Source organism: Myxococcus sp. MISCRS1 (assembly GCF_026626605.1).
Taxonomy (GTDB): Bacteria; Myxococcota; Myxococcia; order Myxococcales; family Myxococcaceae; genus Myxococcus; species Myxococcus fulvus.
The window spans coordinates 2,703,984-2,759,282 of the sequence record NZ_JAPNKB010000001.1; the positions used below are offsets into that span (position 1 = coordinate 2,703,984).

A 55,299-nucleotide genomic window follows, 5' to 3' on the forward strand; every position below is an offset into this window, starting at 1 on the left:
AGCACGTGTAACCGGAGTAGCGAGGGTGCACCTCGGCGCCGCACACGTGCTCCCTCACGATGGAACGGATGCCATCCGCGCCGACCACGACGTCGTAGCGCCCCGCTGTTCCATCGGAGAGCTCGACGTCCACGCCATCCACACCACTCAGCAAGCCCATCACCGTCACGCCCAGGCGCGGCGTGGGCGACACGGAGCGCAGGACCTCGAGCAGCTTGTTCCGATGAAGCGTGGTCGCAGGCAGCGACAATCCCGGCACAGCATACGGCGTCTGCTGGAGCACGCGTCCCGACGCATCCGTGATGCGCGCCAGTCCCACCGGATGCCCGGCGGCGAGGACAGCCTCGTGCAGCGCGAGCCCCTTCATCACGGCCATCACGTTCGGACCGAGCACGATGCCCGCGCCTTCGTCCCCATAGGAGGGCCGCCGTTCGACGACCTCCGCCACCACGCCCCGCCTCGCCAGCGCGGCCCCCAGCGCGAGCCCTCCGATTCCTCCCCCCACCACGAGGACCTTCACGATGACCTCCTCGAACCCAACCCCACGAACAGCATCTCCAGGTCACAGCGAAGGCGCGCTCGCGCCGTGGCCACCGTGGAGCCCGCCATCGGCACGAGCATCCGCATCACCGCCGCGAAATAGACGCCGAAGACCAGCTCCGCCGCCCGCTCGCAGTCCACCTCCGCTCGCAGCTCACCTCGCGACTTCGCGTCGGACACGACCGATGCCAGCGCCCCCACCAGCCTCGCCAGCGCCGGGCGATGCAGCTCCTCGGCGGCGCCCGTGAGCCATGGCAGCTCCTTCACCACCACCCGCGCCAGCTCCGGCTGCGACGCGTAGTGGGTCAACAGCGGCGAGAACAGGTGCATGCACCGGTCCACGAAAAGCCCCTCCCCCGGCAGCGACGTCACCGCCCGCTCCACGAGCGGCATCGCCTCCGCGCGCCACAGCTCGTGCAGCAGCGCGTCCTTCGTCTCGCCGTACACCAGCACCGTGCCCGTCGCGACGCCCGCCGCCTCGGCGATGGCGCGCACGGTCGTCCCCTCATAGCCACGCTCCGCGAACAGCCGCTTCGCCGCTGCCCGGATGCGCTCCCACTTCTCGCTCTTGGCTCGCTCCCTCAGGGACATATTGAACAGGTTCATAATTGAACGCGTTCAAAATCTCCAGGAATTCGCTCCCCGACCGCACCGGGAGCCACACAGGCAGGCGCTGGCGACGCGTCGAGCGTTGAAGGAAGGAGCGTGCCGCCGGCGTGGGATTTCGCGAGGCGGCGATGTAGGGATGCGCCGTGCCCGGACATGTTCGGGCGGAGGAGGACGGGTGACAGTCGCAACCCTCGAAGAAGGCCCGCTCAGGGGGCCGAGCTTCTTTCTCGACCGCACGGCGCTGCGGGCGGTGGCGCTGGCCCATCGCGACCGCTACGGCGTCGCGAAGCCCCATCCCCACGTCGTCATCGACGGCTTCCTCGGGACACGACTGGCGTCCGAGCTGGCCTCGGTCTTCCCGGGAGCGAACGACGCGCAGTGGAAGCGCAGGGACCACGTGGAGCAGGCAGCCCGCCTGGGACAGCTCCAGCGCAAGGCGTTCGAGGACGTCCCCGGCCCGCTCCGGCACCTGCTCTCGGAGTTCTCCGGCATGTCGTTCATCGACTTCCTGGAGACCGTCACCGGCGTGCAGGGGCTCATCCCGGACCCGCACTTCCGGGGCGCCGGCCTGCACCTCACGCTGCGCGGCGGACACCTGGCGTTGCACGCCGACTTCAACCGCGACCGCTTCCGAGCCCTCACCCGTCGACTGACCGTCCTCTACTACCTGAACCCGGACTGGCAGCCTGCCTGGGGCGGCGACCTGGAGCTATGGAACGCCGACCTCACGCGATGCGAGACGCGAATCTCACCGGTGCTCGACCGGCTGGTGGTCATGGCCCATGGCGATGACCACTGGCACGGCCACCCCACCCCACTGGACTGTCCCGAGGGACGAGGTCGCGCCGCGGTCGCCGCCTACTTCTACACCGCGGAGGTCGCCGCGGACGCGCCGGAGCCCCACAGCGCCATCTGGGCTCCCACGCGCCTGTAGCCTCTTCCCCCGCCCGCATCCGCGAGCAGGAGAAAGGACGAAGTCAGGGAGGGCCAGTTCACGCACGGGCCCCTCCGCGACTTCAATCCGAGCCGAGGAGGTCCTCTCGACTCAATAGATGCACTGGAGTCCGAGGTTCAGCACGAACGGGACCCCCGTGTTGGCGTAGAGGTTCATCGTGCCCGTGGTGTAGCCGAAGTACTGGCAGACCCGGTTGACGGACGAGCGCAACTGCCACCACGAGGTGAACGGCGGGTTCATGCCGCTGAGGAACGGAAACCGGGGGTCATCGGTGTCGACTCCGCGAGGCGCCACGTGGGTGCTCGGGATGCAGACCAATCCCATCAGGTCCGCCGACGTGTTCTGGAAGCCCGTGAAGAACCCCGTGTTGTAGACAGAGCCACACTCCCTGTCGGCGATGGCGCCCGCGTTGTACGCCGCCTGCGAATCGAGCGAGGTGGAGCTGCCCTGCCACAGAGCCCACGCCCGCGCATCCGAGCCAGGGAGGTCCTGCCAGGTCACCATGTCGGAGGTGAAGCAATGGATGCCCATCAGCTCACCCGACTGCTCTCCGGTATACATGCCTCGCGCATAGCCATAGTGGGCACACACCCGCTCGGCGCTGCGATTCGCGTAGGCCCAGCCCACGTCGTTACGATTCGTGATGGGATATCCCCCCGCGCTTCTGTCGGCGGCCGTCGTGTCGAAGAAGACAATCCCTGCGAGAGCAGGGGCCGAGACCAGTGCGACGATGGCGGCTGCAAGGGATGTCACGAGCTTGGAAATTCGCACGGCTCCAAACATTCTCTCTCTCCTGGAAGGAACATCGGCGGAGGTCGCCGAGAGAGATACGAAGCCCTGGTGAATCCTGGTCATCGTCGGCTGTGCATTTCCCGGGGAAGCCAGCAGCGCGCTGTACGATTCCCATGCAATCAAATACATGCCGCGCGACGCGTCAGCGAGGACCGGGAGCGCCCTGCGACACGCGCTCGGCACGGAAGCGACGCAGGCGCCGGCTGCTCACCAACATTCCATCGACGCCGCCTGATGCCCCCTTCGTGAAGGACACCGCGCCGAACGAGCTCACGAAGCGGTTGCCCCCCACGGGCTCGAGCAGGAGGTCGTCGCGACGGAACCAGCTCAGCGCCAGCTTCCCGTCGACGAGCCGCACCGTGTACGTCATGTCCACCTCGTCGCTGCGGTACTGCCCGACCAGGGCCTCCAGCTCGCCCACCGTGGGCATCGGCTCACGCACCCGGACGAACTCTCGCGTCGTCGGCCAGAAGTCCTGGATGCCCAGCACGGGCGCCCCCGGCGCCGCCGACGCGTTGAAGCGCCACATCCCGGGCGTCGGCTCGGCCGGTAGGAACGCCCCCTGACCGATGGGAGTCAGCGCCGCGGTGGAGCCCACCTCGCGCAGCGCGCCGTCCTTCACCTCCAGCCGCACCACCTCGTCCGTCTGGGGGCTCCAGTAGTTGCCGGCCAGCGCCGCCAGCTCCTCCGCGGGCACCACCACGGCGGGCGGAGTCATGTCCTTCAAAAGGCCGCCCAGGTACACCTCGGCCACCTTCCGCGCGAGCACCGTCGGGTCGATCTTCCCGTCGTTGCACAACACGGTGATGGCCAGCTTCTGCTCGGGGAAGAGGATGCTCTCCGTGCGGAAGCCCGCCACGTACCCGTCATGGCTCACAGTGCGAAGGCCCCGGTACGCCCCCAGCCGCAGCCCGCCGCCGTAGCCCGTCTCCCGGCCGTCGTTCAATCGACCCGAGGTCTGGAGCAGGTCCCGCAGCGCCGTCCCACCCAGGCGGCCATCGAGCAGGTTCTGCTGCCACGTCAGCAGGTCGTTCACCGACGAGTACACCGCGCTCGTGCCGTTGTACCCAAGGTCCGCCGAACTCAACCGCCACCCCCCTTCCGCGCGGGGCATGTACCCTGTCACGCGCTGGGGGATGGGCGGCGCCAGGTCATCCCGGAACGAGGTGTCCACCATGCCGAGCGGCTTGAAGATGCGCTCGTCGGCGAACGCCCGCAGCGACTTGCCGGACACGCGCCGCACGATGATGCCCAGCAGCGAGTACGCGGCATTGCCATAGAGAACCTCCTCGCCCGCAGCGAAGTTCACCCCGCGCTGCCGCGACTGGACCCAGAGGACATCCTCCTCGGTGTACAGGTCCTCGCCGCGCCATCCCGCCAGGGAGAGCAGCTGGCCCTGTTCGCGCAGCCCGTTGATGTGGTGCATCAGGTGCGCGACGGTGATGCGCTTGCCGTGGTCGGGCAGCTCCGGCACGTGCTTGCGCACATCATCATCCAGCGACAGCTTCCCCTCCTGCGCCAACAAGCCGATGGAGAACGCGACGAACTGCTTGGTGATGGACGCCAAATTGAACGAGGAGCGAGGTGTGAGCGGCACGCCGAACTCCAGGTTCGCCAGGCCATGGCCCTTCACGTAGTCGCGCACACCGTCGCGCGAGACGCCCACGCCGCAGCCGGGCGACGCCTTGCCACGCCAGGTGGCGAAGAGCGCATCGACACGGGCGTGACGCTGGGCGCGCGTCTCTCGCACCGGTTGGGCTCGGGCAACGGGAACCACCAGGCCCCACGAGACGAGGGCCACCCACAGCAGGAGAGAAAGGGAAGGTCGCATGCACGGAGGATTCCGGAAGCCGTTCCGCCAGGCGCCGCCCATCTGCGAAGCGCCGCCCGGCATCGGTGAGCGCCTCGATTCCGGCGGTGGACGACTCCCCCTGGAGGCGAGTCCCCTCCGCCCCGCCCAAGTGTCCCCCAATCCGCTGCCCATAAGCGCGCGGAATCATAGGGAGCCCCTCGGGTGAGACCTGAGTCACGATTCAGGAAGGCCCCTTCCCCCAGCCTTCCGACGACAAGACCTTCACCGAGGTGGACGGGACGAGGGATGCCGTCCTTGAATCCGCCGCATGACGCGGAGACTCGGCGAGCGGCTGGTGCTGGAAGGCGTGTTGACGCCGGAGCTGTTGTCGCGAGCGCTCGCGCATCAACAGGAGACGGGCCAGAAGCTGGGCGAGTGCCTGGTGCGGCTGGGCGTGGACGAGACGCCGGTGCTGCGGCTGCTGGCCCAGACGCTCTCGACGCGCTTCGTCTCCACCGAGAAGCTGAGCCTGGCGAAGGTGGACCCTACCCTGCTGGAGAAGGTCCCCGTGCGCCTGGCGGAGGGCTTCGACTTCATGCCCCTGCGACTGGCCCAGGGCGTCCTCTACGTCGCCATCGCGGAGCCGCAGCGCCAGCGCGCGCTGGAGGAGATTGTCCGCACCGTGGGCGTCACGCAGGTGCTGCCCTTCATCGCGGTGCGCAGGTCCATCCGCGCGGCCATCCGCAAGCACTACTACGCGGTGGCGGACGCCTTCGAGCACCCGCCGGAGGACGAGGCCTGTCCCCACTGCGGTGCGCCCACGCTCCCCAAGGACTTCCAGTGCCCCCGCTGTGAGCTGCTGCTGGTGCGCCACGTCGAGGACCTGCCGCCCCGCGACAACGTCTCCCTCGTCCGCGCGCTCCTGACGCAGCCCGAGCGACAGGGCACCTCGGGCACCCCGCGCGCTCCGCAGTCGGAGACCACGCGGGTGGCGCCGTTCGACGCGGCCCAGGAGGGCTCACAGGCCCGGCCGTTCCTCGTGGGCGGACTGAGCGTGACGAACCTGCGGCTCAGCCCCTTCGAGGCGTATGTGCTCTCCCTCGTCGACGGGCACACGTCGCTGTCGGACCTGTCGCTCATCACCCAGCTCGCGGAGGTGGAGCTGCGAGCGCTCTTCGCGTCGCTCGGAGAACGGGGCGTCACGCGGCTCTACGAGCCCCCCGCGCCGACAGCCCGCGCGGCACCCGCCGAGCCGACGCCTCCGCCCGTTCCCCAGGCGACGCAGGCCGGACGCGCGGTGCCCAAGCCCTTCGTGGAGGACGCCAACGAGGATGTCCTCCAGCGCGTCATCCGGTTGGAGCAGGCGGGACGGTGGGCGGAGGCCATCGAGCTGCTGGAGCGAGGCATCGGCCTGCTCCCCCACCCCGCGCCGCTCTACAACCGCCTGGGGATGATTCTGCTGAACCACCACCGGGACTACGAGCGCGCCACGGCCCTGTTCCAGAAGGCCTCCGACCTGGCGCCGGAGAACAACCTCTACACGATGAACCTCTACTCGGTGATGTGCCTGCGCGCGGACGCCACCAACGCGGGCCAGCACAAGGCGCGACGCTGAAGCGCCCCTTCGCTCACGACAACCGGGGACGGCCCAGCCACAGCAGCCCCAACCCCAGGGCCAGCAACGTGGGCCACGCGAGCGCGAGGAACCCCAGTGCCACCCGCGGGACGACGTCGGCACCGGGCTGCTCGACATAGGCGAAGCGCGGCAGTCGCGCATGGTCCGCCGCGCCCAGCGTGTCTCCCGCGAAGACGCGCGGCAGCAGGGCCTCGCGCCACGAAGCGTGGAAGCGGTCCACCTGCCGCAGGAAGTGCGCGTGCCGCGCTCCACCAGTCCCCGCCACATCCTGGAGCGCCTGCTGGAAGGCCAGCGCGGGGGACACGAAGCGCAGCAGCTCCAGCGCGGACTGCTGCGCGTCCAACTGCGACTGGAAGGCCGCGACCACGGGGGCGGTGGCCCGGGCCGCCTCGTCCTGCACCGCCAGCGCGGTGGGCCAGTAGCCCTCCGTCCGGGTCCCCTTCGGCGCCAGCTCCGGATGGTCCTCGAAGTAGGCGGACAGCACTTCGCTTCCCCGCCGCTGCGCATCCAGCGAGGCGTCGCGGGTCGCCCCCACCAACGTCACGCGCGAGGGCACCGGATACAGCGCGCTCACGCCGAGCTGCGCCGCCGCGGGCACCACCACCACGAGCAACAACCACACGCCCACCAGCACCAGCGCATTGGTGGCGGAGCTCAGCGCCCGCGCGTTCACCGCCAGCGCCAGACAGAACCAGAACGCCCCATAGCCCACCACCAACGCCAACCATCCCAGGAGCCTCGGCAGCCCGCCGCCGCCTCCCGTCAACACATGCCCCGCGAGGCCCGCGAGCACGCACAGGCCCAGGAGCACCGCCGCGCGAACGGCGAGCCTGCTCAGCGCCCAGCCCCGAAGCCCCGTGGCCTGCACCAGCACCAACCGGAGCGTGCCGTCCTCGCGCTCCCGCGACACCAGGTCGAACGAGAACGCGAGCGCGAACAAAGGCAGCAGATAGAGCAGCACGAACGACACATCCAGCGTCCCGGTGGCCAGGTGCGCCGGGTGCTCCAGCGTCTCGCGCGCGAAGTCCGTGAGGCGGCCCTGCAGTGACACCTGGTAGGACGACGGCAGCAGGTCCATCTGCCCCACCGTGAAGACGCTCAGCGGCCCCGGAGGCAGGAGCGCCTCGGGCTGGACGAGGAAGTTGCCCACCGGCACCGGCATCGTGGGGCTCTTCCAGGCGGGGGGCGCGGTCCCCTGCCCCTGACGCAGCGCCTCGGCCTGGGCCGCGAGCTGGTCGCGTCGCAGGGCCTCCTGGGTGAGCAGCGCTTGTTGATGCGCGCGCAGGTCCTGGGTGAAGCGCCAGCCGTTGTAGAGGCCCAACGCCATCAGCCCGAGCAGGAGCGCGGCGGCGAAGAGGAGCATCCGGTCCTTGCGAAGCAGGAACCACTCGTGTCGGAGCAGGGACATGTTCATGGGCTCGTGCCTCACAGCGCGCTCAGGCGTGCGCCGGCGCGCAGGGCGAACGCCGTGGTCCACGACAACCAGAGCCCGAGCAGCAAGAGCCCCGGAACCTGGGACGCGAGCGCGTCCGTCAGTCGCTCCGCCTCCAGGCGCAGCTCCGGCACCTGACGCCACAAGGACGCATCCGCCTTGTAGTTGGCGTCGCCGTGCTTCGAGCGGAACGCGACGTCATCGTTCATCCGCTTCACCAGCACCTGCCGGTAGTCCTCCGCCTGCTCGGTGAAGCGCAGGTGCGCGGACAGGTCCGTGCGCGCGAGCGACGCCGACACCTGCCGGAGCGCGAGCATGGGCGACAGCGGCGCGAAGGCGCGGTGCAGCCGCTCCTGGGACGCATATCGCTCCCGCAGCTCCCCGAAGCGCACCGCCGCCACCTTGCTGCTGTACTCCTCGCCCGCCTGGAGCGCGATGCCCCGGAAGTTCACGGGGAGCGCCTCCACCGAGTCCACCCCGTAGCGCGCCAGCGTCTCGCGCTCCAACGCCACCTGCCGCGCGTCCGCCGAGTCATGTCCGCTCAACCCCTTCTCATAGTCCTCCGCGAGCCTGCGCGCGAAGTCCTGCGCCGTTGGCACCGGCGCCCATGTCCGGGCCGCGTCCGCCGCGAGCCGGGGCACCAGCAGCGCGTTGAGCATCCACACCGCCAGCAGCACCACCAGCGCGCCGCGCGACGTGCGCGCCCACGCGCTCACCGCCAACCCCAGGAACACGAAGCCCGCCAGGTACAGCCCATACCCCAGCGACAGCACCGACAGGCGCCCCAGCAGGTCTCCCCACGAGACATCCAGGCCACCGCCCAGCCCCACCACCAACCCCAGCCCCACGACGACGAGCGGCACCAGCAGCGCCGCCAGCGCCAGCCCCACGCCCAGCGCCTTGCCCAGCACGAGCTGGTGACGCCGCACACCGGTGCTCAACAGCAGGCGGAGGGTGCCCTGCTCCCGCTCGGCCGTGAAGGCGGAGTAGGTCAGCAGGATGATGAGCAGCGGCAGGAGGAGCTGGAGCACTCCGGCGCCGGTGAGCTCTCCGAAGCGGGCCACCGCGGTGGCGTCCGTCGCGGGACGGTGCTGGGTGAGGTTGCGCTTGTGCGCCTCCAGGTAGACGGCCACGCCCAGGTACGGCTCCACGCCCCGGTCGAACGCGGCCAGGACGGACTCGGGCTTGAAGGCCCAGACGCCGTAGTGCGCCGCCGAGTGGGGATTCTTCTCCCCCTGCTCCAGCCAGTGCTGACGCGTCAGCCGAGAGCCCGCCTCGCGCTCGGCGCGCGACTCGCGCACGTGCAGCGCGCCCATGGCCAGCCCCACGACGGCCAGGAGCCCCACCAACATCCCCGCGGTCCGGAAGCGCCCGTCCCGCGACAGCTCCACCCATTCCTTGCGTGCGATGGCCCGAATCATTCGTGCGTCCTCAGCCCCGCATGTGCGTCAGGTAGAGCTGCTCCAGCTCCGCGTGCCCCAGCTCCCGCGTGGCGCGCGTCTCCACCAGCCGGCCCGACTTCATGATGCCCACGCGCGTGCCGGACTCCTTCGCCCGGAACAGGTCATGCGTCGCCATCAGCACCGCCATCCCCTCGCCGCTCAGGCGCAGCAGCAGCTCCGACAGCTCGTTGGAGGCCAGCGGGTCCAGGCCCGACGTCGGCTCGTCCAGGAGCAACGCCTTCGCCCCCTTGGCCAGCGCGATGGCGATGCCCACCTTCTGCCGCATGCCCTTCGAGTAGCGCCCCACGGGCACGTCCATCGCCCCCGGCTGCAGCCCCGCGCGGGCGAGCCAGTCCGTGGACTCCAGCGTGGACAGCGCCGGCCGTCCCGCCAGCGTGTTGAAGTAGGCCAGGTTCTCCCGCCCCGTCAGCCGGGGGTAGAGCATCACCAGCTCCGGCACGTAGGCGAGCAGCCCGCGCACCTGGGCCTCGTGGTGACGCACCTCCAGCCCCGCGACTCGCGCCTCCCCTCCCGTGGGCTCGATGAAGCCCAGGAAGAGGTTCAGCGTCGTCGTCTTGCCCGCGCCGTTCGCACCCAGCAGGCAGAACACCTCACCCGCCTGGATGGACAGGTCCAGCCCCTCGAGCGCCGGGTGCGCGCCGTAGCGCTTGGACAGGTTCCTCGCTTCAAGCATGGAGACTCCCATAACGGAGTCACCCGCAATATCGCAACTTGATTGCATCTACAAATCGATACACGTCCCGTGTGACTCCGGGGGCACTCCGGGCCGCAGGGGACGGACACGATCTCCCCTGCGGCCCCTCCTGGACGTGCGCGGCTCAGGACTTCTGGTACGCGTCCGCGATGCGCAGCAGGTCCGCGATGGTGAAGTCCCCGCCCGAGCCGTAGGTGGGCTTCCAGCCCTTGTTCTGGAGGAAGGACGTGGGGTCGTTGAGCAGGACGCTGAAGAACGTCTCCCCGACGATGCGTCCGCCCACCGGCCCGAGGAAGCGGCCCTGGTTGGCGAGGTTCGCCTCCTTGAGGATGTAGTACCAGAGCGGCGCCACCGTGCTCCCCCACCCCTGCGGCAGGCCGAGCTGCGAGTTGGCGTAGCGGGTCGTCCCCAGCGCCTCGGCGACCGTCTGGCCGGCCGGCAGGGTGAACTCGTTCTGGCGCAGCAGGTTGCGCCCCGCGAGCGACAGGTACAGCGGGTCCGGCTTGCCCTGGTATTGCGGATGGTCGAAGCCGGGGATGAGGGCCTCCGGCAGGTTCAACAGCTCCGAGGCCAGGTACGTGTCGAACAGCTTGGCGCCCTGCGGGGTGACGCCGGAGCCCAGGTTGAAGAAGTTCCTCCAGTCCACGCGCTTCTCCGGACTGAGGAACGTCCCGGGCTGGTGCAGGTCGAAGATTTGCACGTTCGAGTAGCTCGAGTTGACGGTGTACGTCTCCCGAATCGTCGCGTGCCCCATGCGGTAGGCGGCGGCGGAGAACTCGATGGGAATCTGCTGGAGGTTGGGTGGGAAGTACTGCGGCCCCTGGTTCACCAGCTTGCCGTAGAGCTCGTCGCCGACGAAGCGGCGCACGAAGTCATGGTAGACAATCCATTGGTAGTGCCAGCGCACCCGCTGGGAGGCCTCGGCGAAGAGCGCGCCTCCGGAGAACGAGCCCGACAGGTCCTTGACCACCTGGTTGTGGAACTTGATGAAGGCCAGGTGCAGCTGATTGACGAACATGTTGTCGTCGTTGCGCGGGTCTCCGATGATGGCCGTGCCCTGGACGTTGCGCAGCACGTCCCCGTCCGGGTTGTCCTGCCGCCCGAACAGCAGCGTGGCGCCGTCCTTCGCGTCGAACAGGAAGGCGTCCTGCACCGGTCCCCGGCCGTAGATGTTGCCCAGGTCCAGCGTCGGGGTGATGGCGTCGCGCGTCTGGTTGGGCTGGGTGCCCCGGCTGTTGATGTCCGAGAACACGTCGAACGTCAGGTCATGGTCCAGGAACTGGCCCAGGAACGTGTAGCCCGCGGGGATGGTGGGGTTGTCCTGCGGCACGCTCGGGCCCAGCCGGTCATCGTCCATGGGCCCGCCCGGCAGCGTGAGGGCGCGGAGGTCCTCCACGTTGAAGACGGAGGGACGCAGGTCCGGGAACATGCGGAAGAAGTCGGAGACGACGGGGCCGTTGTCGCCGGTGAGGGACTGCGCGGACTTGCTGGAGACAGCCGGGCCCACGACGCCGTGGGGGCGCACCAGGTTGCCGGACGGCGCCTTGGACAACATGGCCGCCCCGGTGCCCCGGTGGAACGGACAGCCGCTGCCCGGGAGCGCGGCCGTGACGCGCGGGGGAATCTTGTCACTCATGACGAATCTCCTGTGTGTCGAGCGGCGTGGCTCAGGTGGTGATGGTGATGTACGGGTCCCACGAGTACGTCCCCACCTTGTTGCCCTGGTTGTCCGTCACCTGGACGTAGAGCTGGTAGGTCACCTTCTGGTCCGTCAGCGACGCGGTGGGCTGCAGCGCGGTGGACTGGAAATAGAAGTCCACGTAGGGCTGGGTGTTGTAGCCATCCACCTGTCCCCCCGCGACCTCGGGGACCGGCACCTTGATATGGGACACCAGGGGCTGGGGCGGAGAGATGCACTGGGCATTGCCGGAGACGCGCATCTTGTAGAGCACCGCCGAGTACTGGGTGTTGAGCGTCAGCGACGCCATCCGCCAGCGCAGCGTGTCGCTGGTCTTCGCGGCGACGGTCAGCTCGGGAATCGCCTCCATGCCCACCGCGTCGTCCTTGCGCACCAGCATGTACACACAGTCCGAGATGGGCACCCCCGGCTCGTCCGCGGAGCCATTGGGGCCATGCACCTTCAGCACCTTGTCCACATCCACCACCGTGAGAACATCGATGAAGCCATCATCCTGCGCCATGACGCACCTGTTCCTTCCAGTTCGAGTCGAGACAAATCCAGACATCCACCCGCGCGCCGCGCGTCAGGCGGTGATGGTGATCTTCGGGTCCCAGGAGAAGTAGCTCAGGATGTTCCCGTCGTTGTTCGCCAGGGCGAACGTGAAGGTGTAGACCACGGGCGTCGTCGTCGGGTTCACCGCCGTCGCCTGGAAGTAGGCATCCTTGTACGTCTGCTTCGAGTCCACCGTGACCTGGGTGCCGTGCACCGACGGCAGGGGCACCGTCACCGTGGGCTCGATGAGGAAGGGCGGCGTGATGCAGCCCTCTCCCCGGAGGATGTCACACCCGTTGAGCGCGACGCTGAAGCGCGTGTTGCCCGTCAGCGAGGTGATTCGCCACCGGATGTTGTTGTTGGTGTTGACGACGATGTTCAGGTCATCCGTGGCCTGACCCGACAGCATCTCGTCGTAGCGGATGAACATGTAGACGTACGGGGTGGGCTCCCCCAGGTCCACGGGGTGGTTGGAGTCTGTGCTGAACTTCCCCTGGTAGTCCAGGTAGAGGTTCTCCGCGTCCACGACAATCAAGACATTGGCGGTGTTCTCGGTATCTGCCATGACGACCTCTGGGGTGCTTTCGGGGTGGAGTGCTCAGCGGGGCCGGAGGATTCCGGGCCGCTGGATGGAGAAGGGCTGGATGTTGGTGCGGGTGACGCCCGTGAGCGCGAGCTCCGACAGGATTCGGCCGAGCAGCGGCGCGAACTTGAATGCCTGCCCCGTGTCACCGGTGAACAGCAGCACGTCCGGGTGCCCGGGGAGGACATCCAGCACGAAGTTCAGGTCGGGCGTCATCGTGTAAAGACAGCCCACCGGGTCCACCGCCAGGGACTGCAGCCCCCGGAAATGCTCGCGCATGAAGGTGTTGAGCAGGTCCACCATGCGCGGGTCCGCCTGGGGCGGCGAGGTGGGCGGCAGCGGGGACTTCAGGAAGGTGAAGTCGGTGCCCACCTTGATGCGGCCGGGCGTCAACAGCGGCGGCAGCCCGTAGTACGTCGTCGTGTCGTCCCCGGGGAACTTCGGCGCGCCGAAGTAGAACCAGAGCGGATACGTGTACTGGGACGGGGACACCTCGAAATAGGCATACGTCATGCTCCAGATTTCGAGCGCGAGCTGGATGTTCAGACTGTCGAGCACGCCGTTGGTCCACGCGGACGGCACCAGGATGAGCTTCTTGCCGGTGTACGTCCCCTGCGCGGTGGTGACGGTGACCTGGCCGGGCGCGTCCTGGATGCGGCTGACCGTCCGGCGCGGAATCATGTCCACGCCCCGCTTGCGGCACTGGTCGGCGAGCGCGCGGAGCGCCCGGTCCGCCGCGATGACGCCCGCCTGGGGCTGCACCAGGCCCACCACGTCGTCGCTCAGGCCCTGGAGCACGGGGAAGCGCTCCGGGAAGTCCGCCGCGGTGAGGCGCTGGAAGGGCAGGCCCTGCTCCTCCAGGACGGCCTCGGAGTCCTTCAAGTCCCCTTCGGGCGTGTCCACGCCGCTGGGCGGGCCGAAGAACAGGAGCGAGGTGTCGTTGAGGATGCCGTTCAGGCCGCTGTCCGACTCCAGCTCCCGCCAGAGCGGATAGGCGGACTGCGCGAGCAGGGACAGGTGCGGGTCCGAGTACATCACCCGGAAGAAGCGCGACTCGCCCTTCGAGGAGAAGAAGTCGTTGTCGAAGTCGAACTGGTCCAACAGCAGGACCTTCTTGCCGGCCTTCGAGCACCACCAGGCCGCGGACAGACCGATGGCGCCCGCGCCCACGACGACCACGTCATAGGAGTCCATGTCTTCGTCTGCTTTCGTTTCGAAGGAGGGTGTCTGTCGTTACCAGCCGAGGTAGTACTGGCTGTCCAACCAGGCGGGCCACGCGAGCCCGAAGTGCGCCTGGAGCATCTTCTCCGCCTCGCAGAAGGCGCCCTCCACCCAGCCCTGCTGGTCCGAGTAGGCCTCGCCGCAGATGTGGAGGTGCTCGTCCGGGTCCGGCCGGCGCATGAAGCGCATCACGTCCCGCACGCTCACCCCGGCGCGCCACGCGTGGTAGCCGCCGCCATAGGGGTCCTCCGTCCAGTTGCGGAAGTAGGAGACGTACGGCTGGGGGACGGGGTTCGCGGGCCCGTGCAGCTCCTGGAGCTGGCTCACGGCCTCCGCCACCATCACCGCCGGGGCCTGCAGGTCCTCCACCTGGGCCAGCGCCTCGCGTGAGGCCAGGGCCGTGGGCCGGGGCTTGAAGCGCTCGAGCCGCTGGTGGGGCGAGTCCATCAGCGCGGACCAGAAGGGCGTGGTCCGCATGTCGTTGTAGCTGGCGAGCAGGATGGAGTGGCTGTTCACAGGGTCGGTGCCGAAGTAGTAGCACTGCCGCATGGGCAGGTCGGTGATCGACTCGCCCGCCACGGCCTGGAACTCCTGGTTCCACCAGGGGGACTCGAAGCCCATCAGCAGCTTGAAGGACGGCTCGGAGATGACGGCGTCCAGGTTCTTGCGCACCTGCGCGCTCACCTGGGGCCTGGTGAAGAACCGGTCCGCGCCAATCAGCTCCAGCGCGCGGCGGGGCATCGCGAGCACCACGGCATTGGCATACACCGTCCACGACTTGCCGCTCTGGACGTTGTTCAGGGTGAGGACATACCGGTACGGGCTGCCCTCCGGCGCGGCGGTGAGCGCCGTCAGGCCGTTCTGTCCCCAGAGGTGGGCGCGCTTGCCGCTCGGGTCCTGGGCGACGAAGCGCTGGGCGAGCGTGTTGCCCAGCTGGTCATAGCCGCCGTTCAGCGTCTGGTATTCCACGCTCGCCAGGGAGAAGTCGCCCACGAGGTACGGAAAGGCCTCCGCGGCGTTCCAGTTGATGGTGTTGGAGTAGTAGCCGCCGGCCACGGCCAGGAACTCGTAGGCCTCCTGGCCCACCTGGTCCTTGAGGAGGTTCCAGAAGCCCAGATCATTGACCTTCTTGCCCTGGTAGGGCCCCGGCTTGCGGTAGGTCAGGTTGGGTTTGATGTCGTCCCAGTCCCGGGCGGTGAGCTCGAAGGTGTAGTCGTAGGGAGGGGTGAACTTCACCTGGCTCGCGTAGCGCTCCTGGAACCAGGGGTCGGCCGTGAGGACGTCGTAGATGACCTTGTTGAAGAGCTGGTCCGAGTCGAAGCCCACCACGTCGTCGGGCAGGAAGTAGCGCGTCTTGAACGTGCGGCGGTCCGCCTGGGCGTTCGCCCACTCGTCGGCCTTGAAGCGCTGGCCGCGCAGGTAGCGGTAGTGGTTCTTGTCGTCGCCCAGGGGGAAGTCCTGGGGCGTCAGCTCCTGGGAGAAGACCTCCGAGATGAGCGAGTTGACGATGACATGCGATTGCAGATAGCGCATGCCGCCAATCTCCGCCGCCAGGGAGACGCCGGGCAGGAAGACCGACTCGATGCGGCCGCCCAATCGCTCGCTCAATTCGAAGACGTGCACCGAGGATGGGCGCGTGCCGCCCTCCGCGAGGTCGCCGACGAGCAGCCGCCAACCCGTGTAGAGCCCGGAGACGCCCGCACCGATGATGGCGACGTCGAGCTGGAGCCCGTCGTCCATTCCCGGGTCCATCGGGGGTGGATTCACTCGCGACATGTCTGCCTCTCAGGGGATGGGGCACCGCGCCCTATTTCAGGGAATTCCAGTGCAATCCCTGCACCACCAATTTCACGACTGCCTTTCGTCTGCCTTCAAGGACTTGCGGCGCGGCGGGGGCAGGCATTGACGTGTCAGGCTTCAGCCGCCTCGGGCGGACGACGCAGGGCGCTGACACGTCATGGACGGCGCGGACACGTCAACGCCCGGAGAGCCCCTGACGAGGAAAATTCCGGGCTGGACGTGATTGGGGGTCCGTGTCGATCTTCCCAGCGGATATTCGTCGCCGATTTGAAGGCGCCTTTTCGGCACCCTCTCGCACCTGGAGGAGCTCCCATGTCCTACATCGATGGTTTCGTCATCGCCGTGCCGACCGCGAACAAGGAGAAGTTCATCGACCACGCCCGCAAGGGCGACCCCGTCTTCATGAAGTACGGGGCCCTGCGCGTGCTCGAGTGTTGGGGGGACGACGTGCCGAGCGGCAAGCTCACCGACTTCCGCCGGGCCGTGCAGGCCAAGGATGACGAGACGGTGGTCTTCTCCTGGGTCGAGTGGCCCGACAAGGCCACGCGCGACGCCGGCATGGCGAAGATGATGGAAGACCCCGACATGAGCCCGGAGAAGAACCCGATGCCGTTCGACGGCGCGCGGATGATCTACGGCGGCTTCGCGCCGGTGGTCGAGCTGAAGAAGTAGCCAGGTCGAAAGCGCCGGGGGCTCAGGTCAAGAGCCGCCCCCGCGCGCCCTCGACGACCAGCTGCAGCAGGGGCGAATGCAGCCCGCCGCCGCCATGCTCGCTGACGCGGCTCCACTGGGGCTCGCCGGAGTCCGCGTCGAACGCCGTCAGGGTCTCCCGGTGCGAGACGATGACCTGCCCCTGCTCGACGAGCATCGTTCCGCCGGCGAACGTCGACGACTGCTCGGAGTCCACGCGCTGGGCCCAGAGCAGGCGCCCGCTCCCGGCGTCGAGCGCGTGGACCTCCAGGAAGACCCTCTTCGTGAACGTCCCCTCGGCCCCGCCGGAGAACACGAACACGCGCCCCTCGCGCAGCTCCGCGTACGTCGGCCGGGGCCGCACGCCCGGCACCGACTTGCCGGGCACGGCGAAGGTCCACACCGTGTCGCCGCTGGCGCGCTCATACGCCGCGACGAGTCCGTTGAAGGCCGTGATGAGCAGGGAGCCGGGTGCTGGCGAGGTGTCGTTCATGCCACGCCGGGATACCACAACCCTATTGCGCCAGCGTGGAGCGGTACGAGGCCAGGGTGCACCGCATGCGCTGCACCTGCTCCGCGGTGAAGCCCGTCATGCACGCGTCATCCGTCAGCTCCATGTAGTTCTGCACCGGGACGGGCGCGCCCCCACAGCTGGTGAGCCCCACGGGGCAGCCCTTGTGGGACGTGACGTTGGGCGCCGTGTCACAGATGCGGTCGCCCGTGGTGTAGCAAGCCGGCGCCGTGGCGATGCCACAGCCCTCGTAGTACGTGTGGAACAGGCCCAGGTAGTGGCCCACCTCGTGCGTGACGGTCCTCCCCTGGTGATACGGCACCACGGGCCCCACGCGGCCGAAGGCCAGCCAGTTGATGACCACCCGGTCCTGCGGCTGGCCCACCGCGCCCGAGGGGTCCGCGGGGAGGAAGGGCACATACCCGCGCGAGCCGCCCGCGCTGTTCGTGTAGAGGTTCAGGTAGCGCGTCGGGTCCCACGCAATGGTGTTCCAGTAGCTGCCCTGGTCCTGGTACCAGGTCGTGTTGCAATAGCGCTGGATGCCCGTCGTCGGGTTGCCCGCGGGGTCCTCGGTGGCGAGGAAGAACTCCAGCTTGCTGTCCACGCCCGCGGCCCCCGGCGTCCCTGTCAGCGCGCGGAAGTCCTCATTGAGGACCGTGATTTGACTGTGCACCAGCGCGTCCGAGATGTTGCCGTTCGCGCACGCCGCATCCGAGATGAGGTGCACCACCACCGGGATGCGCCGCACCGTGGTGGGCTGCCACAACGGCCCGGGCACGGTCTGCGCCAGGGAGCAATCCGAGGGCGTGAAGCTGGCCACGCGCAGCGCGGCCGCAGGCTCGGGCGCGACACAGCGGTCCGCGTGCGGCGAGAAGACATCCGAGGAGAACAGCGCCAGGACGGAGGACACGAGGGCATGGGCTGGGAGCATGGGCCTCACGCTACCGAGCCACGCTGACGCCTTCCAGGTGGCCGGGGTGGGCGCATGGGGGGTGGAATGGTAGGAAGAAGGAATGGCTCGCGCTCGTCCCACATCGCCACGCTGCCCTCGGTGCAACGCGCCGTTCACCCTGGTCGCCGAGCAGGTGTTGTACACCTGTCACTACTGCAACGCGTCCATCGATACGCGGGGAGAGCAGGCTCCGCGTCCGCTCTATCAAGCTCCGTCAGCAACGGGGCCCAACAGGTTGCCGCTCGTCCTGGGCGCGGGGATTGCCGTCATGCTGCTGGGCTCCGCGGCGGGCTTCTTCGCCATGGCGTCCTCGAGCGACTCCTACACGCCCCCGCCCGCGCGCGCCGAGCCACCCCCACCGCCCCCCACCGCGCAGGTGCCGCCCGCGCCGCCCCCGAAGCCGAGGTTCGCGTGGGACATGGACAACACCCCCACGGTGACGGACGTCAACGGGGACGGCACGGACGACATCATCGGGACCATTCGTCGCGGCACGTCGTTCGACCGCTATTCCACGGCCGCCTTCGACGGGAAGACGCTCGAGCCCCTCTGGGAGGTGCCCATCGAAGGCGCGGCCCCCACGGACCTCGCCTCCCGCGAGCGCTACATCCGGCAGGGAAATCGCCTGGTGCGACGGGAGGCCATGGCGGTGAGCCTGCTGGAGCTGGCCACTGGCAAGGTGGTGGGGCGCGTGGCACTGTCAGACAAGCCCGACAAGCTCTGCATCCCCCAGGGGGACACCTCCTCCGTGTGGGTCTCGGTGATGGACCAGCAGAACATCCTGCTCGACACGACGACGGCGACCGCGCGCCCCGCCTCCCAGACTCCGCCCAACTGTCAGCCCCCCGAGCGCGGCCGCTACGACTGCTCCCCCGCCATCCACCGGAAGACCCATCTGCCGTGCTCGCTCGCCCTCAAGGCCCCGCCCATCCCGGGCTTCCGAGGGCAATATCGCTACACGGCGCATGGGCTCGACGTGGTGCTGGGCGCCCGGAACCCGGGGACGCGCGTCCCCATGGCGGCGGTGTTCGAGAAGGGCGCGAAGGAGCCCCTGTGGCACGGCGCCATCGCCGACATGGACATCGAGCAGGTCTTGGAGACCACGCCGGAGGCCCTCGATATCTCCGAGGACGCCCTCTTCGTGGCCTACCGGCTGAGGGCCGGCGGCATGCACCTGGTCCGCCGGGACGTGAGGACGGGGGCCGTCGTCTGGGACGTGCCCATCCCCCGCTCCAAGGACGGCTCGCTCGTCACCAGCTTTCGCAAGCAGGGGGACCGGCTCTACGTGCCCCACTGGATGTGGCTGGATGTCTTCGACGCGAAGACGGGCAACGTGATTGGCACCCTCGGCACCTGGTAGCCGAGGGCGCCTTTCTGGGACTCAGCGAGCCGCCGGCCACAGGCGCACCACCAGGGCCGCCAGCGCGGACACGGTCGCAAGCAACGTCACCGCGCCCCAGCCCCACCCGGCCAGCACGAGGCTGCCGCTCACCGCGCCCAGCGACATGCCGATGAACACGCAGACGAACAGCACCGCGTTGAGCCGGCTGCGCGCGGCGGGGTCGATGCCGAACACCATCGTCTGATGCGCCACCAGCGTCATCTGCACGCCCAGGTCGAAGCCAATCGCGCTGGCGCCGAACAACCACAGCCGCGCATCCGGCTGGAACCACGGTGAGGCGAACATCGCGGCGAACGCCACCGCCGTCAGCCCCGCGCCCAGCCGCGTGACGAGCTCGGGCCCGAAGCGGTCCGACACGCGCCCGGCGATGGGCGCGCCCAGGGCCCCCGCCGCGCCCGCCAGGCCGAAGGCGCCCGCCGCCGCGCTGCCCAGGTGGAACGGCGCGCCATGCAGCATCACCGCGAGCGTGGACCAGAACGCGCTGAAGCCCACCGAGAGCAGCCCCTGGGCCAGCGCGGCCCGGCGCAGCGCCCCGTGCTTGCGCCACAGGCCCACGAGCGAGCCGAGCAGCGCGCCGTAGGACAGCGTGCTCGTCGGACGGAAGGCCGGCAGCCCGCGCCACACCACCGCGCCAATCACCACCACGCTGCCCGCGGCCATCAGGTACATGGCGCGCCAGCCGAGCTGCTCGGCCACCACGCCGCTGACGACGCGCGAGAGCAGGATGCCGAGCAGCAGGCCCGTCATCACCGTCCCGACGACACCTCCGCGCTCCTTCTCGGGAGCCAGGGTGGCCGCGGCGGGCACGATGTCCTGCGCCACCGTCGCCGTGAGCCCCACCACGAAGCTCACCACCAGCAGCGGACCGATGGCGGGCGCCAGGCCGCTGAGCAGCAGCGCCACCGCGAGCAGGCCGACCTTGATGAGGATGATGCGGCGCCGGTCGAAGCGGTCCCCCAGCGGCGTCAGCAGCAGGATGCCCAGCGCGTAGCCCAGCTGGGTGAGCGTGGGCAAGAGTCCCACCACCGTGTCCGAGGCGCCGATGGAGGAGCCCATCACCCCCAGCATCGGCTGGCTGTAGTAGAGCGAGGCCACCGAGAACCCGGCGCTCGCCGCCAAAAGCAGGCGCAGCCCCCTCGACATCGAGCCCGAGTCTCCGGGGCCCACCAGGGCGAGCCGAGGCGCGCGGGCCTCGTCCGAGGGCAGCGCGCCTCTTCCGGCGGGTTCATGTACAGCGCGAATGAAGGACATGACGTTCACCTGGGTTGCTGCGAGTCGAGGTGAAGGTGTCCCAGAGCGGCGGTCCACGGTAGTAGCGGGGTCCGCACAGCGGATATACGCTCCACGTATAACGCCATGCCCCGTCCCCCCAAGTCCGCTCGGCCGCGTGCCCTCCCGAAGCCGCCGCCCACCACCGCCGACCGGCTCGAGCTGATGCAGACCTTCCTGCGCATCGTCGACGCCGGGAGCCTGTCCTCGGCCGCCGCGCAGCTCGGCACCACGCAGCCAACGGTGAGCCGTCGCCTCCAGGCGCTGGAGCGCTCGCTCGGCCTGCGGCTGCTGCAGCGCTCAACCCACGCGATGAAGCTCACCGAGGACGGCGCGCGCTGCTACGAGCGGGCGAAGGAGCTGCTCGCCAACTGGGAGATGTTCGAGGCCGACCTGCGCGGCGCGAGCGACGAGCCGGAGGGCACGCTGCGCGTCGTCGTCCCCCACGCCTTCGGCCAGCAGCTCCTGGTGGAGCCGCTGACGGAGTACCTGCACCGGCACCCGCGCGTCAGCGTCGAGTGGCTGCTGCACGACCGCGCGGTGGACTTCATCGCGGACGGCATCGACTGCGCGATTCACGTCGGCGAGGTGAAGGACCCCAGCGTGGTGGCCATCCGCGTGGCGGAGGTGCCGCGCATCGTCGCCGCCGCGCCCTCGGTGCTGACGGGGCGCTCCCGGCCCACCCACCCCGACGAGCTGGCGCGACTGCCCTGGCTGTCGCTGCGCACCTTCTATCGCAACGAGCTGTCGCTGACCCACGTGGCCACCGGGGAGGCCCAGCCCATCGTCTTCCAGCCGCGCGTGAGCACCGACAGTCTCTATGCGCTCCGGAGCGCGGCGCTGAAGGGGCTCGGCATCTGCGTGGCATCCGCGTGGGTGCTGCACGAGGACATCGTGAAGGGCCGGCTCGTCCACCTGGTGCCGGAGTGGCAGGCCTCCGCCCTGCCCATGTACCTGCTCTATCCCGCCGCGCGGTTCCATCCCGCGAGGCTGCGCAAGTTCGTGGCCCTGATGCGCGAGCTGATTCCCACCGCGCTCGCCGTGGCCACGCGCAAGCAGTGAGACCTCGCGAAACACAGACATCGCCTCCCCGCAGGTAGCCCCCGCAGACAGCGGGGCCCCGCCCGAGTTCCCCGGCACATCTCACCAGAATGCCACAGCCCGATTGTCTGATGCCCGCCGTTCGGGCCGACGCGTTTGTGTTCATCTATTTCGTGCCTTAGACATGGAGTGCTGGATTTATCCGAGAGTCTGGCGGCGCCCGCTGGCGTCTCACGTCCAAAGAAAGGCATGACCATGAAGAAGCTGCTCCTGGGAATGTTCCTGGCAACACTGTCGCTCGTCGGCTGTGGCACCGAGGAGGCGAACCTGCCGGAGACCGGACAGGTGATGACCACGGAGGATGGCCGCGAGCTGGTCATCGAGCAGCGGTCGGCCGAGTCCGGTGAGGAAGCGCCGGATGTCGATGCCGCCAACGTGAGTGTGGACGAGGACAGTCTCGCCTGCTGGGTGGTGCTCAACTATTGCCGGCACCCGGATACGGGGCGGCCGCATTGCACGGCCACCGGCTGCACCATCGCCCAGGCCATCAAGCATTGTCAGGCGCTCATCAGGAAGCACTGCTGAGCCTTCACCGCGGCAGACGCATGGGACCTCTCGGCCGTGGCCGAGAGGTCCGAAGGTGACAACGAATGGCACGGGGCTTCAGCGGGGAGCGGGCGGCTGGTCGAGTCCCACGAAGGTCCGGAAGAAGCGCTCCGGGTCCATGGCCACCGAGATGAAGGTCCGGGTGCCGTGTGCCAGCTCGGAGCCCCACTCCCCGCGCTCGCGCACCACCTCCACCTGTGCCCAGGTGACGATTCCGGGGTCGATGGCCGCGCACGCGGCGAGGGGGTCGTGCAGGAGCTTGCCTTCGGGCCGCTGCGCCAGGTAGCGCTCCATGGCTTCGAAGATGAGCGCCAGCCCGGGCGTCGCGGAGGCGTGGGGCTTCATGCGCTCGTGGAAGGCGCCGTCGTAGGCCACGCCATGGGTGACGTTCTTGGACACCAGCTCTCGGCGACCCACCCGGTCCGAGGACAGGGCCAGCAGCGCGCCCTTGGGGTCTCCGTTGAAGTTGAAGGTCGGGCAGGTGCGCAGGCCCGCGAACTTGGGCAGCCGGTGCTCCGGAGGGACCACGTTGTCGCCCGCGAAGCCGCCCTGCGCCGCCCACCGGTGCAGGTGGACGTCCGGGTGGTGCTCCAGGAGCAGCCGCAGGTTCTGGAGCGGTGCGCCCGTCAACAGCGTCGCCTGGGGATACCGCCTGAGCGTGCGAGCCAGCACCTCGTGCGCCAGGCCATCCGGCGCGGCGGGAGCCAGCGGTCCCAGCCACTTCGTGTGGAAGGCGGAGAGACTCTCCTTCTGTGATTCCGGATTGCGCGCGCCCACGGGCACGTCTCCCCGGCCAGCCCGCGCGAGCAGGTGCCTCACCATTCCCACCTGGGCGAGCGTCCCCGGCGTCACGGTCACCGCCCGCAGGGTGACGGCGGGGTGCGTGGCCAACAGGCAGAGGGTGAGCGCGTCGTCGGGGTCGCTCGTCTCCATGTCGAAGAGGATGTCAAAGGCCATGAGTGACTCCGGGGCGTGACGTCCTCGTCGAAGCACGTCGGTGACGCGCGGCGGGGACGACGGATGAGGGGCTCACCCGTGCGTCGCGCCTGACGCGCTGCTGGGCGAGGTCCTGAACGGCCCGGGGCGGATTCGCGGCGAGCAGGACCTGGCTTCTGGCGACAGGCGTCTAGAGGATGGCCCTGACGAAGAGGGACGCGACCCACACGGCCCAGAGGAGCGAGAGGGCGAGCAGGACGGCGGCGATCGGCCGGACCCACTTCGGCGTCGGCGATCTATCACGCCAGGGCAGGAGCATCAGGTAGCCGCCCGCCAGGGAGGGGATGGGGAGCAGGTTCAGGGACGCCATCCGCGCGCTCATGATGCCCCAGGCCCGGACCAGCTCTCCTTCACGGAGCAGGCCGACGAAGCGCTCCACGCGGCCCGGCAGCGCGGAGAGGTTGAACACGGCGGGGAAGCCCTCGGTGAATTGATGGAAGCCCTCCGCGGGCCCCAGGCACGCCATGGCGACGCCAATCTGCACGTACCAGGGCACCGCCAGGGCCAGTGCGTGCAGCGGGGGTGGCAGCTTGAGCAGCCGGCTCTTGAGCGGCTCCGTGGAGCCTTCCTCGGCTTCTGGCACGAACGACGCGGAGCTGCCCAGGGTGATGGGATGCAGGCTCCAGCCGATGCCCGCCATGCGCCACGCCACCAACTGGGGCCCATAGCCGATGCGAACCACGAGGGGCCGAGCCCCGAGGGCGCTCGCCACCACCGCCTGCGCCAACGCCCACATCACGTTGACCGCGAGGAACAGCACCCACAGCCAGAAGAAGAGGGCGACCCTGTCCATGGGCGGAACTCTATCTTCTTCCCACGGGAAAGACCCCGGGTCGGTGCGGACGCCCGGTGCGCCCTGTCTCGATGACGCAACAGGGCACGACTCATGAGCGTGTGTCTTTAGCAATCGATTGTGACTGGAATCCCGGCACCAGGAGGCGCCAACACCCAAGAGCGCCTCCCGGCCGCTGCTCACATCCCAGGCTCAGTATCTGAACGAAACCACTCCGCTACAGCTCGTGCTGCCATAGCAACCCGCGACGATGGTGTATGACCCCGAGGACAGAAGCCTCAGCGAGATGCTCGACGCCGTCCCACACACCCCGCCGAAGTCATCATTCCCCTAGCCCGAGGTCGAAGGCGCCCCTGACCAGACGAAGCGCCCTTCTTGCGCCTGGCCATTGAATGGGCAAACCAAGAATTGTCGTCGAGCGCCGCAAACCACTCACCCAGTCGTCTATCAATGACTCCTCACGGGGCGCCCTCTGGCACACCCTCTTTTTACCCCAAATGCAAACATCCACCCCAACAGGGAGCGTCACGCCAGACCCAGCTCCATGATTGCGATTACCGCGCCGGCGCAAATCCTCACAAGCGCGTCGAGCCCGCGATGACCACAGGGTCGAGGTCCATGCCCGCTTCCTCATCCTCGGGTGCGGCCGCCCCCAGCCACTACCCCGTCCCCTGTCAGAGGCTGTAAGCACGCCCCATGAGAAACCACGCCAGCCTCCTGCTCCTGCCGCTCCTCTCGCTGTTCGCCTGCGCTCCGACGGAGGGCCCACCGGACGGTGAACCCCAGACGGGCGAGGCGCCCCAGGCTGCCGTGACGCCGCTGCGCGCGAAGGCGCTCGGGCGCATGCGCAACGCGGCGAAGTACTTCCACGACAACGTCGCGCGGCACGGCGGCTACGCGTGGCACCACAACGCCAGCAACCTGAGCGAGCGCTGGGGGGACATCCAGCTCGACGAAGAGCAGATCATGATTCAGTCCCCCGGCACGTCCGACGTCGCCATCGCCTTCGTCGAGGCCGCCCTCGCCGACCCCGCCACCCCCGCGCTCAAGACCTACGCGCTGGACACGGCGATGGCGCTGCGTCACGGACAGGTGAAGTCAGGAGGCTGGCGCCTCTACGCCGACTTCAAGCCGACGCCGACGCTGCGGGCCTGCTACCTCAACACCACGGCGAGCTGTGGCTGCGGCGGCTGCTCCACCACGGCCTATGACGACCAGGTCACCCAGAACGCCCTCATCGCGATGATGCGCGTGGACCAGCTGCTCGGGTTCGCCAACGCGGACATCTCCAGCGCCTCGGCGTACGCCCGCGCGCGGATGGAGACCTCGCAGTACCCCACCCACGGCGGCTTCCCCCAGGGGTTCTCCGCCCCCGTCGCCGCCCGGCCCGCGCTGGTGGCGAGCTACCCTCCGTCCATCGGGACCGCCTGCGGCCTGGCCCAGTGCCACGCGAATGCGTACACCACCGAGTACTGGGATGACCCGACGCTGAACGACAACCTCGCGACCGCCTTCGTCGAGATGCTGTACTGGGCCCAAGAGGTCTACCCGGCCCGGGCCGCGACGTATCAGTCCATGCGCGCCGCCTTCGGCGACTTCCTGCGCCGGGCGCAGATGCCCCAGCCCCAGCCCGCGTGGGCACAGCAGTACGACGGCCAGATGCAGCCCCGCTGGGCGCGCAGCTGGGAGGCCCCCGCCATCGCCGGCCAGGAGAGCCAGGACGTCATGTGGGCCCTGCTCCGCCTCTACCAGCTCGACCCCAGCGTCCCCGCGAACCGCGATGCCGTCGCCACCGCCCTCGCCTACCTGGAGACGGTCGACTTCGCCAACGACACGCTCATCCACCGCTACATCGAGCTCGATGACACGGCCCCGTCGAACATCGGCTTCTACACCGTGAAGGCCGGTGGCTATCCGGTCCGCTTCTCCTCGGCGGCGCCCACCTACCAGAACTACGCCTGGGAGGTCCCCTCGCAGCTCGCCGCCCTCCGCGCCGAGTACACCCGGCTGGCGACCGACACCACCGTGATGAAGCGCACGTGCCAGCAGCTGCGCTACGACACGGCGCAGGCCGTCGACGCCGCCGTCAACAACGAGAAGTGGATCACGACCTACAGCCCGGGGGGACCTCGCAGCGGCGCCACCCCCGGCGACTACCTCGACACGAGCACCTTCGTCCGGAACCTGCGCACCCTCGCCGAGTTCGTCACGCGCACCACGACCGACTGCACGGCGTGGAATTACTGATGCATCCCTGATACCACTCGGCGGGCCCGGATTCCGGGCCCTGCCCGGAATCTTTCCAGTCCTGGAATCTTCATGGGACGTCGTCGTTCGGAGGCAGGCACCAGGCCGACGAATGGACCCGCATCGTCGGCGAACCGCGGGACCGGGGCGCTCGGGTCCCCGAGGACAGCCGCTACGTCTTCCCCGTCAAGCTCATCCCTCGCTGACACGCACCACGAGCTTGCCGACGTTCTTCCCCTGGAGCATCCCGATGAACGCCCCCGGTGCGTTCTCCAACCCGTCCACGGTGTCCTCGAGCAGCTTCACGCGGCCCTCGGCCACCCACGCGTCCATGTCCCGGCGGAAGGCGTCGTAGCGCGCGCCGTAGTGGTCCAGGATGATGAAGCCCTGCGCGCGGACACGCTTCGTCTGGAAGACGGACATCACCTTCGGCAGCAGGTTCGGACCGGGTGGCGGCGCGTCCTCGTTGTAGCTCGCGATGGTCCCGCACAACGGCACGCGCGCGTGGTGGTTGAGCAGCGGCACCACCGCCTCGAACACCTCACCGCCCACGTTCTCGAAGTAGACGTCGATGCCGCGCGGGCAGGCGGCGGCCAGACGCTCGGCCAGCTTCGGCTCGCGCCGGTCCAGGCACCTCGCTCGACGCCCGGGCTCACGCGGAGCGGCGGCCCCAGAAGACGAAGAGCGAGAGCGCGACGAGCAGGACGTTGAAGGGCGTGCCCGCCGCCTCGCCACGTGAGACGTGGAAGACGATGGCGCTGACCTGGAGCGCCGCGCAGCCCAGCGCGGCCCAGGCCGTCAGCCTCGGACGGATGCCCGTGAGCGAGGGCAGCACGACACCGAGCCCGCCCAACAGGTCCACCACCGCCGTCAGGGAGAGGAACGCTCCCGGCACCTGTCCCGCCCAGGGAATCATCGCGGCGAGCTGGGAGACGGGCGTGAAGAGCTTCCAGAGCCCCGTGCCCACGAACAGCAGGGACAGCAACACCTGGACGCTCCACAGCCCCACCGAGAGCGCCCTGGACGGCTTCCCGCCGCCGACAGCCTGAGTCGTCATGGCCTTCCTCCTGGCGCCGCGGATGACTTCCACGCGCCGGACCCGGCCTCTGTCGCATACCGTCCGGTGTCGGCCAAGGAGGCACCTTGAAGTCACCAGGTAACGGAAAGATGACCATGAGCTACGAGGACTGCGTCGCGATGCGCGAAATCCTCAGCCTCATCGGCGACAAGTGGAGCGTGATGGTCATCGTCAACCTCTCCGAGAGCCCCGTGCGCTTCAGCGACCTCAAGCGCGCCATCGAGGGCATCTCCCAACGGGTGCTGACCCACACCCTGCGCGGGCTGGAGCGCGACGGCATGGTCAAGCGCACCGTCCACCCCACCAAGCCCCCCAGCGTGGACTACGTGCTGACGGCGCTGGGACGCACCCTGATTGAGCCCGTCAGCACCCTGGCCATCTGGGCCCACCAGAACCGGCCGGAAATCGAGCGCGCCCGCGAGAGCTTCGAGCGCGCGACGCCCTGACCTCACGCCGCGCGCTGCAAGCGGCGCTTGTACCGGTCTCCCCAATCGCGCAGGCCCAGGAGCACCGGCTCCAGCGAGCGGCCGAACGGGGTGAGCTCGTACTCCACGCGGGGCGGCACCTCCGGGTAGACGGTGCGCTTGACGAGCCCGTCCTCCTCCAGCTCGCGCAGTTGGAGCGTGAGCATGCGCTGGCTGCAGTTCGGCAGCCGCTTGCGCAGCTCTCCGAAGCGATGCGTCCCCTTCAACAACCAGTACAGCACCACGCCCTTCCAGCGCCCACCGATGACGCCGAGGGCGGCCTCCACCGCGCAGTTCGTCTTCGAGTCATCGTCGCGCTTGCGAGCCATGGTTCCCTTTTTGTGCGTACTGGCCAAACTTGTGCGTACTTGCGGAGAAATAACCCGAAACGTACGTCTGCACCATGAAGACATGGGAACTGCAGCCGAGGCCGGGGTTCGATGCACTCACGCGGGCCGAGCGCCCGTCGCAGAGCGTGGGCTCGCACGAGGTGAAGGTCCGCGTCAGGGCGGTGTCGCTCAACTACCGCGACCTGCTCATCACCCGGGGGGCGGAGAAGAACCTCTCCTCCCCTCGCGTGCCCGTCTCCGACGGCGCTGGCGAGGTGCTGGAGGTGGGCTCGGCCGTCACCCGCTGGAAGGTGGGCGACCCGGTGATGGCCAACTTCTTCCCCCACTGGGTGGACGGAGAGCTGAGCGACGCGCACCACGCCAGCGCGCTCGGCGGCTCGCTCACCGACGGCATGCTGCGCGAGGAGGTGGTGCTCCCCGAGCACGCCTGGGTGCGCGTCCCGAGGGGATACTCGTTCGAGGAGGCGGCCACCCTCCCCTGCGCCGGGCTCACCGCGTGGCAGGCGCTGTTCGAGGTCACCTCGCTCCGGCCGGGTGAGACGGTGCTGCTCCAGGGCTCGGGCGGCGTGTCCGTGTTCGCGCTGCAGTTGGCGAAGGCCGCGGGCGCGCGGGTGCTGATGACGTCGAGCAGCGCGGACAAGGCGGTGCGGCTGCGCGAGCTGGGCGCGGAGGAGGTCATCGACTACCGCGCCGACGCGAAGTGGGGCGAGCGGGCCAAGGCGCTCACCGGCGGCCGGGGCGTGGACCTGGTGGTCGACGTGGGCGGACAGGCCACCTTCGACCAGTCCTCCGCGGCGCTGCGCTACGGCGGCTCCATGAGCATGCTCGGCGTGCTCACCGGAGCCCGGGGCGAGGTCAACCTGGGCGCGGTGTTCCAGCGGCGGCAGACGGTGCACGGCGTCTACGTGGGCTCGGTCTCCATGTTCGAGCGCTTCGTCGCGGCCCTGGAGCACAACCGCATCAAGCCCGTCATCGACCGCGTGTTCCCCTTCGAGGAGGCCCGCGCCGCCTGGGAGCACCTGGCCAGCGCACAGCACCTGGGCAAGGTCGTGGTGAGCCTCCCATGAACGTCCTCATCGTCTACGCGCACCCCGAGCCCCGCTCGCTCAACGGCGCGCTGAAGAACCTGGCGGTGAGCCACCTCACCGGGCTCGGGCACACGGTGCGGGTCTCGGACCTGTACGCGATGAACTGGAAGGCCACCGCCGACGCGGGCGACTTCCTGGCGCACCCCGAGGGAGAGCGGCTGGCCTATGCCCGGGCCTCGAAGGCCGCCTTCGCGGGCGGCACGCAGCGCACGGACGTGGTGGCCGAGCAGCAGAAGCTGCTCTGGGCCCAGGCCGTCATCTTCCAGTTCCCGCTGTGGTGGTTCTCGATGCCGGCCATCCTGAAGGGCTGGGTCGACCGGGTCTTCGCCTACGGCTTCGCCTATGGCGTGGGCGTGCACGGCGGCGAGCGCTGGGGAGACCGCTACGGCGAGGGCACCCTCACCGGACGCCGCGCCATGCTCTCCGTCACGATTGGCGGACGGGCACCGCACTACACGGAGCGCGGTGTGAATGGCGCGCTCGACGACCTGCTCTTCCCCATCCAGCACGGCGTCATCTACTACCCCGGGATGGAGGCGCTCCCGCCGTTCAGCCTCTACATGTCGGACCGGCTCACGCCCGAGGAATGGCCGTCCGTGGAGGAGGCCTACAAGGCTCGGCTGGACGGATTGTTCACGGACGCGCCCATTCCGTTCCGCAGGCAGAACGGCGGGCACTACGACACCCAGCAGGTGTTGAAGCCGGGCCTCGGGCTCGGCGCGGGGGGCACGCGCATCCACCTGCTCCAGCCGGGTGAGCCGGAGCAGCACCGACTCAATTCGACGACGTCCGGATGAACCGCCCGGTCAGTTCACGAGGAAGTCGGCCAGCGACGACACGTCCGATGCGCAGTGGCCACCATAGAGCGGATGCCACTCGGTCTTGACGCCGCGCTGGCGGGCGAGCTGGGCCAGGCGCTCGGTGCCTTCGTAGTTGCCGTAGGCATCGTAGAGACCGCAGGAGAGATAGAGCTCCGGCGTGCCGGGCCCCGCCTGGGAGATCAACTCCAGGGGCGAGACGCGGCGCCACTCGGCTTCGTCGGCCACGTACCTGCGCGCCAGCAGCCAGACGCCGAAGACGATCTTCGGGTTGGCCCCGGTGCGCTCCATCGAGGCCCGGAGGGTTCCGAGGGAGGAGAACGGCGAGTCGAGATAGACGCCCGGGCAGAGCGCCGCGACCTTCGCGAACCACGTCGGATGCGAGAGGCCCGCGACGAGGACATTGAGGCCGCCCATCGACTCTCCCAGCAGCATCCGCCGCCGGGGGCGACCCACCTTGGCTTCGAGCGCGGGCAGCCGTGACATGAAGTCCTCGAGCAGCCCGCTGTCCTCCTGCTTTCCCTTCGGCGTCAGCAGCCACGTCGGACCGTAGGAGACGGTGACGACGGTGGGCGGCAGGACTCCCGCGGCGTGCCAGCGCGCCTGCAGCATGCCGGTGAAGTAGGTGTCGTCGTTCCAGAGCGTCTCATCGAGCTTGCGTCCGTGGTGATGGTAGACGACGTCACCATTGGTGCCCGCCGCGGCGGTGTTGATGCAGTAACGAAGTGGACCTTCCGAATCGCACACCTGACTCGCGGGCGGGAACGAGGCCTTCTGGTCGCCGCGGCTGCGCGTGAGTTCCGTCCACGCGAACCAGGACACGATGGAGAGCAAGACGACGGGCAGCAGGTATCGAACCCGCCGTCCAGGGCGAGGCATGGGCATGGTTGAGGTATCCGATGGGAGAGGTGCCGTGACGACCGACGCGTGCGGCCCCGCCGAGCCCGGCTAGGCCAGCGCGACCTTCGAGTGGAGGTCGCGCGGCGTCGGCGGCTCCCCGGGCGAGCCGCTCGTCGAGATGTCCCCCTGCCTCAGGGGCCCGGGCAGGAGCCAGAGGCTCAGGAGGTAACCGAGGATCGCGCTGCCGCCGTAGCCCACGACCGGAGTCGGATGGTTGCCGAGCGCGGCGGCGAGCATCGCCGCGAGCCAGGCGGCCCCGAAGGTGAGGCAGGCCGGGCGGAGGTGCGGCTCACACGCCCTGAGGCGCAGCGCTGGGACGAGCAACAGGGCCAGGCCAGCCACGACAGCGCCCCCGGCGAGGGCATGGGCCGCGAAGGAGGAATGGAGGACCTGGTCGACGAAGGGGGTGGCGGGGAGCGTATCGGGGCGCAGCAGCGTCACCACGAACGCCAGGAGGCTGGCCGCGAAGGCCAGGCACGTCAGCCGGGACGCGCGCGTCGCCGTGACGGCCACCATCGCCGTGGCCATCATCGCCGCCATCGCGCGGTCCGGCTGGAGCGCCATGGCCAGCGCGGCGACGACGATTCCCATCGTCCCGAGCGGAGTGCGCGTCCGGGAGTAGCCGACGAGCATGAGCGGCAGGAGCACGAGGCTCGGCTGGACGACCACACCGCCGAGCCCGACCCAGCGACAGGCCCCCTCGACCCGGAGGCCGAGGAGCGAGGTCGCGAGCAACAGTGCCGAGAGACAGAGAATCAGCGCTCCGGCCCCGCGCTCGACCGACTCCGGGATGCGGCGGAGGAGGGACAGCAGGACCCACCCGATGACGAGCGCGCCCACGTTGCTGCCGAGGTAGCGGACAGGCGCCCCCGCGAGCGTCATGTAGACGAGCCCCAGGGTGACCGCGCCGACCGCGCAGAGCACGCCAACGGGCCCCGGACCGCGCGCCACGCCGAAGCCACCGTCCGCGCGCGACGCACGCACCTCCGCGCTCATCAAGGAGAGGAAGGGTTGCAGCAGGAGCAGGCCGAGGGCTCGCGGCGCCAGCCCGCGGAAGCTCTCCAGCGCGAACCTCAGCGCCTGGGTGTCATCGGGAATCTCCGCGAGCTCCGCCTGGATGGCCCACGCCCAGTCGCGCTGGTGCGGCGGCAGCAGGAACCGCAGGGCCCGGCACAGCAGCTCCGCCACGCGTCGCTGGAACCGGATGCTCATGACGTCGCCTCGCGGAGGCCACGGCGAGCCACCTTGCCTTCCGGCGGATTGTCGCGCGCGAGCTGGACCCCACTCCGGGTCAGCCGATAGGCGTGCCTCGGAGGCCGTCCGCCCTCCGCCGGCTGCTGCCACTCGGCCTCCAGGTACCCCTGGGCCTCAAGGCGAATCAGCAGCGGATAGAGCGTGCCCGACTTCACGTCCGCGAGACGGCACAGCTCATACCCGTGCGACCAGCGCTCGCCGGCCTCCAACAGCGCGGCGAGCACGGCGCGGGCGTGATTCGACAGGGCGCGGGTTCGGGGCATGCCCCTTAAATCTACCTATATAGATTTAAAGTCAAGGGCCCGAGATGAACGCCGAGAGCCTGTCGACCACCCGGGCATCCACGTGCCCCGGCGTCTGGTATTCGGCGGGGCCAGGCTTGCCGGTGCCCTGGATGAACAGGTGGTTGCTCCCAGGAATCGTCACCACCTCGGCCTGGGGCAGCCCCTTCTTCCAGACGGCGAGGTCCTCCTCGGTGACCTGGTAGTCGCGCTCGCCGCGAAGGATGAGCGGGGGCCGCGCGAGCTTCCGGGCCATCGCGACACCGTCCCGTGAGGCCCAGTCCCGCCAGTAGGCGGCGGGAGCGCCCAGCAGCTTCTTGTCGCCGAGCGTCCCCGCCTTCAGCAGCTCCACGTCCTTCTCGATGCCGGCGATGAACTCCGGGGGCTGCTCGAGGTAGCGCAGCTGCGCGAGGAGGATGTCCCACGGCGCGCGCCCCGGCGGCGCCAGCAGGACTGCGCCCGAGACGGGGGCCGCGCGGACCGCTATCTCCGGCGCCAGGAGCGCACCCAGGCTGTGCCCCACCACGAAGATGCGCTTCGGGTCGATGTCCGCGCGGGCCTTGAGGGCCTCCACGGCGGCGACAGCGTCCACGACGACCTCGTCATCCATCGAGATGCCCGCCGCGGACTGCCGCGCGTACACCTTCGTCCGCTTGTCGTAGCGCAGGACCACGATGCCTCGCGAGGAGAGCCCCTCGGCCAGGTCCTTGAACGGCTTGTTGGGCCCCGCCGTCTCGTCCCGGTCATGGGGACCGGAGCCATGGACCAGGATGATGCCCGGGAAGGGCCCCTTGCCCGAGGGCACCGTCAGCGTCCCCTTCAGCTCCCAGGGCGCCTTCCCCACCGACACCTCCTCACTCCGGAAGGCCGAGGCCTCGACATACGGCGCGGCGGACACGGCGGTCGACGGCGCGGCCCGCACGGGGGCCTGGTCCCGCATGACAGGGGCCGCCGCCTGGGGCGCCTGGGACGACGACGAGCTCGCGCAGCCGCCAAACACCATCCAGGTGGTGAGAATCGAACCTCGAAGAACGCGACGCATGTTCCCTCCCCTCACAGAGGCCGCTGGGTGCCTTCGTCATCCGTCGAGCCGCGCTCGAGGCGGCGGGAGATGACGTACGAGTAGATGACTGGAATCACGACCACCACGCCCACGAGCACCATCACGAAGTCCGGCCCGTACCCCATCAACCCCGTGAGCACGAGCGCGAGGCCCGCGAGCACGAAGAGCTTCCCGCCCAACCGGTGCGTGCGCAGCCAGACCTCGTCGTTCGCGAGCGTCCAGGGCGTGCGGATGCCGAAGAAGAAGTTCTTGGTGACCTTCCCCATGAAGTTGCCCAGCGTCATGAAGAGCAGGCCCGTCCCCGCGTGGAGCGCGCGCGCCATGGGCACGTCCACGCCCAGCCCCGCGAGCAGCACCAGCCCGTTCACCATGAACAGGAACGCGAGCAGCATCGCCATGACGAACTCGTAGACGGACTGGAACCGCTCCATCCGATAGCCCCGGGGTGAGATGCGCGGCAGCGCGAGCATCACCAGGTACACGCCCGCCATCACCAGCGGCTGCATGAAGGGGCCCCAGGGCTTCGCCGTGTAGCCATCCGCTACGCCCTTCGCGTTCCAGTGCGTGGGGATGGAGTCCGGCAGCCGCTCGTAGAACACCACCGCCAGCGCGAACGACACGATGACGAGCCCCAGACCCACTGCGTTCGCGCGGCTGATTCGCATCACGGCTCCCCGTTCTTCTTCTCGACCTTGAAGAGGTCCATCAACAGCGCCGCCACGTCCTCGAACACCGTCGTGTTGAGGGAGTAGACGATCTGCTGTCCCCGTCGCTCGCTGCGCACCAGGTCCGCCGCCTTCAACACGTTGAAGTGATGCGAGAGCGAGCCCTTCGTGATGTCGAACGCCTCCGCGAGCTCGCCCGCGCTCTTCGAGCCCCCCTGCAGGAGCTTGAGCACCTTGCGCCGCGTCGGATCCGAAATCGCCTTGAAGACCTCCTGCGTCCGCATCAGGACCTTTCGATTGTTTGACGACTTTCAAAATAACGATTTCCGGAGGCCTGTCAAGCCACGGAGGCCCTGCGCTCAGGCGGCCGATTCGGCGGTGACGACGGCGACGAGCAGCTCGGACACCTCGCGCATGAACGAGGAATCCAGCGTGTCGGGCGTGTCCGTGGCGCGGTGGTAGTGGGGATTGCGGAAGTTCGCCGTATCGGTCCAGAGCACCGCCGGGCGGTCGGCCAGCCAGAACGGGACGTGGTCGCTGCGGGCCAGGTCGGGCAGCAACCGGTAGAGCGGTCCCCACGTCTTCGCGCCCATCAACCGCAGCCCCGCCGCCGCGTCCGAGCCGAGGGCCCGGTCCACCGCGCCATTGGAGCGCCCCTTCGCGAGCAGCCCGAGGAAGTCCGGGGACCGCAAGCCCTTGGGCACCCACGGCAGCGGCAGTTGCTGCGCCACGCCCGAGCGCTCGCGAAAGCCGACCATCTCCAACACGTGCGTCGTCCCCAGCCCGCATGGCAGCGCGGGCACGCCCTGGGTGACGAAGTCGTCGCTGCCCAGGAACCCGTCCTCCTCCGCGTTGAACGCGAGGAAGCCCACGCCCTCCCCCGCACCGCGGAGCGCCAGCGCCCTGGCGCACTCGAGCATCACCGCCAGCCCGCTCGCGTTGTCGTCCGCGCCAGGACAGTCCGGGACGCTGTCGTAGTGGGCCGCCACGAAGGTCACCGTGCGCCCCTTCGCGCTCCGGGGAAGCGCCACCACGTTCCCGTAGCGCCCCTGGATGTGCACGTCGAGCCCCAGCCGCTCGAACGCCTCCGCCAGCACGTCCCGGACCCAGGCGTTGTTGCGCGCGTTCACGACGAAGTGTCGAGGGATGGCCAGGCGCTCCACCCACCGGAGCAACCGCGCCTCGGCCTCCACGGCCGCCCTGTCGACAGATGCAACCACCGCCTCCGCTGCCCGCTCTCGAATGACCATGATTGACTTACTTAGTAAGCTTATGGTGTAAGCACGTCAAGTCGACATGAAGCAGACGCACAAACGAGAACCCCTTTCGAGGGAGCGGATCCTCAGCGCGGCGCTCGACATCGTCGACCGTGAGGGCCTGGAGGCCATCTCCATGCGTCGGCTGGGTCAGGCGCTGGGCGTGGAGGCGATGTCGCTCTACAACCACGTCCCCAACAAGGCGGCCATCCTCGACGGGCTCTTCGAGACGGTGCTCGCCGAGGTGCCCTCCGCCAAGCGCGGGGGGACCTGGCAGGCGGCGTTGAGGGAGCGGGCCCAGGCGCTGCGCAAGGCCCTGCGCACGCACCCGAACACGCTGCCGCTGTTCGCGACGCGCGCCGCCGTCACGCCCGGGGCCATCGCCCACGTGGAGGCGGTGCTCGACACACTGCGCACCGCGGGCTTCAGTCCGGACGAGGCGCTCAGCGCGCTCCAGGTGTTGATGGCCTTCGTCGTGGGCCACTCGCTCTCCAGCTACGCGCCCCAGCCCGACGACGCGCAATCACATCCCGCCTATCAACAGCTCAGCGAGAAGGACTTCCCCCGCGTCCACGAAATCGCGCGCGTGCTGGACAGCCACGACGTGGAGGAGGAGTTCGAGCTGGGCCTGGAGGCGATGATGACCGGGCTGGAGGCGAACCCGGCGCGCCGCAAGCCCACCCGGAAGTAGGCCCCACCCTCAGGCGCCGATGAGCCCCTGGCCGCAGACGCGCACCGTGTTGCCCGTCACGCCATGGGCGCCCGGGCTCGACAGGAAGGTGACGAGCTCCGCGACGTCGCGCGGCTGTCCACCCTGGGAGAGAGAGTTGAGCCGGCGGCCCACCTCGCGCGTCATCAGCGGCATCTTCGCCACCATGGCGGTCTCGATGAAGCCCGGGGCCACGGCGTTGGCGCAGATGCCCCGCGCGGCGAGCCGGGGCGCGAGCGCGGCCACGTAGCCGATGAGCGCCGCCTTGCTCGTCGCGTAGTTGGTCTGGCCGAAGTTGCCGGACACACCGCTGATGGAGGACAGGTACACCAGCCGTCCGTCGTCGCGCAGCGCGCCGGTGCCGAGCAGCGCCTCGTCGATCGCCACGATGGCCGCGAGGTTGACGGTGAGCACCTGCTCCCACTGCTCTGGCGTCATCTTCGCGAGCGTGCGGTCGCGGGTGATGCCCGCGTTGTGCACGACGATGTCCACCCCGCCCGAGCCCGCCCTCAGCGCGGCCACCAGCTTCGCGGGCGCATCCGGCGAGGTGACGTCCAACAGGAGCGCCTCACCGCCCACGCGCGCGGCGGTCTGCTTCAGCGCGTCCCCGAGCGCGGGCACATCCAGGCACACCACGCGCGCGCCCTCCTGGGCCAGCCGCTCCGCCGTCGCCGCGCCGATGCCACGCGCCGCACCCGTCACCAGGGCCACCTTGCCGCTCAACGCCGCGTGCAGCGGCACGGCCGACGCCGCGCGCACGTCGCCGGAGAGGTGGAGCGCCTGACCCGACACATAGGTGCTCCCCACGTCGCAGAAGAAGCGCACCGGGCCGGCCAGCCGCGCCTCGGCGCCGCGCGCCACGTAGGCGACGTTCGCGGTGACACCCTGGCGGCCCACCTCCTTGCCCAGGCTGCGCACGAAGCCCTCCACGCCACGCGCCGCGGCGGAGGCCGCGGGGCTCGGCGCCTCGCCCGGCTCCGCCGCCAGCACCAGCACCCGCGCGTTGCGCGCGAGCCGGGGGAGCAGCGGGTGGAAGAAGTCGTAGAGGGCGCGCGTGTCCTGGGGGCCGCCCAGTCCCGTGGCGTCGAAGAGGACCGCGTCCACGCGCTGGGAGGCGTCCGAGGGAGGACCATCCAGCACCCGGGCGCCACCGCTCGTGAACGCGGCCTGGGCGCCCTCTGCGGCGAAGCCACCCGGGGCCGCGCCCAGCACCACGACGCGGTTCGCGAAGGGCTGCGCCGCCCAGCCCCCTTCGGCCCGGGCCAGCCGCGTGGGCTGGGGCAGGCCCAGGGCCTTCACGAGCCCACGGGTGAACGGGTTGTGGGCCAGGGACATGAGCCGGTCGGTCATGGTGGGGGACTCCGGAGACTTGGGAAGGCGAGGCGCCGGGGACCGTAGCAGGAGTGCCCGGGCCTCGCGCTCAGCGCTTCGGCTTGTAGCGCAGCCAGAGCAAGTCCCCCGCGCGCTTCTCGACGGAGACCCGCTTCAGGTGCCGCGCGCGCCCCCGCTTCCCCTCCACGTCGAACAGCGAGGGCGTGCCCACGCCGCCATCCGCGATGGGCGCCACCAGGATGCTCAGCTCGTCGATGAGGTCCGCGGCCAGGAAGGTGCCGTTGATCTTCCCGCCCCCCTCCAGCAGGAGCTTGCGGATGCCGAACACCTTCCGGAGCTTCGCGAGCAGCTTCTTCAGGTCCAGCGAGCCCTTGCCGCCGAACAGGTACGAGACGCCCTTGGCCTGGAGGAACGCCAGGTAGTCGTCGGAGACCTGCTCGGTGAGGAGGGTGATGACGTGCTCCTCGTCGATGGAGCCCGACCTCCACGTGAGCTTCCCGGACGGGTCCACCACGATGGCGTAGGACTCCGCGTCGCGCCGCGCGATGAAGTCCTCGCGGGGAATCGGCGCGCCCGCCTTGCGCACGGGCACCTTCGCCTTGCCGGCGTAGGGCTCCATGGAGATGCGGCCAATCATCCACGCGTCCGCGTCGTAGGTCTCCGCCGTGCGCTCGTACTCGGCCATCGCCCGGGGTGGCAGCTTCCACCCCTTCGTGACGATGCGCCCGTCGAGCGATGAGACCATGTGGCAGATGACATACGGCCGCTTCGCGTCCTTCATGGTCCGGCTCCTGTCAGAGCCTGGAGGCCACGAGCTGGGAGAGCTCGATCATCCGGTTCGAGAAGCCCCACTCGTTGTCGTACCAGGCGAAGACCTTGGCGAAGCGCTCGCCCAGCACCTGGGTGAGCGTGGCGTCGAAGATGGAGGAGCGCGCATCCCCCAGGTAGTCGCTGGAGACCAGCTGCTCCTCGGTGTAGCCGAGGATGTTCGCCATCGGCCCCTCGCTCGCCGCCTTCATCGCGGCGTGAATCGAGTCCTTGGTGAGCGGCCGGGTGCTCTCGAAGGTGAGGTCCACGAGCGAGACGTCCATCGTCGGCACGCGCATCGCCTGACCATCGAACTTGCCCTTGAGCGACGGGATGACCTCGCTCAGCGCCTTGGCGGCCCCGGAGGACGCGGGGATGATGTTCTGCGCGGCGGCGCGCGCCCGGCGCAGGTCGCCCTTGCGGTGCGGCACGTCGAGCAGCGCCTGGTCATTGGTGTACGAGTGCGTCGTCGTCATCAGGCCGCGCTCCAGCCCGAAGCCGTCCAGCAGCACCTTCGCCACCGGCGCCAGGCAGTTCGTCGTGCACGAGCCGCACGAGATGACGTGGTGCTTCGCGGCGTCGTAGTCCTGCGTGTTCACGCCCAGGACGATGGTCGCGTCGTGGCCCTTGGCCGGCGCGCCGATGATGACCTTGCGAGCCCCGGCGGACAGGTGCGCGACGGCCTTCTCCTTGTCGGTGAACAGGCCCGTGCACTCCAGCACGATGTCCACGCCCAGCTCCTTCCAGGGGAGCTTGCCCGGGTCCTTCTCCGCGACGACGCGAATCTCACGGCCCTCGATGACGAGCTTGCCGTCCCGCGCCTCGGCCCGGTGCGTGGCCCGACCATGGACGGTGTCGTAGTTGTACAGGTGCGCGAGCGTCGCGGCGTCCGTCAGGTCATTGAGCGCGACGAGCTCCAGGTCCTTGATGCCTCGCTCGAACATCGCGCGGACGATGCAGCGGCCGATGCGGCCGAAGCCGTTGATGGCGAGTTTCCGGGTCATTGCGTCAGGTCTCCTTGGGAAGAAGGGATGGCGGGGGCTCCCCACGGATGGGGAGCCCGCCGCCGGGCTCATCAGGCGAACTCCACTACTCCGTGGCGCGGACCCAGTGCTGGGTGCGGCCCAGCAGGGACATGCCGATGTAGCCGCGCACCTTCAGCTTCTTGCCACCGTCCTCGACGGCGACCTTGCACTTGTAGGTCTTGCCGTTGGCCGGGTCGAGGATGGTGCCGCCCGTCCACTCGTCGTCGTCCTTCTTCAGGTTCTGGAGGATGGTCATCCCGATGATGGGCTGGTCCTTGAGCGAACCCTGGCACTTGTCGCAGACGGGGTTCTGGTCCTCGGTCGGCTCGCGGAAGAGCTTCTCAATCTTGCCGAACAGCTTGCCGTCCTGCTCGGTGATGACGATGACGGACTTGGGCTTCTTCGTCTCGTCATCGATGGTCGTCCACCGGCCCGTGGGACCGGTCGACGGAGCGGCGGCGGGGGCCTTCGCGGCCGGCGCGGCGGCGGGAGCCTCGGCGGCAGGGGCCGCGGCGGGAGCCGCGTCCTGGGCCAGGGCGTTCGAGGCCATCATCAGACACAGGGAAGTGAGTCCGAACCACCGGGTTGCTTTCATGTCTTGAGGTCCTTGCGCGCGGGGCTCACGTCGGAGGGGGCTTGCGCTCGAGCGCCCCACCAGCCCGGTTGTACTCCAACGTCACACCAGGAGGCAGCCCCGCGTGACGCGCACGGATGCCGCTGTGCGGCATCGACACCATTCGCCAGGGGCCACCCGTCAAGCCCGGGGCCTACCCCCCAGGGGTGAGCGACAGCCCTCGGGCGCGCGCCTATTCAAGAAGCCAGGCGCAGCACGAACCCGAGGACGTTCACGGCGATGCACTTCACGTCGAAGGAACTCGAACTGAGGGAGAGAATCATCACCGCCCTCCACAGCTCCCTGTCCCTGCCGCTGGTCCTGGAGGCGACGCGGGCCCCGCTGCTCGAGCTCACCCCCGCGGACCACATGGGTCTGTGCGTGATGACGCCGGGGCCGCCCCTCGACTTCCAGTGGCTGGTCCCCGGCCACCGGCTGGCGCTGCTGGACGAGTACCCCCGGTGGGCAGACTCGGACTTCGTGCGCGCGCCCATCTTCGCGCAGCCCAACGTGGTGCTCCGGGACACGCAGATGCTGCCGCGCAGGGCGCTGGAAGCCAGCGCGCTGTACCGGCGCAGCCAGGAGCTGGACCTCAGGCTGGAGCACGTCATGGCCGTGCTGCTGCCCGCCAAGGAGACCCTGCTCGGCGCCTTCACCCTGTACCGGGACCGCCGGGTGGAGTTCTCCGAGCACGAAGCCGAGCTCCTCACGAGCCTCACGCCCCACCTCACCAACGCGATCCGCAACTGCCGCGACATGCAGGCGGCCCGCAGCGGCGCGAGGCTCCTGGAGGAGCTCTACAACCGGCCGGACGCGGGCTTCCTGGTGGTGCTCCCGCCGAGCCGCGAGCTCCTGCGCTCGGAGCGCGCCAGGGTGCTCCTGGACACGTGGTTCGCGCCCTCCGACCTCCACGCATCGGGCATCCCGGGCATGTTGCTGGAGCGACTGCAGGCCCTGACGCGCATGTCCCCGGACGAGCGGCTCAAGCACAACCCGCTCGTGTCGCTGCGCGGCGAGACGTACCTGGTGGTGCGCTTCATCGAACTGCCCCAGCCCGAGGGCCCCGCCCAGTGGGCCCTGTCCATGAACGAGGTCCCCATGTCGATTCCCCTCCCGCAGAACATGCGCCTGCAGCTCACGAACCGGCAGGTCGACATCGCCCAGGGCATCCTGCGCAACTGGTCCAACGAGCAGATCGCCGAGCACCTCGGGCTCTCCGAGGACACGGTGAAGACGCACGTGCGTGACATCTTCGGCCGGCTGAAGGTCGACAACCGCGCGGACTTCCTCTACCAGGCCTCGCACCTCAACCGGCCCCTCTGAGCAGTCGCTCCTAGAAGCGTGGGAGCGCGAGCAGGTTGTCGGTGGAGATGCCGTTCGCCTTCGTGCGCAGGTACGGAGGCGTCGCCTCGACCACCTCCACCTTCACGTCCATGGGGCGGTTGCGCACCCGCGCATCCCCGCCCCTCTGGACCCACAGCACCAGCTCCGCGCGGCTGCACTCTCCCGCGTGGGTCGCCTCGACCCAGCGCAGGCGGGTGATGTGCTCGTGGAGCGTGCCCCCCTCGAGTCGTATCTGGGTGATGTAGCGCATGAAGTCGCCTCCGGTTCGAATGCCACGGTTGAGGGCGGAGGATCGCCGTCCAGGCGCAAGGTGTCTCTACCTCCCCGGAGGTAGAGGCCCGCTTCAGCCCTCCCGGAAGATGCCCGGGTAGATGCTGCGCGTGGCGCGCGCGGAGAGGACCACCGCGGCCTGCTCCTCGGGGTCCGTCAGTTCGCGCAGCACCGCGTTCATCTCCGCCACGTGGCCCTCGTCCAGCGCGCCGTGGCTGCGCAGGAACGTCACCGCCTTGCGGATATGGGGGATGGCGTCCACGGCGATGAGGCGCTCCACCGCGCCGCTCGCGCGCGTCTGGGAGAGGTACTCCAGGACGTACGCCGTCCCCAGCACCGCCGTCGGCACACCCGAGCGGGACGTGAAGAAGTTCCAGCCGGTGTACGCCTCCACCGCGGGCGTCCTCACCGCGCGCTCGACGCGCTCCGCCCCGACGCCCAGGTTCTTCAGGTCCGACAGGAGCCACTTCTCGTGGCCGCGCTCCTCGTCCGCCTTGCGCAGCAGCAGCTCCGCCAGCCAGGGGTGCGTGCCCAGCCGCCGCAGCCTGCGCCCGGCGTCGCCCAGCATCGGCGTGCTCCAGCGCGCGTAGTGGTACGTCTGGACGAGGTAGTGGATGTAGCCCGCCTCGTCGAGCGTGCCGTCGAAGAGCCGCCGCGCGTCCGGGTGCGCGTCCAGCGCCGCCACCAGCGCCCTCGCCTCCTGGTCCAGAAGCTCCACCCACCCCGTCGGGTCCTGCGTCCGCGTCTGCACGTGTGTCTCCTCTCCGGGCCACATCCGGCCGTCCATGTGACTCCCTTCGTCGCCGCGGCCCGGAGTGCGCCGCGGCGACGTTTGCGTGGGGAGACAGCGGGGAGAGGAGGCCCCTGTCCGAGGCCTGGGTGCCGCTACGCCGCGTCGTCCTGGTAGTGCCGCTCGTGCTGCTGACGGAGCACGAACTTCTGGGCCTTGCCGGTGGACGTCTGCGGCATGGCCTCCAGCAGGACGACGGACTTGGGCACCTCGAAGCCGCCGAGGTGCTGCTTGCAGTGGGTGATGAGGTCCGGCGCCGTGGCCGAGGCGCCGGGCTTGAGCACGACGAAGCCGGTGACGGCCTCCGCCCAGCGCGGGTGCGGCAGGCCCACCACCGCCACCTGCAGGACGGCGGGGTGGCGCAGGAGGACCTCCTCGACCTTGATGGACGGGACGTTCTCTCCACCGGTCTTGATCATGTCCTTCTTGCGGTCCACGAAGAGCAGCTGGCCGTCGGCGTCGAACATGCCGAGGTCGCCGGTGTGGTGCCAGCCGAACGCCCGCGCGCGCTCGGTGGCCTCCGGGTCCTTGTAGTAGCCGAGCATCACGTTCGGCCCGCGGTGGACGATTTCGCCCACCTCGCCGCGGCCGAGCAGCCGGCCCTCGTCATCCATGATGGCCGTCTCGTTCGTCACCACCGAGTCCCCCCAGTACGAGCCGAACCGCTTGAGCTGCTGCTCGGGCTTGAACATGGTGGTGGCCGGGTACATCTCCGTCTGCCCCGACGCGAGCGCGAACCCGCCCGGACAGAACTTCTCCAGGAGCTCCACGAGCAGCGTGCGCGCCATGGGCGCCATGACGTACAGACACATGCGCAGGCTGGACAGCTTCGTCGTCGGACGCGCCGGGTGCGCCAGCATGGCGCCGTACATGATGGGCAGGCCCAACAGGAAGGTGACGCCGCGCCGCTCGATGGTGGCGAGCATGGCGCCGGGCTCGAACACCCGCCGCACGATGACGGTGGCGCCCGCCATGAGGAACGACACGGAGACGGCGTGCTGCGCGCAGTGGAACATCGGCAGCACGCACACCGTCACGTCGCTGGGACGCAGCTCCAGCTCGAACAGGTTCCCGCTGAGCGCCGAGTGGATGGACGCGTGCGAGTGCATCACGCCCTTCTGCTGACCGGTGGTGCCGCTGGTGTACATGATCTGCGCCAGCTGCGTGCTCTCGATGTCCACCGCCGGCGGCGTGCCGTGCTGGCCCTTCAGCGTGTCGAGGAAGGCGACGGTGCCGCCTCCGGGCGCGGCCTGTCCCTCGGGGACACAGACGATGAGGCCCAGGCCCCGCGCGTCGAGCATCGCGCGCAGCTCCGGCTTCGCGAGCAGCTCCAGGTCGATGACCACCCGCGACACCTCGGCGTGCTCGAGGATGTAGCCGATGGCCTCCACGGAGAGGCCCGTGTTGATGGGCACCCAGACCAGGCCCGCCTTGTAGATTCCGAAGAAGGCGGTGACCATCTGCGCGGAGTTGCCGCAGAGCATGGCCACCCGCGCGCCCGGGGAGAGTCCTTCGCCGAGCAGGTGGTGGGCGAACGCGTTGGCCCGCCGGTCCAGCTCCGCGTAGGAAAGCTCCAGCTCACCGTCGATGAGCGCCGTGCGCTCCGGCCACCGGAGCGCCGAGCGGCGGAGGATGTCTCCCAGCGAGACGCGGCTGATGTGCTTGTAGACGGCTTCCGGGGTCTGTCCCATCGTGTGCTCCTTCCCGCCCGACTCGGGCGCGCGAGTGGTCCCCCCCGTCATGCACCTCAGCCTCGCGACTTGCGAGGCAGGGTGCCCATGGCCTTGCTGATGATGCCGAGCATCACCTCGTCGGCGCCGCCGCCGATGGACCCCAGGCGCAAGTCACGGTGCGCGCGCGCCAGCGGGTTGTCCCAGGTGAAGCCCATGCCGCCCCAGTATTGGAGGCAGCCGTCGACCAGCTCCCGGGCGAGCCGCCCCGACTTGAGCTTGCACATGGAGGCGAGCTTCACCACCTGCGGGTCGTCCTTGTTCTCGATGTAGAGGGCGACGGTGCGGTAGATGAGCGCCCGGAGCGCCTCCACCTCCGTCTGCAGCTCCGCGAGCCGGAAGTGCACGGACTGGTTGTCGAGAATCGACTGGCCGAAGGCCTTGCGCTCCCGCGCGTACTCGGCCGTCTGCGCGATGAGCCGGTCGAACGTCACCAGGGTGCTCGCCGCCACGAAGAGGCGCTCCTCCTGGAACTGCTGCATCTGCATGGCGAAGCCGCGCCCCTCGTCGCCGATGCGGTTTCGCACCGGGACGCGCACGCCGTCGAAGAAGAGCTGCGCGGTGTCGGACGCCCACATGCCGAGCTTGCGAATCTTCGCGCGGGTGATGCCGGGCCGGTCCATGGGGACGATGATGAGCGACTTGTTCGCGTGCGCCGGGCCGTCCCCCGTGTTGGCGAGCAGGCAGACCCAGTCCGCCTGCATGCCGTTGGTAATCCACATCTTTCCACCGTCGATGACGTAGTCGTCGCCGTCGCGGCGCGCGGTGGTCGTCACGCTCGCCACGTCGGAGCCGGCGCCGGCCTCGCTCACCGCGATGGAGCACACGCGCTCCCCGGCGAGCGTGGGCGCGAGGAACTCCCGTCGCAGCTCGTCACTTCCGAAGCGGGCGAGCGCGGGCGTGGCCATGTCCGTGACGACGCCGATGGCCATGGGCAGCGCGCCGCAGGTGCAGTGCCCCAGCTCCTCCGCGAAGGCGACCGAGAACGAGGCGTCCAGCCCCAGCCCGCCGAACTCCGTGGGCTTGGTGATGCCCAGCAGCCCCAATTCCCCCAGCTTCTTGAACACCTCCCGCGCCGGGAAGAGCTCCGCATCCTCCCACGCGTCCACGTGGGGGTTGAGCTCCTGCTCGACGAACTTGCGGACCGTCTGACGGATGGCGCGGTGTTCCTGGGTCTCGTGCATGCGCTGCCTCGGTGGCTCGAAAGCCAGAGAAGGGTCGACGAAGGGAGGGCGCCACCCCGGCGCGGCGCGCGCACCCAACGGGCGTCCAGCACACCCTCCTACCGATGAGCCCCGAGTCTGCATCCCGCCCTTCTAAAAAAGCAAGCACGCTTGCTTTTTTCAAGAACCAGACGAGCGGACATCCCGCCCCCCACAAGGACTCCTCCCTGGAGGGGACACCGTCGTGTCGTTCGCGGCACTTCGGCCCACCGCGTCATCCACCGGGATGTGCAGCGGGTGCGCACAGTGGCCCGACCCACGGTGCGCCCCCCTCCACGTGGCGCGGAATCGGGACGAGGGGCGCGCGCGTGGCCCGTGGAGCCGACCGTCACCGTGACGGTGGGTGCTCGCCGCCCGTGCACCCGATTCGTCGCGACATTCTCCCGGACGAGACGTTGAGGAGGACAACGCCCTTGGGCGCCCCCGCCCTGGAGAGTCAGGCATCATGCGAGCATTCATCCTCCTGCTGACCACGACGATTCTCGTCGGCTTCGGAGCCGTGGGCTGTGGAGGAAAGTCCTCCTCCGAGGCCCCCGGCGACTCCCTCCTGACCGACGCGGGCACCGCCGACGCGGGCAAGCCCGACGAGACCGACGCGGGTGAGGCGGACTCCGGGACTCCGGATGCAGGCACTCCGGATGCGGGAGCTCCGGACGCTGGGACTCCGGACGCGGGCCGCGAGGATGCCGGCACGCCCGACGCGGGCCGGAGTGACGCGGGCACCGAGACACTGACCGCGCCCACCGGGGTGACGGCGACGCCGGGCATCCGCGAGATGACCGTGGCCTGGAGCTACACCCCGTCCACCACGGGCAGCGCGCTGTCCTCGTTCGAGGTCGCCGCCACGCCCTCCAGCCTCAAGGTCAGCGCGGGCGCCGCCGCCCGAACGGCGGTCGTCACCGGCCTGGCCAATGGCACGCAGTACCGCTTCACCGTCACCGCCATCTACGCGGATGGCACCCGGCAGACCTCCACCCAGTCCGCCGCCGTGCGCACCTTCTCCTTGCCGGCCACGCCGACCTGGACCCGCTTGAAGGGCGCGGACCAGAAGGTGGAGCTGGAGTGGAGCCTGCCGTCGGACGGCGGCCAGCCCATCCAGGGCTACACCGTCACCGTGGCTCCGGGTGGCCAGGTCATCCACACGACCGAGAGGTCCGCGCTCGTCACCGGCCTCACCAACGGCCAGAGCTACACCTTCACGCTGGTGGTCACCACCGCGGTGGGGACCTCCACGCCCAACACCAGCTCGTCGGTCCGCGTCGCCGCCCTGCCGAGCGCGCCCCAGAACGTCACGGTGACGCCCTACATCCGCGCGGCGGAGGTGCGTTGGACCGCGCCCACGAACAACGGTGGCGCCGCGATTTCGGGCTACGTCGTCACCACGCACCCCACGGGCGTGTCCCAGCAGGCGTCCTCGACGGCGACCAGCCTCTACCTGACGGGCCTCGCCGACGGCGCCACGTACAGCTTCAGCGTGGCCGCGCAGAACTCGTCGGGCACGGGCGCCACCGCCACCACCCCCTCCGTGACGCTCCCCTCGCCGCCATCGGCTCCCGTCCAGCTCACCGGCGTCTACCACGCGGGGCAGCTCGAGCTGGACTGGCAGCCGCCCGCCAACGACGGTGGCCGACCCGTCACCAGCTACCGGCTCGTCTCCACCCCCGCGGGCGTGGACCAGAGCTTCCCAGCCTCGCCCACCGTGGCCCGCCTCTCCACGCTCACGCCCGGCGCCACCTACACCTTCACGCTGACCGCTTCGAACAGCGTGGGCGCTGGCCCGGCCACCACCTCCGCGCCCATCCAGCTGCGCGCCCAGCCGCGCGCGCCCACCGACGTGCGCGTGCACTCCACCTCCGCGGGCGCCGTCGTGCGCTGGAACCCGGCCTCCGCGCCCGCCACGGACCCCGTCACCGGGTACGTCGTCACCGCCACACCCGGCGGCGGCTCCGTCACCGTCCCGGCGAGCGCCCGCGTGGCCACGGTGCCCGGGCTGACCACCGGCACCACCTACCTGTTCCAGGTGAAGGCCCGGAACAGCGCGGGTGACGGACGCCCCTCCGCGCCGGCATTCCACCGCCACGTCGTGCCCCTGGCGTGCGCGACGCCGTCCTTCGCGCCCGTGTCCCAGTTCGCCTACCCCACGGGGGGAGACTTCATGGGCGCCGGCGACTTCAACGGGGACTCACGCCAGGACGTCCTGGTGGGCAACCTGTTCGACATCACCGTGCTCGCCAGCGGGCCCGGGCGCGGCTTCACGCGGCTGGCCAACTCCGCCAGCGCCGGCAACGTCCTCAGCTCGGAGCCCCCCGTGGTGGCGGACTTCAATGGTGACGGGAAGCTGGATGTCGCCGCCATCCTGGGCACCGACAGCGATGACAGGACGGGCGGCTTCACCGTCTACCTCGGCCAGGGCACGGGCACCTTCCAGGCGCCCCTGTCGACGCCGCTGGGCACCAACGTCACCACCAGCTTCAACTGCCTCACCGCCCGGGACTTCGACCGCGACGGGAAGCTGGACCTCTTCGCCCATGTCCACCTGGGACGGACGCTGCTCTATCGCGGCAAGGGGGACGGCACCTTCTTCGCCCCCACCACCGTCATCTCCTCCGACACGTACGACTGCCCCGTGGTGGCCGACTTCAACGGGGACGGGAACCTGGACTACGCCCGGCTCGACAGCGCCAACAACCGCATCGTGCAGGTCAACGGCACGGGCACCGGCTCGTTCCGGGTCCCCGTCTACGCTCCGTGCACCAGTTGCTACGGAAACCTGGTGGCGGGTGACTTCGACCACGACGGCGCCGTGGACGACCTGGCCCTGCTCCACCCCGAGAAGGTCCGCGTCTTCAGCCCCTCGGGTGGGACGCTGGCGCTCGCGTCCGAGATGCCCTTCGCCCGTCCGTTCGGCTCGACGGTCCGGTCGCCCCTGCTGGCCGACATGAACGGGGATGGCCGCCAGGACCTGTTCTGGACCAGCGCCCCGGGCGGGCAGCTCAACCTCCTGCCGGGCAGCGCCGGTCCCATGCCCTTCTCCACGCCGCGCAGCCTCGGCTACAACGGCGAGCACTACGCGCCCGCCGCGGGTGACTTCGACGGCGATGGCTTCACGGACGTGGCGCTCACCGGCTACATGTCCGTCCAGATGCTCTGGGGCACGAGTTCCCTGATGGAGAGCCTCCAGCTCGAGGGCGCCCCGGGCGGGCTCGCCAGCGGCGACTTCAACGCGGACGGCTTCGCCGACCTGGCCGCCGGGAGCAACGAGAAGAACGCCATCTTCATGTCGCTGTCGGGCAGCCCGGAGCGGAGCACCGCCGTGCTGTCACCCGTGTTCGTGCCTCCCGCGGGAAAGAAGGTCACCGCCGGGGTGCAGGACCTGGTCTCCGTGGACCTGGACGGTGACGGGCGCGAGGACCTGGCCGCCCTCACCACGTCGCTGACGCCGTCCACGGGCGTGCTGCCCCAGCTCGTCGTCTTCAAGCGCCTGCCGGGCGGAGGCTTCGCGCCCGCGGAGCGCTACGACGAGGACTGGACGCAGGCGGAGCTCATCGCGGTGGACCTCAACGAGGATGGCCGCTTCGACCTGGTGACGACGGAGCGGTTCACCCCCTCGAAAATCCAGCTCGGCGTGTGGCTCAACCAGGGCAGCGGGAAGTTCGCGCCCCGCCTCACCGTGGACGTGACGGCCAACTACGAGGTGCACACCCTGGTCTCCGCCGACCTGGACCGGGATGGCCACATGGACCTGGCGCTCCTGCGTCCGGGCAACCCCAACATCGACAAGGGCGAGGTGTACGTCGTCTGGGGCAATGGCGACGGCACGTTCACCGGACAGACGACCTTCACCGGCGAGTACACGCACCGCGCCATGGGTCGCGCGGACCTGGAAGGCCAGGGCACCGTCGGCCTGCTCATCGACCGGGGCGAGGTGGGACTGCTCACCTATGATTCGGCCCGTCAGCCCACGCTGACGCCCAAGCACAGCCTGGGCATCCGCGCGGGCAATGGCATCCTCACGGCGGACTTCAACGCCGACGGCCTCACGGACACCTTCTCCTTCGAGCCGTTCGGCGCACGCGTGGTGATGCAGACCACGCCCAACACCTTCGCCCTGGGTCCCCTGCCCGGCTGGGGACGCACCGCCCGCGACGGGCTCATCGCGGACTGGAACGCGGACGGCCTGCCCGACCTCGCCTTCAGCAGCGTGGACGCCCAGGCGGCGACGATGGTGCTGAACGTCTGCGTGCCGCCCTGAGGCAGGCGAGGACCCCGGGTCAGTGCGACTCGGACAGGTGGCGGGTGGCGTCCCAGCGCTTGCCATCATAGCGATAGAACCAGGTGGCGTTGCCCTCGCCCCAGTCCACGAGCGCATCCCGGCTCGTCGCGGGCACGCCATGGCGGCCGGGCTTCTTGTTCGGGAGGTAGAGCTGGAGGCAGCTCACCTCGCGGGGCAGTGACTGGACCTCACGCACGAGCCCCTTGCTCGTGAAGAGGACGCGCACGGGCACCGAGCCATTGCACGAGAAGCCCTTGCCCGGGAACGCGTAGTCCGGCGCGCCGTCCTGGTCGAAGTCGCCCCGGATGCAGGGCACGCCCGTCGTGCGGAGCACCTGCGCATCCAGCCCGAGCTCGCGCAGCGCGGACTCCGCCGAGCCCACGCTGCCCACGCACAGGCACTGCTGCGCCTCCGCCGGGTTGCAGCTCGGGTCCTGATAGGAGAGCTCCACGCGCTTGGGGGCCGCCGGCGCGGGGGCCCCCTGGGTGCTCGGGGTCACCACGGCTTGGGACGACGCCTCGGCGTAGCCGAGGGCAACCAACGGAAGAGTCCAGCCCAGCATCCAGCGCACACCCATGATGTATCGGTTCCTTCCAGGCCCAGGAATGAAACGGGCATCCGCCTATACGGCGGGGAGCGAGCGCTATTCAATGCGCCCGCGCACGAAGCGCGCCCCCTCCCCCAGGGCGGACCGTGTCGACCGGTGGCGCGTCCCCATGGACCCGGCCTCGTCCCGGGAGGGGCGGCGAGGCAGAATCGGCCGGCACATGCTCTTCGACGCGAGGACGTGGAGCCGGCACCTGCGCGGCTACGTCATCCATGACTGCGCCATCTCCCATGCGGGGCGACTCCACTTCACCCTCGTCCTGGATGAAGGCGAGGCGGGCTTCAGCCTCGACCCCGACACGCGCTTTCTCTGCTGCGACCTGGACGCGCCCGCCGCGCGGCGGTTCTCCCATGTGGACGCGCTCAATCTCGGTCCGGTGCGCAGCGCGGTGGCCATCTCTCCCTCACTCGAGCTGCTCGCGGTCGACCCCGCCGGGCGGCTCTACCGGTGTCCAGGCCGGGGCACGCCCACCCAGGATGCGCCCCCGCTGCCATGGAAACCTCGCCTGAAGCACCACGAGGGCCACGTCAGGAACCTCAAGCGCGTGGGCCGCCACGTCTACGCGCTCACCGATGCCCGCGAAATCCTCCGCCGCCAGGGCGCGCAACGCTGGGTGCCGCTCGCGGCGAGCGCGAAGGGCGCGCCCTTCCCTCGCGCGACGGACAAGCAGGCGGGATGGAGCACGGGCTTCAACGACCTGGATGGCTTCGCCTCCGACGACCTGTACGCCGTGGGCGGCTTCGGTGATGTCTGGCACTTCGACGGGAAGGACTGGACGAAGTTGCCCTTTGCCAAGGACACGCTGGTGCACACGGTGTGCTGCGCCGGTGATGGGAACGTCTACCTCACCGGCCACCGGGGCGCTCTCTGGGTCGGCCGGGGGAAGCAGTGGAAGCGACTCCAGGAGGGAGGGCTGCCCCTGTCGGAGTTCAGCGACAGCGCGTGGTTCGCGGGTGCGCTCTACTGCGGGACCCATGAGGGCCTTTGGGTGAAGACCCAGCAAGGACGGCTGCGACCCGTGCGCGAGGTGGACCCGAGGATGAAGGCGGACGTGGCGAGGTGCTCCGGTCGCATCGGACTCAGCCCGGATGGCACGAGGATGCTGAGCGCGAGCCACCGAGGCGCCTCCCTCTTCGATGGCGAGCGCTGGACACTGTTGTTCAAGACCTCCCGACCCTCCACGGCCCCACGGCGCAAGATGGACTCTCGGAGGAAGCCATGAAGCCCCCCACCCGCCCCCCGAAGCCCCGAGGACACTCACGCGGCCTGCCGGCCCTCGGGCTCGGACTCACGATGTCGATGACCGCGTGCCGGTCGTCCTCGCAGACTCCGAACGACAACGCCGCGCACCTCGTCTCATCGGAGTCCGCGCCCTTCGTGGAAGCCCCTGCCCAGACGCCCTCATGGCTCGGTATCCCCGCCTCCGACTCGCGGGTGCAGGTCATCGGACGCGCGTACCGCTCCGGGACTCGCGTGGTCTTCTCCCATCCCGGCGTGACGATTCGCGTGCGGTTCTGGGGCGATGCCCTGCGCATGCGCCTCGACGACGCAGGGACAGGCGGCGACACGAAGACCAACTACTTCGACGTCATCGTCGACGGGGGCGCGCCCCAGAAGCTGGAGGTGAAGAGCGGCGCGGCCACCTATCCGCTCGCCACCGGGCTCCCGCTGGGGCTCCACACGGTGGAGGTCCTCAAGCGCACCGAGACCTCCGTGGGCGTCACCACGCTCGAGGCGCTCGAGGTCCACGGAGAGCTCCGGGAGCCGCCGCCCCGCGCGGCGCTGCGGATGGAGTTCGTCGGAGACTCCATCACCTGCGGCTACGGCTCCGAGGTTGCCATCATCCCGCCCTCCCCTTCCTGGCGGGCGCCGACCTTCACCTCCAAGAACGAGAACCCCACGCGAGCCTACGCATGGCTCACGGCCCGGAAGCTGGGCGCGGAGGCCTCGCTCATCTGCCACTCGGGGCACGGCGTGTACCGCAACCTGGACCTGTCGACGACGGGACTGGTCCCCGCCCTCTACGAGCTCGCGGTCCCCGGCCACAGCGCGCCCTGGGATTCCTCCGGTGAATCACCGCACGTGATTGTCATCAACGCCGGGAGCAACGACACCCTCGCCGGTCACGGCACCGACGTGTTCCTCCCGGATGAAGCGGCCTTCAAGTCCGCCTATCGGACGTTCCTCACGCGCCTGCGCACGCTGCATCCGCGAGCACACCTCGTGTGTACGCTGGGCAGCATGACGGATGGCTACAAGCAGCACGAGCAGGGCGGCCAGGTGACCTCCGTCCACGTGGGCGACTGGCTCACCGAGCTGGTCGCGGAGCGCCATCAACAGGGCGACACGCGCGTCCACCGCCATGTCATGGCCGTGCAGAATCCGTCCGTGGACGGAGTCGCCGAGGACTGGCATCCGTCCGCCGCCACACACGCGAAGATGGCCGATGCGCTGAGCCGCTTCATCCAGGACGTGATTCGCCAATAGGGCATCTGCCAACAAGCCACGCCGTGGACAGGAGAATGCTCTGTCCTCATTGAACGACACACGTGTCCAACGGCTGATGGAGCGACCTGGCAGGCCATTGGGCTCACATGCTCGGTGTGCCATGCTTTGGCCATGGCGGACACGCTCGGGTCAGACGCTCCCGTTTCCGAAGGATTGGACCGCCGTCGCTTCCTGACGTGGGTCGTCGCTTCTCCCACGTTGATGATTGCGGCCCGGCTGGGGCTCGACGTGCCCACGGCCCAGGCCGCGCAGCCCGAGGAGACGGCGGCGGCGACGATGAACCTCTACCTGACGCTCCAGGAGGACGGACGCGTCACCACCACCCTTCCACGCACGGAGATGGGCCAGGGCATCACCACCGCCGTGGCCATGCTCGTCGCGGAGGAGCTCGACGTCGCGCTCGACGCGGTCTCCATCCTCCACGAGGACGCGGACTCGCGCTGGTTCACCCAGCTCACGGGCATGTCCACCACGATGCGCCTCCTGTCCGGGCCGCTTCGCGCCGCGGCGGCGGACGCGCGGGCCCGGCTCGTCACGGCGGCGGCGCTGCGCTGGCGGGTCCTGGCGCCCACGCTCACCACCGCGCGGGGCGTGGTGAGCGCGCCCGATGGTCGACGCGCCGGCTATGGCGAGCTGGCGCAGGATGCCGCTCGCGTGGTGCTGCCGCTGGTCTCCACGCAGCCCAAGCCGGTGAGCCAGTACACGCTGGTGGGCCAGCCCACCGGGCGCATCGACGCGCGGGACATCGTCACGGGGGCGACCCGGCACGCCCTGGACCTCGACCTCCCCGAGGCGCTCCCCACGGTGGTGGCGAGACCTCCCACGCTGCGCGGCACCGTCCGCACCGTCGACGACGCGGCGGCGCGGGCCATGGGCGGCGTGGTGGACGTGGTCTCGCTGGGCACCGGCGTGGCGGTGGTGGCCCGGACCTTCGGACAGGCGCTCGCGGCCCGCGCGGCGCTGCGCATCACCTGGACGCCCGGCCCCGCCAGCGCGCTGTCCGACGCGGACATCCGCACGCGCTTGCGCGACGGCATCGGCGCGCGGCCCCTGCCGCCGTTGTTCACGACGCGCACGCTGGAGGGGAGATTCGACTTCCCCTACCTGGCGCACGCCCCCATGGAGACGCAGAGCTGCGTGGCGCGCGTGCAGGGCGGACTGGCGGAGGTCTGGGTGGGGACGCAGGACCCGAAGCATGCCCAGCGCGAGGTGGCGCGGGCGCTCGGCTGGGCTTTGACGCCGTGGAAGGTGACGGTGCACACCGTGCGCGCGGGCGGTGGCTTCGGCCGCAGGTTCTTCAACGAGGCGGCGGTGGAGGCCGCGCTCGTGTCGAAGGCCATCGGCAAGCCTGTGAAGCTGATGTGGAGCCGGGACGATGACATGCGCCACGGGCGCTTCCGTCCCGCGAGCCACCACCGCATCCTCGCCCACCTGGGTCTGGGCGGGCGCATCCTGGGCTGGCACCACCGCGCCGCCATCCCCACCCTGGAGGTGCCGCACGGCTTCGGCGACGTCGTCACCGCGCTGGTCGGAGAAGTGCTCCCGGAGGTCACCGGCGCGGTGTTCTTCGCGCTGTCGCAGAAGCTCCCCTATTCGTTCGGACAGGTGAGCCACGAGCTGCGCGACATCTCCATCCCGATTCCCACCGCGTCCTTCCGCTCGGTGTTCACCAGCCAGGTCGGCGTGTCGAACGAGGTCTTCGTCGACCAGCTGGCGCGAGAGCTCCAGGTGGACCCGGTGACGCTGCGTCGCGAGCGGCTCGACTCGAACCGGCTCAAGGCGGTGCTGAACAAGGTGGTGGCGGAGGGGCAGTGGGGGCGCGCGCTGCCGCCCGGGGTGGCGCAGGGGGTCGCCGTGCTGGAGGAGTGGGGGAGCGCCATCGCGCACCTCATCGAGGTGGACGTCACCGGAGGGACGCCGCGGGTGCTGCGCATCGTCATCGCCGCGGACGTGGGCCTGCCCATCAACCCCAAGGGAATCGAGGCCCAGCTCCAGGGCGCGGCGGTGGACGCGATGTCCACCACGCTGAGCGCGGGCATCCACATCGACGCGGGCGCGGTGCGCGAGAGCAGCTACGCGGACTACCGCTGGATGCGCATGAAGCACGTCCCGGCCGACATCCAGGTGCACCTGGTGCGCTCGGATGACCGCGTGGGCGGCGTGGGCGAGCTGGGCTACCCCAGCGCCGCGGCCGCGCTGACGAACGCGATTGCACGGGCCCGGGGCACGATGCCCAACCGCTTCCCCATCCTCGACGAGGGAGTCTGAGCATGCCGGCCCATCAGTTCATCCTCAATGGTCAGACGGTGTCGGTGGAGGCGCCCGAGGACCTGTCGCTCCTGTGGGTGCTGCGCGACGTGCTGGGCGTGACGGGGCCGAAGTACGGCTGCGGCGTGGGCGTGTGCGGCGCGTGCACCAGCCACCTGGACGGCGAGGCGTTCCGGCCCTGCATCCACCCGGTGGGCACGCTTCAGGGGCGCGAGGTGATGACCATCGAGGGTCTGGGCGCACAGGGGCTGCATCCGGTGCAGCAGGCCTGGATGACGGAGGACGTGGCCCAGTGCGGCTTCTGTCAGCCGGGGCAGATCATGGCC

The 55,299-nt window shown here is 69.7% G+C and carries 53 protein-coding genes (2 of these 53 running past the window's edge); 17 read left to right on the forward strand and 36 right to left on the reverse strand.

Features of this window, described 5'->3' with window-relative positions:
• Together OWM54_RS10310 and OWM54_RS10315 are read right to left on the reverse strand one after the other, a co-directional pair.
• On the reverse strand, positions 1-520 hold the 5' end (the start) of the coding sequence (locus tag OWM54_RS10310; RefSeq protein WP_267697369.1) for an FAD-dependent monooxygenase. 614 nt of this gene lie to the left of the window's left edge; 520 of the gene's 1,134 nt are visible here — the first part of the coding sequence; the start codon lies at positions 518-520; its stop codon lies beyond the left edge, outside the window.
• Positions 517-1,146 (reverse strand): TetR/AcrR family transcriptional regulator, encoded by a 630-nt coding sequence (locus OWM54_RS10315; protein WP_267697370.1) that lies wholly within the window; start codon positions 1,144-1,146, stop codon positions 517-519. The genes OWM54_RS10310 and OWM54_RS10315 overlap by 4 nt, the downstream gene beginning before the upstream one ends.
• Before the next feature lie 178 nt (positions 1,147-1,324).
• Here OWM54_RS10315 and OWM54_RS10320 point away from each other — a divergent pair, with 178 nt between their 5' ends.
• Entirely contained in the window at positions 1,325-2,083 is a 759-nt protein-coding gene (locus OWM54_RS10320) for a 2OG-Fe(II) oxygenase (protein ID WP_223785464.1), read from the forward strand.
• A gap of 111 nt (positions 2,084-2,194) precedes the next feature.
• Here the strand turns inward: OWM54_RS10320 and OWM54_RS10325 are convergent, their stop codons facing one another.
• Together OWM54_RS10325 and OWM54_RS10330 are read right to left on the reverse strand one after the other, a co-directional pair.
• Positions 2,195-2,731 carry a hypothetical protein gene (locus OWM54_RS10325; RefSeq protein WP_223750231.1) on the reverse strand — a complete coding sequence of 179 codons (537 nt, stop codon included), beginning with the start codon at positions 2,729-2,731 and terminating at the stop codon, positions 2,195-2,197.
• A 307-nt stretch (positions 2,732-3,038) separates the two neighbouring features.
• Positions 3,039-4,727 carry a serine hydrolase domain-containing protein gene (locus OWM54_RS10330; RefSeq protein WP_267697371.1) on the reverse strand — a complete coding sequence of 563 codons (1,689 nt, stop codon included), beginning with the start codon at positions 4,725-4,727 and terminating at the stop codon, positions 3,039-3,041.
• Between the two features lie 289 nt (positions 4,728-5,016).
• Between OWM54_RS10330 and OWM54_RS10335 the strand changes: the two genes are divergently transcribed.
• Positions 5,017-6,303, forward strand: coding sequence for a general secretion pathway protein GspE (locus OWM54_RS10335; protein WP_267697372.1), 1,287 nt, complete (start codon positions 5,017-5,019; stop codon positions 6,301-6,303).
• A 13-nt stretch (positions 6,304-6,316) separates the two neighbouring features.
• On the opposite strand, the gene OWM54_RS10340 is transcribed toward OWM54_RS10335, so the two are convergent.
• The 8 genes from OWM54_RS10340 to OWM54_RS10375 all read right to left on the reverse strand — a co-directional run bounded on the left by OWM54_RS10340 (position 6,317) and on the right by OWM54_RS10375 (position 15,726).
• Positions 6,317-7,732: a DUF3526 domain-containing protein gene (locus OWM54_RS10340; RefSeq protein WP_267697373.1), complete on the reverse strand. Its 1,416-nt coding sequence runs from the start codon at positions 7,730-7,732 to the stop codon at positions 6,317-6,319.
• A gap of 17 nt (positions 7,733-7,749) precedes the next feature.
• Positions 7,750-9,177, reverse strand: coding sequence for a DUF3526 domain-containing protein (locus tag OWM54_RS10345; protein ID WP_267697374.1), 1,428 nt, complete (start codon positions 9,175-9,177; stop codon positions 7,750-7,752).
• Between the two features lie 10 nt (positions 9,178-9,187).
• A complete protein-coding gene (locus OWM54_RS10350) occupies positions 9,188-9,892 on the reverse strand; it encodes an ABC transporter ATP-binding protein (protein WP_248544234.1) in 705 nt (234 codons plus the stop codon).
• A gap of 145 nt (positions 9,893-10,037) precedes the next feature.
• Entirely contained in the window at positions 10,038-11,549 is a 1,512-nt protein-coding gene (locus OWM54_RS10355) for a peroxidase family protein (protein ID WP_267697375.1), read from the reverse strand.
• A 31-nt stretch (positions 11,550-11,580) separates the two neighbouring features.
• Complete coding sequence (locus OWM54_RS10360; RefSeq protein ID WP_223750224.1) at positions 11,581-12,114, reverse strand: AidA/PixA family protein; 534 nt, start codon at positions 12,112-12,114, stop codon at positions 11,581-11,583.
• Positions 12,115-12,177: 63 nt separating this feature from the next.
• Complete coding sequence (locus OWM54_RS10365; protein WP_223750223.1) at positions 12,178-12,711, reverse strand: AidA/PixA family protein; 534 nt, start codon at positions 12,709-12,711, stop codon at positions 12,178-12,180.
• A 33-nt stretch (positions 12,712-12,744) separates the two neighbouring features.
• The gene (locus tag OWM54_RS10370; RefSeq protein WP_267697376.1) at positions 12,745-13,923 is read right to left on the reverse strand and encodes an FAD-dependent oxidoreductase; all 1,179 of its coding nucleotides are present in this window, start codon (positions 13,921-13,923) and stop codon (positions 12,745-12,747) included.
• Between the two features lie 39 nt (positions 13,924-13,962).
• Positions 13,963-15,726 carry a flavin monoamine oxidase family protein gene (locus OWM54_RS10375; protein ID WP_267697377.1) on the reverse strand — a complete coding sequence of 588 codons (1,764 nt, stop codon included), beginning with the start codon at positions 15,724-15,726 and terminating at the stop codon, positions 13,963-13,965.
• A gap of 336 nt (positions 15,727-16,062) precedes the next feature.
• Here OWM54_RS10375 and OWM54_RS10380 point away from each other — a divergent pair, with 336 nt between their 5' ends.
• The gene (locus OWM54_RS10380) at positions 16,063-16,422 is read left to right on the forward strand and encodes a DUF1428 domain-containing protein (RefSeq protein ID WP_223750220.1); all 360 of its coding nucleotides are present in this window, start codon (positions 16,063-16,065) and stop codon (positions 16,420-16,422) included.
• A 22-nt stretch (positions 16,423-16,444) separates the two neighbouring features.
• Here OWM54_RS10380 and OWM54_RS10385 read toward each other — a convergent pair whose 3' ends face one another.
• Positions 16,445-16,933 carry a PQQ-binding-like beta-propeller repeat protein gene (locus OWM54_RS10385; RefSeq protein WP_223750219.1) on the reverse strand — a complete coding sequence of 163 codons (489 nt, stop codon included), beginning with the start codon at positions 16,931-16,933 and terminating at the stop codon, positions 16,445-16,447.
• A 22-nt stretch (positions 16,934-16,955) separates the two neighbouring features.
• A complete protein-coding gene (locus OWM54_RS10390; protein WP_267697378.1) occupies positions 16,956-17,882 on the reverse strand; it encodes a zinc metalloprotease in 927 nt (308 codons plus the stop codon).
• Positions 17,883-17,964: 82 nt separating this feature from the next.
• Between OWM54_RS10390 and OWM54_RS10395 the strand changes: the two genes are divergently transcribed.
• Positions 17,965-19,263, forward strand: coding sequence for a hypothetical protein (locus OWM54_RS10395; protein WP_267697379.1), 1,299 nt, complete (start codon positions 17,965-17,967; stop codon positions 19,261-19,263).
• A gap of 21 nt (positions 19,264-19,284) precedes the next feature.
• Here the strand turns inward: OWM54_RS10395 and OWM54_RS10400 are convergent, their stop codons facing one another.
• Positions 19,285-20,556: an MFS transporter gene (locus OWM54_RS10400; protein WP_267697380.1), complete on the reverse strand. Its 1,272-nt coding sequence runs from the start codon at positions 20,554-20,556 to the stop codon at positions 19,285-19,287.
• Between the two features lie 105 nt (positions 20,557-20,661).
• Between OWM54_RS10400 and OWM54_RS10405 the strand changes: the two genes are divergently transcribed.
• Both OWM54_RS10405 and OWM54_RS10410 read left to right on the forward strand, forming a co-directional pair.
• Positions 20,662-21,636 carry a LysR family transcriptional regulator gene (locus tag OWM54_RS10405; RefSeq protein WP_267697381.1) on the forward strand — a complete coding sequence of 325 codons (975 nt, stop codon included), beginning with the start codon at positions 20,662-20,664 and terminating at the stop codon, positions 21,634-21,636.
• A 234-nt stretch (positions 21,637-21,870) separates the two neighbouring features.
• Positions 21,871-22,200: a hypothetical protein gene (locus tag OWM54_RS10410; protein WP_267697382.1), complete on the forward strand. Its 330-nt coding sequence runs from the start codon at positions 21,871-21,873 to the stop codon at positions 22,198-22,200.
• Between the two features lie 78 nt (positions 22,201-22,278).
• On the opposite strand, the gene OWM54_RS10415 is transcribed toward OWM54_RS10410, so the two are convergent.
• Both OWM54_RS10415 and OWM54_RS10420 read right to left on the reverse strand, forming a co-directional pair.
• Positions 22,279-23,178 carry a nucleoside hydrolase gene (locus OWM54_RS10415; protein ID WP_267697383.1) on the reverse strand — a complete coding sequence of 300 codons (900 nt, stop codon included), beginning with the start codon at positions 23,176-23,178 and terminating at the stop codon, positions 22,279-22,281.
• A gap of 169 nt (positions 23,179-23,347) precedes the next feature.
• A complete protein-coding gene (locus OWM54_RS10420) occupies positions 23,348-24,010 on the reverse strand; it encodes a hypothetical protein (RefSeq protein WP_141333244.1) in 663 nt (220 codons plus the stop codon).
• 696 nt (positions 24,011-24,706) lie between these two features.
• Between OWM54_RS10420 and OWM54_RS10425 the strand changes: the two genes are divergently transcribed.
• Positions 24,707-26,257, forward strand: a complete 1,551-nt coding sequence (locus OWM54_RS10425; protein ID WP_267697384.1) for a pectate lyase — start codon at positions 24,707-24,709, stop codon at positions 26,255-26,257.
• Positions 26,258-26,449: 192 nt separating this feature from the next.
• Here OWM54_RS10425 and OWM54_RS10430 read toward each other — a convergent pair whose 3' ends face one another.
• Positions 26,450-26,992, reverse strand: coding sequence for a zinc-binding dehydrogenase (locus tag OWM54_RS10430; protein WP_267697385.1), 543 nt, complete (start codon positions 26,990-26,992; stop codon positions 26,450-26,452).
• A complete protein-coding gene (locus OWM54_RS10435; RefSeq protein WP_267697386.1) occupies positions 26,910-27,314 on the reverse strand; it encodes a DoxX family protein in 405 nt (134 codons plus the stop codon). The genes OWM54_RS10430 and OWM54_RS10435 overlap by 83 nt, the downstream gene beginning before the upstream one ends.
• A gap of 86 nt (positions 27,315-27,400) precedes the next feature.
• Here OWM54_RS10435 and OWM54_RS10440 point away from each other — a divergent pair, with 86 nt between their 5' ends.
• Positions 27,401-27,781 carry a winged helix-turn-helix transcriptional regulator gene (locus OWM54_RS10440; RefSeq protein ID WP_267697387.1) on the forward strand — a complete coding sequence of 127 codons (381 nt, stop codon included), beginning with the start codon at positions 27,401-27,403 and terminating at the stop codon, positions 27,779-27,781.
• A gap of 2 nt (positions 27,782-27,783) precedes the next feature.
• On the opposite strand, the gene OWM54_RS10445 is transcribed toward OWM54_RS10440, so the two are convergent.
• Positions 27,784-28,128, reverse strand: a complete 345-nt coding sequence (locus tag OWM54_RS10445) for a winged helix-turn-helix transcriptional regulator (protein WP_046711907.1) — start codon at positions 28,126-28,128, stop codon at positions 27,784-27,786.
• A gap of 74 nt (positions 28,129-28,202) precedes the next feature.
• Between OWM54_RS10445 and OWM54_RS10450 the strand changes: the two genes are divergently transcribed.
• Together OWM54_RS10450 and OWM54_RS10455 are read left to right on the forward strand one after the other, a co-directional pair.
• Positions 28,203-29,216: a zinc-dependent alcohol dehydrogenase family protein gene (locus OWM54_RS10450; RefSeq protein ID WP_267697388.1), complete on the forward strand. Its 1,014-nt coding sequence runs from the start codon at positions 28,203-28,205 to the stop codon at positions 29,214-29,216.
• Positions 29,213-30,034, forward strand: a complete 822-nt coding sequence (locus OWM54_RS10455) for an NAD(P)H-dependent oxidoreductase (protein WP_267697389.1) — start codon at positions 29,213-29,215, stop codon at positions 30,032-30,034. Before OWM54_RS10450 ends, OWM54_RS10455 begins: the two co-directional genes overlap by 4 nt.
• 9 nt (positions 30,035-30,043) lie before the next feature.
• Here OWM54_RS10455 and OWM54_RS10460 read toward each other — a convergent pair whose 3' ends face one another.
• From OWM54_RS10460 to OWM54_RS10490, 7 genes are all read right to left on the reverse strand, one after another.
• The gene (locus OWM54_RS10460; protein WP_267697390.1) at positions 30,044-30,940 is read right to left on the reverse strand and encodes an alpha/beta hydrolase-fold protein; all 897 of its coding nucleotides are present in this window, start codon (positions 30,938-30,940) and stop codon (positions 30,044-30,046) included.
• A 63-nt stretch (positions 30,941-31,003) separates the two neighbouring features.
• Positions 31,004-32,167 (reverse strand): hypothetical protein, encoded by a 1,164-nt coding sequence (locus tag OWM54_RS10465; RefSeq protein WP_267697391.1) that lies wholly within the window; start codon positions 32,165-32,167, stop codon positions 31,004-31,006.
• Complete coding sequence (locus tag OWM54_RS10470) at positions 32,164-32,472, reverse strand: PadR family transcriptional regulator (RefSeq protein ID WP_267697392.1); 309 nt, start codon at positions 32,470-32,472, stop codon at positions 32,164-32,166. The genes OWM54_RS10465 and OWM54_RS10470 overlap by 4 nt, the downstream gene beginning before the upstream one ends.
• 31 nt (positions 32,473-32,503) lie before the next feature.
• Positions 32,504-33,532 carry an alpha/beta hydrolase family protein gene (locus OWM54_RS10475; protein WP_267697393.1) on the reverse strand — a complete coding sequence of 343 codons (1,029 nt, stop codon included), beginning with the start codon at positions 33,530-33,532 and terminating at the stop codon, positions 32,504-32,506.
• 11 nt (positions 33,533-33,543) lie between these two features.
• A complete protein-coding gene (locus OWM54_RS10480; RefSeq protein ID WP_223752039.1) occupies positions 33,544-34,218 on the reverse strand; it encodes an SdpI family protein in 675 nt (224 codons plus the stop codon).
• The gene (locus OWM54_RS10485) at positions 34,218-34,502 is read right to left on the reverse strand and encodes an autorepressor SdpR family transcription factor (protein WP_046711902.1); all 285 of its coding nucleotides are present in this window, start codon (positions 34,500-34,502) and stop codon (positions 34,218-34,220) included. The genes OWM54_RS10480 and OWM54_RS10485 overlap by 1 nt, the downstream gene beginning before the upstream one ends.
• A gap of 75 nt (positions 34,503-34,577) precedes the next feature.
• Positions 34,578-35,468, reverse strand: a complete 891-nt coding sequence (locus OWM54_RS10490; RefSeq protein WP_267697394.1) for a M28 family peptidase — start codon at positions 35,466-35,468, stop codon at positions 34,578-34,580.
• 46 nt (positions 35,469-35,514) lie between these two features.
• On the opposite strand from OWM54_RS10490, the gene OWM54_RS10495 reads away from it, so the two are divergent.
• Entirely contained in the window at positions 35,515-36,165 is a 651-nt protein-coding gene (locus tag OWM54_RS10495; protein WP_267697395.1) for a TetR/AcrR family transcriptional regulator C-terminal domain-containing protein, read from the forward strand.
• Positions 36,166-36,174: 9 nt separating this feature from the next.
• Here the strand turns inward: OWM54_RS10495 and OWM54_RS10500 are convergent, their stop codons facing one another.
• From OWM54_RS10500 to OWM54_RS10515, 4 genes are all read right to left on the reverse strand, one after another.
• Positions 36,175-37,533, reverse strand: coding sequence for a 3-oxoacyl-ACP reductase (locus OWM54_RS10500; protein ID WP_267697396.1), 1,359 nt, complete (start codon positions 37,531-37,533; stop codon positions 36,175-36,177).
• Positions 37,534-37,603: 70 nt separating this feature from the next.
• Positions 37,604-38,296, reverse strand: coding sequence for a RibD family protein (locus OWM54_RS10505; protein ID WP_267697397.1), 693 nt, complete (start codon positions 38,294-38,296; stop codon positions 37,604-37,606).
• Between the two features lie 13 nt (positions 38,297-38,309).
• Positions 38,310-39,326: a type I glyceraldehyde-3-phosphate dehydrogenase gene (gene gap / locus OWM54_RS10510; protein ID WP_267697398.1), complete on the reverse strand. Its 1,017-nt coding sequence runs from the start codon at positions 39,324-39,326 to the stop codon at positions 38,310-38,312.
• 85 nt (positions 39,327-39,411) lie between these two features.
• Complete coding sequence (locus OWM54_RS10515; RefSeq protein ID WP_267697399.1) at positions 39,412-39,942, reverse strand: DUF2147 domain-containing protein; 531 nt, start codon at positions 39,940-39,942, stop codon at positions 39,412-39,414.
• A 258-nt stretch (positions 39,943-40,200) separates the two neighbouring features.
• On the opposite strand from OWM54_RS10515, the gene OWM54_RS10520 reads away from it, so the two are divergent.
• Positions 40,201-41,283, forward strand: coding sequence for a LuxR C-terminal-related transcriptional regulator (locus OWM54_RS10520; RefSeq protein ID WP_267697400.1), 1,083 nt, complete (start codon positions 40,201-40,203; stop codon positions 41,281-41,283).
• Positions 41,284-41,293: 10 nt separating this feature from the next.
• Here OWM54_RS10520 and OWM54_RS10525 read toward each other — a convergent pair whose 3' ends face one another.
• The 4 genes from OWM54_RS10525 to OWM54_RS10540 all read right to left on the reverse strand — a co-directional run bounded on the left by OWM54_RS10525 (position 41,294) and on the right by OWM54_RS10540 (position 45,278).
• A complete protein-coding gene (locus OWM54_RS10525) occupies positions 41,294-41,554 on the reverse strand; it encodes a DUF3892 domain-containing protein (protein WP_141332259.1) in 261 nt (86 codons plus the stop codon).
• A 93-nt stretch (positions 41,555-41,647) separates the two neighbouring features.
• Complete coding sequence (locus OWM54_RS10530) at positions 41,648-42,349, reverse strand: iron-containing redox enzyme family protein (RefSeq protein WP_420715372.1); 702 nt, start codon at positions 42,347-42,349, stop codon at positions 41,648-41,650.
• Positions 42,350-42,459: 110 nt separating this feature from the next.
• Positions 42,460-44,055: an AMP-binding protein gene (locus OWM54_RS10535; protein ID WP_223752047.1), complete on the reverse strand. Its 1,596-nt coding sequence runs from the start codon at positions 44,053-44,055 to the stop codon at positions 42,460-42,462.
• A 56-nt stretch (positions 44,056-44,111) separates the two neighbouring features.
• Positions 44,112-45,278, reverse strand: coding sequence for an acyl-CoA dehydrogenase family protein (locus tag OWM54_RS10540; RefSeq protein ID WP_267697402.1), 1,167 nt, complete (start codon positions 45,276-45,278; stop codon positions 44,112-44,114).
• 484 nt (positions 45,279-45,762) lie between these two features.
• Here OWM54_RS10540 and OWM54_RS10545 point away from each other — a divergent pair, with 484 nt between their 5' ends.
• The gene (locus OWM54_RS10545) at positions 45,763-49,569 is read left to right on the forward strand and encodes an FG-GAP-like repeat-containing protein (RefSeq protein ID WP_267697403.1); all 3,807 of its coding nucleotides are present in this window, start codon (positions 45,763-45,765) and stop codon (positions 49,567-49,569) included.
• 19 nt (positions 49,570-49,588) lie between these two features.
• Here the strand turns inward: OWM54_RS10545 and OWM54_RS10550 are convergent, their stop codons facing one another.
• Positions 49,589-50,167, reverse strand: coding sequence for a hypothetical protein (locus tag OWM54_RS10550; RefSeq protein ID WP_223785436.1), 579 nt, complete (start codon positions 50,165-50,167; stop codon positions 49,589-49,591).
• A 190-nt stretch (positions 50,168-50,357) separates the two neighbouring features.
• Here OWM54_RS10550 and OWM54_RS10555 point away from each other — a divergent pair, with 190 nt between their 5' ends.
• The 4 genes from OWM54_RS10555 to OWM54_RS10570 all read left to right on the forward strand — a co-directional run.
• Positions 50,358-51,419, forward strand: coding sequence for a hypothetical protein (locus OWM54_RS10555; protein WP_223752050.1), 1,062 nt, complete (start codon positions 50,358-50,360; stop codon positions 51,417-51,419).
• Entirely contained in the window at positions 51,416-52,684 is a 1,269-nt protein-coding gene (locus OWM54_RS10560) for an SGNH/GDSL hydrolase family protein (RefSeq protein WP_267697404.1), read from the forward strand. The genes OWM54_RS10555 and OWM54_RS10560 overlap by 4 nt, the downstream gene beginning before the upstream one ends.
• 132 nt (positions 52,685-52,816) lie before the next feature.
• Positions 52,817-54,973 (forward strand): xanthine dehydrogenase family protein molybdopterin-binding subunit, encoded by a 2,157-nt coding sequence (locus OWM54_RS10565; RefSeq protein WP_324289063.1) that lies wholly within the window; start codon positions 52,817-52,819, stop codon positions 54,971-54,973.
• Positions 54,974-54,975: 2 nt separating this feature from the next.
• A protein-coding gene (locus OWM54_RS10570) for a (2Fe-2S)-binding protein (protein WP_223752053.1) crosses the window boundary here: on the forward strand, positions 54,976-55,299 show its 5' portion. The gene runs 156 nt beyond the window's last position; 324 of the gene's 480 nt are visible here — the first part of the coding sequence; its start codon is at positions 54,976-54,978; its stop codon lies beyond the right edge, outside the window.

Coding starts and splice junctions, on each gene's coding strand:
- OWM54_RS10425 (WP_267697384.1), top strand. CDS start 24,707: ATGAGAAACCACGCCAGCCTCCTGCTCCTGCCGCTCCTCTCGCTGTTC.
- gap (WP_267697398.1), bottom strand. CDS start 39,326: ATGACCCGGAAACTCGCCATCAACGGCTTCGGCCGCATCGGCCGCTGC.
- OWM54_RS10340 (WP_267697373.1), bottom strand. CDS start 7,732: ATGTCCCTGCTCCGACACGAGTGGTTCCTGCTTCGCAAGGACCGGATG.
- OWM54_RS10405 (WP_267697381.1), top strand. CDS start 20,662: ATGCCCCGTCCCCCCAAGTCCGCTCGGCCGCGTGCCCTCCCGAAGCCG.
- OWM54_RS10520 (WP_267697400.1), top strand. CDS start 40,201: ATGCACTTCACGTCGAAGGAACTCGAACTGAGGGAGAGAATCATCACC.
- OWM54_RS10370 (WP_267697376.1), bottom strand. CDS start 13,923: ATGGACTCCTATGACGTGGTCGTCGTGGGCGCGGGCGCCATCGGTCTG.
- OWM54_RS10445 (WP_046711907.1), bottom strand. CDS start 28,128: ATGGCTCGCAAGCGCGACGATGACTCGAAGACGAACTGCGCGGTGGAG.
- OWM54_RS10330 (WP_267697371.1), bottom strand. CDS start 4,727: ATGCGACCTTCCCTTTCTCTCCTGCTGTGGGTGGCCCTCGTCTCGTGG.
- OWM54_RS10360 (WP_223750224.1), bottom strand. CDS start 12,114: ATGGCGCAGGATGATGGCTTCATCGATGTTCTCACGGTGGTGGATGTG.
- OWM54_RS10350 (WP_248544234.1), bottom strand. CDS start 9,892: ATGCTTGAAGCGAGGAACCTGTCCAAGCGCTACGGCGCGCACCCGGCG.
- OWM54_RS10355 (WP_267697375.1), bottom strand. CDS start 11,549: ATGAGTGACAAGATTCCCCCGCGCGTCACGGCCGCGCTCCCGGGCAGC.
- OWM54_RS10485 (WP_046711902.1), bottom strand. CDS start 34,502: ATGCGGACGCAGGAGGTCTTCAAGGCGATTTCGGATCCGACGCGGCGC.
- OWM54_RS10535 (WP_223752047.1), bottom strand. CDS start 44,055: ATGGGACAGACCCCGGAAGCCGTCTACAAGCACATCAGCCGCGTCTCG.
- OWM54_RS10560 (WP_267697404.1), top strand. CDS start 51,416: ATGAAGCCCCCCACCCGCCCCCCGAAGCCCCGAGGACACTCACGCGGC.
- OWM54_RS10550 (WP_223785436.1), bottom strand. CDS start 50,167: ATGGGTGTGCGCTGGATGCTGGGCTGGACTCTTCCGTTGGTTGCCCTC.
- OWM54_RS10335 (WP_267697372.1), top strand. CDS start 5,017: ATGACGCGGAGACTCGGCGAGCGGCTGGTGCTGGAAGGCGTGTTGACG.
- OWM54_RS10390 (WP_267697378.1), bottom strand. CDS start 17,882: ATGCTCCCAGCCCATGCCCTCGTGTCCTCCGTCCTGGCGCTGTTCTCC.
- OWM54_RS10475 (WP_267697393.1), bottom strand. CDS start 33,532: ATGCGTCGCGTTCTTCGAGGTTCGATTCTCACCACCTGGATGGTGTTT.
- OWM54_RS10515 (WP_267697399.1), bottom strand. CDS start 39,942: ATGAAAGCAACCCGGTGGTTCGGACTCACTTCCCTGTGTCTGATGATG.
- OWM54_RS10455 (WP_267697389.1), top strand. CDS start 29,213: ATGAACGTCCTCATCGTCTACGCGCACCCCGAGCCCCGCTCGCTCAAC.
- OWM54_RS10540 (WP_267697402.1), bottom strand. CDS start 45,278: ATGCACGAGACCCAGGAACACCGCGCCATCCGTCAGACGGTCCGCAAG.
- OWM54_RS10380 (WP_223750220.1), top strand. CDS start 16,063: ATGTCCTACATCGATGGTTTCGTCATCGCCGTGCCGACCGCGAACAAG.
- OWM54_RS10375 (WP_267697377.1), bottom strand. CDS start 15,726: ATGTCGCGAGTGAATCCACCCCCGATGGACCCGGGAATGGACGACGGG.
- OWM54_RS10385 (WP_223750219.1), bottom strand. CDS start 16,933: ATGAACGACACCTCGCCAGCACCCGGCTCCCTGCTCATCACGGCCTTC.
- OWM54_RS10460 (WP_267697390.1), bottom strand. CDS start 30,940: ATGCCCATGCCTCGCCCTGGACGGCGGGTTCGATACCTGCTGCCCGTC.
- OWM54_RS10470 (WP_267697392.1), bottom strand. CDS start 32,472: ATGCCCCGAACCCGCGCCCTGTCGAATCACGCCCGCGCCGTGCTCGCC.
- OWM54_RS10505 (WP_267697397.1), bottom strand. CDS start 38,296: ATGAAGGACGCGAAGCGGCCGTATGTCATCTGCCACATGGTCTCATCG.
- OWM54_RS10500 (WP_267697396.1), bottom strand. CDS start 37,533: ATGACCGACCGGCTCATGTCCCTGGCCCACAACCCGTTCACCCGTGGG.
- OWM54_RS10495 (WP_267697395.1), top strand. CDS start 35,515: ATGAAGCAGACGCACAAACGAGAACCCCTTTCGAGGGAGCGGATCCTC.
- OWM54_RS10435 (WP_267697386.1), bottom strand. CDS start 27,314: ATGACGACTCAGGCTGTCGGCGGCGGGAAGCCGTCCAGGGCGCTCTCG.
- OWM54_RS10480 (WP_223752039.1), bottom strand. CDS start 34,218: ATGCGAATCAGCCGCGCGAACGCAGTGGGTCTGGGGCTCGTCATCGTG.
- OWM54_RS10465 (WP_267697391.1), bottom strand. CDS start 32,167: ATGAGCATCCGGTTCCAGCGACGCGTGGCGGAGCTGCTGTGCCGGGCC.
- OWM54_RS10565 (WP_324289063.1), top strand. CDS start 52,817: ATGGCGGACACGCTCGGGTCAGACGCTCCCGTTTCCGAAGGATTGGAC.
- OWM54_RS10415 (WP_267697383.1), bottom strand. CDS start 23,178: ATGGCCTTTGACATCCTCTTCGACATGGAGACGAGCGACCCCGACGAC.
- OWM54_RS10450 (WP_267697388.1), top strand. CDS start 28,203: ATGAAGACATGGGAACTGCAGCCGAGGCCGGGGTTCGATGCACTCACG.
- OWM54_RS10365 (WP_223750223.1), bottom strand. CDS start 12,711: ATGGCAGATACCGAGAACACCGCCAATGTCTTGATTGTCGTGGACGCG.
- OWM54_RS10545 (WP_267697403.1), top strand. CDS start 45,763: ATGCGAGCATTCATCCTCCTGCTGACCACGACGATTCTCGTCGGCTTC.
- OWM54_RS10345 (WP_267697374.1), bottom strand. CDS start 9,177: ATGATTCGGGCCATCGCACGCAAGGAATGGGTGGAGCTGTCGCGGGAC.
- OWM54_RS10400 (WP_267697380.1), bottom strand. CDS start 20,556: ATGTCCTTCATTCGCGCTGTACATGAACCCGCCGGAAGAGGCGCGCTG.
- OWM54_RS10555 (WP_223752050.1), top strand. CDS start 50,358: ATGCTCTTCGACGCGAGGACGTGGAGCCGGCACCTGCGCGGCTACGTC.
- OWM54_RS10490 (WP_267697394.1), bottom strand. CDS start 35,468: ATGGTCATTCGAGAGCGGGCAGCGGAGGCGGTGGTTGCATCTGTCGAC.
- OWM54_RS10315 (WP_267697370.1), bottom strand. CDS start 1,146: ATGAACCTGTTCAATATGTCCCTGAGGGAGCGAGCCAAGAGCGAGAAG.
- OWM54_RS10525 (WP_141332259.1), bottom strand. CDS start 41,554: ATGCGCTACATCACCCAGATACGACTCGAGGGGGGCACGCTCCACGAG.
- OWM54_RS10410 (WP_267697382.1), top strand. CDS start 21,871: ATGAAGAAGCTGCTCCTGGGAATGTTCCTGGCAACACTGTCGCTCGTC.
- OWM54_RS10420 (WP_141333244.1), bottom strand. CDS start 24,010: ATGGACAGGGTCGCCCTCTTCTTCTGGCTGTGGGTGCTGTTCCTCGCG.
- OWM54_RS10395 (WP_267697379.1), top strand. CDS start 17,965: ATGGCTCGCGCTCGTCCCACATCGCCACGCTGCCCTCGGTGCAACGCG.
- OWM54_RS10530 (WP_420715372.1), bottom strand. CDS start 42,349: ATGTGGCCCGGAGAGGAGACACACGTGCAGACGCGGACGCAGGACCCG.